Raw genomic sequence first — 42458 nt, 5'->3', positions numbered from 1 at the left:
CCCACGCCAGGGCGCTGCTCGTCGGCCGGGCGGAGCCTTGTGCCGCCTCGTGGGTGAGGACGGCACGCCCCTGATCGACGAGACACCCCCTAGCCGCCGAACACCAACGGCAGTGCGGCAGCAGCGATGATCAAGGTGACGCCGCTCAACAGGTCCGGGCGGAGCCGGATGAAGCGCGCCGCGGCCCGCCCGAGCCGCAACCCGATCAGCGACATCACCGCCGTCATGGCGCCGAAAGCGGCCGCCGAGAACCACGGCGAGAGCCCGAGGATCCCCAGGCTCGCCCCGGCGATCAGGTTGTCCAGGCTCAGCGTCAACGGGATGCCGAACAGCGCCCACGGGTGGTCCAACTCGTCCGGCTCGGGGTTGCGAAGAGCCGAGATGACGAGGTAAAGACCGTACCCGCCGAGCGCGGCCGCGCCCACCACATCGGCGACGCTCCCGATGGACTCCCCGATCCCGCGACCGATCAACAGCCCGATCAGGGGCATGACCGCGTCCCACAGCCCGAAGGTCAGCGCGACCTGGACCGCGCGCCTCAGACCGAATGGGACGGTGCCGAGCGCGATCGACACCCGGAAATTGTCGAGACTGAGCACGAAACCCAGCACGAGCATTTCCCAGATCATGGCGACGTCGCTGCCCGATGACGACCTGCGCCGGCAGCAACGACTTCCTCTCGGCTGCTACCCGCCATGATCAATATCATATCTCAGGTGGTCCGTGGACCCAACCCGGAAAGCCGATTTCCGACGGACGAACAATTCCTGACGAGCCGACGATCCTGACGGAGGAAGCGCAGAATTTCACCTCCGCCGTTTTCCCCTTTTCAACATTCCACCGTGGCGCCGCACACGTCGGCGGCTCACACCGCGGGGTCTCCCGTCGCCTCGAGCGTTCCGTCGGCCAGCCGCAGCCAGCGGTTCACCCCGATCTCGGCGAGGAACCGCTCGTCGTGGCTGACCACCATGAACGCGCCCCGGTAGGAGTTGAGCGCGCTCTCCAGCTGGCCCGCGCTGACCAGGTCGAGGTTGTTGGTCGGCTCGTCGAGCAGCAGCAGCTGCGGAGCCGGTTCGGCGCACAGGACGCAGGCCAGGGTGGCACGCAGCCGTTCGCCGCCGGAGAGCACGCCGACGGGCAGGTGCGCCCGGGGACCGCGGAACAGGAAGCGCGCGAGCACGTTCATCCGCTCCGCCTCGGGCCGCTCGGGCGCGAACGCGGCGAAGTTCTCCGCCACGGTACGGTCCAGGTCCAGCAGGTCCAGGCGCTGTGAGAGATGGGCGATGCGCCCGTCGCCGCGCTTGACGTCCCCGCTGTCCGGGGTGAGTTCGCCGGTGATCAGCTTGAGCAGGGTGGTCTTGCCGGCGCCGTTGGGCCCGGTCAGCGCGATGCGCTCGGGCCCGCGCACGGAGAGGGCGACGCCGCCCTCGGCGAAGACGTCCCTTCCGTCGTGCCGGACCTGCATCCCCTCGCCGAGGAAGAGGTTGCGTCCGGCGGGCACCTGGGTGTCGGGCAGGTCCAGGGTGATGCGTTGCTCCTCGCGCAGCGCGCGCCCGGCCTCGTCGAGGCGGGCCTTGGCCTCGCCGACCCGGGAGGCGTGCATCTGCCCGGCCCGGCCCGCGGACTCCTGCGCGCCGCGCTTCATGTTGCCGGCGAAGATGCGCGGCAGTCCGGCGCTCTTGAGGTTGCGGGCGGCGTTGCTCGCGCGGCGCTCGGCGCGTTCGCGGGCCTGCTGGAGCTCCCGCTTCTCCCGCTTCAGCTCCTGCTCGGCGTTGCGCACGTTCTTCTCGGCGACTTCCCGCTCGGCGCGCACGGCCTCCTCGTAGGCGGTGAAGTCACCGCCGTAGAAGCGCAGTTGCGTGCTGCCGAGCTCGGCGATGCCGTCCATGCGGTCGAGCAGGGCGCGGTCGTGGGCGACCAGCAGCAGGAGGCCGTCGAAGTCCGCCAGCACGTCGTACAGCTGGTGCCGGGCGTCCCGGTCGAGGTTGTTGGTCGGCTCGTCGAGCAGCAGGACGTCGGGGCGCCTGAGCAGTTGTGCGGCGAGGCCGAGCGAGACGACCTGGCCGCCGCTGAGCGTGTTCAGGCTGCGGTCGAGGGCGAGGCCGGCCAGGCCGAGACGGTCGAGCTGGGCGCGGGTGCGCTCCTCGATGTCCCAGTCGTCGCCGATGGTGGTGAAGTGCTCCTCGCTCACGTCTCCGGACTCGACGGCGTCCAGTGCGCGGATGACCGCGGCGACGCCGAGCACCTCGGCGACGGTGAGGTCACCGGTCAGGGGGAGGCTCTGCGGCAGGTAGCCGATCGTGCCGCTGACGGACACCGAGCCGGTGGTGGGCCGCAGTTCGCCGGCGATCAGCTTGAGCAGGGTGCTCTTGCCGGAGCCGTTGGGGGCGACCAGGCCCGTGCTGCCGGTGGTCAGGGTGAAGGACAGGTCGTGGAAGACGGGGGTGTCGTCGGGCCAGGCGTACGACAGGTTGGAGCAGACGATGGCGGCATCGGACATGGAAGCGACCTCGAGAGGGCTGGGGGCGAAGACAGCTCCGCCCCGGGCAGACATGGGGAAAAGAGGTACGACGAACGGGCCACTTCGGCGGCGCTTCCTCAGCGCGTCCGGTGGCCGTCAGATCCGGATCTCACCCGGAGATGTCGTCGTCACCCACCACGTCTGCGACTCCTCGATACACGGTCTACGTCCCCGACAGCGTAACAGTGCGCGGGCGCGGAAAACGGCGGCCGGGTATCCCGTCGCCGGCCGGCGACGGGACACCCGGTTGCTGCACCCGAGGGTCAGCTGCCGTGGACGGCGCTGACGAGGTCCGGCAGGAGCTTCGCCGCGTTCGGCGTGCCCAGTCCGGTGACGGGGTCCCATCCCGCGGTGGCCGAGTAGCCCGGGACCGAGGCGTCGGCGGTGTTGTTCCCGACGGTGACGTCGTTGAAGTCCGCCGCGTAGGTGGCCGGGTCCGACGCGAGCTTGTACAGGGCCGGGTTGATCGGTCCGAGCCCACCGTGGTTGATCTGGGCGGCGATGGAGACCAGGCCCGCCCACTCGGGGCACGCCAGCGACGTGCCGCCGATGTCGTACCAGCCCGTGCTGCACGGTGTGCTGCCGCACTTCAGCCCGCTCAGGCCGTCGGGCGGGAGGGACACGTACACCAGCGCTCCCGTCGACGGGCTCGCCTGCAGGGAGATGTCCGGAACGCCGCGCATCGCGCCGAGGGACGTGCTGCCGGCCGGCAGCGCTCCCGACTGGTAGTCCGGCTTGGCGAAGACGCTGCTGTAGCCGCCGCCGGAGCCGACCCAGGCGATCTCCGACTGCCCGGGGGCCTTCTGGCAGGCTCCCGGCGGGGAGACGCTGTCGACGGCCCTGCCGCTGGTGGCACCCGGGTCGGTGCACAGGTTCGTGCCGCCGACTCCGGTGACCAGCGGGTCGGACGCGGGCCATTCGACGGCGGGATCGGCGAGCGTCGATCCGCCCTGGCCCACAGGCGCCTTGAGCGAGCCGGAGCTTCCGTCGTCACCCGACGAGCCGAGAACGGTGACCCCGTTCTGTGCCGCCGCCTTGTAGGCGTAGCGCAGGTTCTCCAGCGACCGGGCGTTGTGGAAGGCGCCCTCTGCGGAGCCGAACGACTGGGAGATGACGGTCGCGAGGTGGTGCTCGACGACGTAACTCTCGGCGGCCATCATCTGCGGGAAGCCCTGCACCCCGAGGGTCTCGGCGGTGGGCGTGGTGACCAGCAGGATGTTGGCGCCGGGTGCCATGGCGTGGGCGGTCTCGACGTCGAGAGCCACCTCCAGTGCCCACGCGCTCTTGTCCTCCTGCCCAGGGGAGTTGCTCGTGGACGGGGGTGCCTTGGTGGCGGGCGAGCCCTGCAGATGCAGCTCGCCGAAGGTCGGCATGCCGGGCGCGCAGGTGACGCCCTCTTCACCGCACATGGCCTGAATGCCGAATGCCTGGTCGAAGACGTGCAGGTCGTGGGCCATGGTGTCGCTGCCGTAGGCGTCGACGACGGCGATCGTCTGACCGCGGCCGTCCTCTCCGGCCGCGTGCAGCGGGCCTACGTTGTAGGCCGCCTGGACGCCCTGGGGAGTGAAGCAGCGGCGTCCCACTGACGCGCACTGGGCCTGGGTCGGCGGGGTCTGGCTGGACGTCAACTGCGTGTAGTCGGCGACCGTCGGCCGCGCTTGCGGATAGGTCGCCTGGTGGGCGGCGCTGCTTGTGGGTATGGCGCCCGCTGCCGCGAGGCCGAGGGTGCCCACCCCCGCGAGCAGCCACCGTCTGATGCTGCGTGCCATCGGAGTCCTCCCTTGAGATCGAAAGGGGACGTGCGTGTCCGCCCCCACAGGTGGGGGGTGATGGCACAGGGGGTCGCGGACGGGGGCGAGGCTATCCCTGGAGGCTGGTGGGCCAATAGGCTCGTGCTGCCAAGAACGATCAAAACTTTCCACCGGTGCGGCGCGCTCAGGGTCTCGTGGGTGCGCCGACAGGTCTCCCGCCCCGCGTGAGTCCCCGGACCGCAAGACGGTCGGCCTATAGTCGACCGCATGAGCCGCTGGGAGGACCTGACCGGAGGGACGTCCGGGCACGACTACGCCGCACGCTTCGCTGCCCTGGCCCGTAGTGGGCGGGACGTGCACGGAGAGGCGCGGTTCTGCGCCGCGCTGGTGCCTGCCGGAGCGCGGGTGCTCGACGCCGGATGCGGTACCGGACGGGTCATGATCCGGCTCGCGGAGCTCGGCTATGACTGCGTCGGGGTGGACCTCGACGCGTCGATGCTGGCCGTGGCGCGGAAGCAGGCGCCGCAACTTCCCTGGTTCCAGGCCGATCTGGCCGCGTTCGATCCGGAGCCGCTCGGCATCGCGCCGGGCTTCGATCTCGTGGTCGCCGCGGGCAACGTCCTGCCTCTGCTCGCCGCCGGAACCGAGGCCGTGGTGGTCGGCCGCCTGGCCACCGTCCTGCGCCCGGGCGGTCTGCTGGTCGCCGGCTTCGGCCTCGACGAAGCCCATCTGCCCGTGCCGCCCGGCATCACCCTGCCGGAGTACGACGACTGCTGCGCCGCGGCCGGACTCACCTTCGTCGACCGCTTCGCCACCTGGGACGCCGACCCTTACGACGGCGGCGGCTATGCCGTCAGCGTGCACCGGTTGTGAGGTTCGGCGCAGCCCTCTGATCGCCTGCGCCCGCCGGGTGGCCGGGCGCGTTCCAGGCCGGAGTCCGCGGGACACGGACCCGCCCCGCCGGGCCGTCGGTGACGGCCCGGCGGGGCGGGGACAGGCGGTCGCCGTCAGCTCATGGTGAAGGCGTCCAGGCTGAACAGGTCGTCGCTGCCGCCCTTGAAGACGAAGTACAGCTTGTGCGTCCCGCCCGGGTCGGTCACCGGTGCGCTGACCGTCGTGAAGGCGCCGGAGGTGTCGCCGACGGTCGCCGTACCGGCCAGCGGGCCGTCGGGGGCGTCGGTGTGGACCTCGATCGTGCCGCCGGCACCGCTCGACGCGGCCCGGAAGTCGATCTTGCTCACGCCCTGGAGGTCGTACGGGTCGAACTCGATCCAGTCACCGTTGCCGATCGACGTGACCGCCTCGCCGCCCTGGGCGCCGGCGACGGAGGTCGTCTGCACGCCGGACTGCGTGCGGTAGAACTCCGCCTGCCTGCCCTTGGGCATCAGGATGATCTGCGTCGTGCCGGTCAGGTCGGGGACCCCGGCGGTCGGCGAGGTGTCCGTGTAGCTCGCGGAGAAGATGCCGTAGAAGTCGTCGGAGTCCGTGTGGCCCGCCGTGGTCATGGAGAACGTACCGCTGCACCCCGTGGCCTGCGAGAGGTTGTGCGAGTGCATGTCATGACCGAGCGAGTAGCTGACCTGGACCTTGGAGCAGTCCACCGGGGTGCCGTCCGGGTCGGTCGCGTCGATCTTCCAGGCGACCTGGTCCCCGTCCTTGAACGTCAGCCCGTTCGGGGGCTCGGAGAACTTCAGCACCGGAGCGGAGTTGCCCACCGTGACCAGGACGGCGGCGACGCCCGTCCTGCCGCTCGGGTCGCTGACCGTGAGCTTGGCGTGGTACTGGCCGTTCGCGGTGTAGGTGAACGAGGGGGTGGCACTCGTGGAGTCGGTCGTGCCGTCGTTGTCGAAGTCCCACGCGTAGGTGAGGGCGTCGTTCTCGGGGTCGGTCGAGCCCGTGCCGTCGAACTTCACCGTGAGCGGGTTCTTGCCCGAGGTGGTGTCCGTCGTGATCGCGGCGGTCGGCGCCTTGTTGCCCGGCGAGTACTCGATCTTGTAGAGCCCGGCGTCCAGGGAGCCGCCGAACCACGCGCTGCCGTAGTCGAGCACGTACAGCGAGCCGTCCGGCCCGAACTCGGTGTCGATGGGCTCCACCAGGCGCGCCCAGTCGTTGCCGTCGGTCAGCGTGTCGATCGACTGGATCTTCCCGCTGCCGTCGGACGCGATCGGCTTGATCCAGTGGGCGCCGAACTCGTAGGCGAAGAACTTCCCGTCATAGCTCTGGGGGAACTTGACCGAGGACTTCAGGCCCGGGTCGTAGTCGTAGACGGGGCCGCCCATGGGCGCGCCCTCGCCGCCGAGCTGGGGGAACAGCGGGTTGCCCGCGTAGTGGTTCCAGATCCACGCCGGCTGGGCCGGGGGCAGGTCCTTCAGACCGGTGTTCAAAGGAGCGTCGTTCACCGGGTGGGCGCAGTCGAAGGGCTTCCCGGACTGTCCGGTGGCGAAGTCGTACTGGACGTACGGCGTGTTGTCGCCGATGCAGTACGGCCAGCCGAAGAAGCCGGGCTTGGTGATCCGGTTGAACTCGACGGTGTTCTCCGGTCCGCGCTGCGGGTTCGCGGTGCTGGCGTCCGGGCCGTAGTCGGCCAGGTAGACGACGCCGGTCTTCTGGTCGACGTTGAACCGGAAGGGGTTGCGGAAGCCCATCGCGTAGATCTCGGGGCGGGTCTTGGGGGTGCCCTTCGGGAACAGGTTGCCGCTGGGGATCGTGTAGGTGCCGTTGTCGTGCACCTTGATCCGGAGCAGCTTGCCGCGCAGGTCGTTGGTGTTGGCCGTGGAGCGCTCGTTGTCGAAGACGGGGTTGCGGCCCGGGCGCCGGTCGATGGGGGCGTAGCCGTCGGACTCGAACGGGTTGGAGTCGTCGCCGGTGCTCAGCAGCAGGTTGCCGTCGCCGTCGAAGTGCATGTCGCCCGCGACGTGGCAGCACTGCCCTCGGTCCGTGTCGACCCGCATGATCTTCTTCTCGCTCGACAGGTCCAGCCTGCCGTCGGTGAAGGTGAACCGGGACAGCTGGTTGTAGCCCTTGTAGGGCGCGAAGTCGGCGGCCGTCCCGTCCTCCGGGGCGTCGGTCATGGGGGTGTCGAGTCTGGGGGCGTAGTACGCGTAGACCCAGTGGTTCTTGGCGAAGTGCGGGTCGAGCACGATGGTCTGCAGCCCGTCCTCGTCATGGGTGTAGACCGACAGCTTCGCCGCGACGTCGGTGAGTCCGTCGAGGGTCGTGTAGTAGACGGTCCCGTCGCGGGAGCTGTGCAGTGCGCTGCCGTCGGGCAGCACGGCGAGCCCCATGGGCTCACCCACCTGTTCGGGTCCCTTGGCGAGAGTGACCTGCTGGAAGTCGGATGTCGCGGCACTGGGTCCGGCCGCGGCCGTACGGGCCGATGCCTCGGTCCGCGCCTGCGCGGACGTCGATCCGGCCACCGCGACCCCCACGCTGAGCACCGCGCTCAACGTGGCGGTGAGTAGTCGGCTCACTGGTGTACGCACGTACTGCCTGCCTCTCGTGTGGCGCTGCGATGAACATCGCGCGAGCCGTCGCGTCGCGCGGGGGTGTCGGGCCGGGGCCGGATGCCGGGGCCGGTGTGTGCCGTTCGACCGGTGGAGCGGGCACATGTCCCGGATCTGTACGGGCGCCCACAGCGTCCACGGCCCCCTGAGGAAGCGTCATGAGCGTGAACCCATGGTCATGCACTGTCAAGAATCTACTGTCGAGTAGCCGCGTTTCATTGCCTCAAGTGGCCACATCTTTTGCTTATCCAGTGAAAAGTGGCGACGGTTCGTGGTGAACTATCGGCCGTCTCAGGGGTTCATCGTCCGCCAGTTCCGTCAACTGCCCGTCCCTCAGGCCTTCCAGGTCGACGAACGCCCCCCGTACAACGCACCCCTGCTCCACACGTAAGGAGTGATGATGGGTCAGTTCACCCATGACTTCGGCCGCAGAGGCTTTCTGCGGGCGGCAGCCGCCGGCACCGTGGCCATCGGCGCGGCGACCGTCGCGGGCGCGCTCCCCGCGGCCGCCCAGACACTCGCCCCGGACGCCGGGCCCCACGGCGCGAGCCTGAGCATCCCGAAGGACGCCATCGGCATCCAGCTCTACAGCGTCCGCGACAAGGTCAACGACCTCGGCTTCCGCGTCGTCTTCGAGGAACTGTCGCGGATGGGCTACAAGGAGGTCGAGTTCGCCGGGTACACCCAGAACACCTCCATCCTGGGCCGGCAGATCACGCTCCAGGAGATCCGCACGCTGCTCGACGACAACGGCCTGCGGGCCATCGGCAGCCACATCGGGATCGGGTCCTTGCGCAGCAACCTGCAACAGGAGCTCGACAACGCCCAGATCCTCGGCATGCCGAACATCGGGACCGCGAACGCCCCCTCGGACACCCCGACCGTCGCCGCGTACCAGGCGGCCTCGGAGGACTTCAACCGCTGGGGCGAGGCGGCGACGGCGCGCGGACTCAAGCTCTACCAGCACAACCACTCGGGCGAGTTCGCCTTCGGCAAGGACCAGCCGGAGGTGCGTCTCTACGACGTCTTCCTGGAGAACACCGACCCCGCCCACGTCTACCTGGAGATGGACGTGTACTGGGCCTTCGTCGGCCAGTTCCGCTACCCGGGCTTCGACCCCGCCGCCTATGTGCGCGCGCACCCCTACCGCTACACGATGTTCCACATGAAGGACGGCAAGTCCGACCCGGACGTCGGCGACGGCTACGACATGACCGAGTTCGGCGCGGGTGACATGCGCTACCAGCGCTTCATCCACGCGATCGGCCCGTTCGGCAACCACCACGGCATCTGGGAGCAGGACAACGCCCCCGGCACCCAGCCCGACCCGCCCGGCTCGCTCGGTGCCGCGCAGCGCAGCTACACCGCGCTCGCGAACCTGCTCTCCTGACCTCGCCTCACCACCCCGTCACACCACCCGCCCCGCTCCTGCCGGGCCGGGCGGTGTGACGGGGTGGCCGCTTTCTCATGCCCGGCGGAGAAAGGTTCCCTCACCGCCCGGGACGTCGCTCCCGCCTGACTTCGGCGCGCCCTGTCGCAACCCCTCGGGGGACGCGGCAGGGCGCGCCGGAGTGCGCCGCGCGAGGTGAGGCGCCCGGCTTCGGCGCGCGGTCAGATCAGTCTGCGCCGGGCCGCCCAGGCGACGGCCTCGATGACACTGCCGACGCCTATCTTGTCGCACACACCCCGGCAACGACGCCGCACCGTGCGGGGGCAGACATGGAGCCGCCGGGCGACGGCCTCGACCGGCAGACCGGTCGCCAGGAGCGACAGCAGGCGCACCTCGTCTCTGAGCAGGAACGCGGTGTCGGGTTGGGTTCGCCGGCCTGTCGGGTAGCTGAGCGTGGACACTTCCGTCTCCTTCGCCGAGCGCGGCCGGCAGGGAACGCGGGGAAGGCCGCCCCACCGGGGTGGCCAGAACCGTGATCGACCGCGGGATCTTTCATCGCCTCTAAACGTTTCAGATGACTCGGGCAACTTCAGTAGCTTGGGTAACCGGTCGCGTGCGCAGGGTCAAGGGTGCCGCCGCTGCATGGGTCCGCATTTGATCCGCTCTACACGAAAACTTCTGCCCGTTGAACGGTTCAACCCGTGGCAGAGCCGGGCCCGGGGCTGGCGCCCCGAGCCCGGCGTCGACCGCTTTCTGCTACAGGTTCCGCACCCGGATGTTGCGGAACTCGATCAGGTCGTTGTCACTGTGGTTCTGCAGTCCCACGTAGCCGCTGAGGAACTGACGCAGGTCCGTGGGCGGATCGCCCGCACGCGACGACGACTTGCCGGGCGTGTTGTCGAACTCGTTGATCATCACGCCGTTGCGGATGATCGTGTAGTGCTGCCCCACGACCCGGATCTCGTAGTCGTTCCACTGGCCCTTCGGGGTGACCTTCGCCTGGTCCAGGCCGAGTGAATCGAAGTTGTAGACGGAGCCGGTCTTCTGGGGTTCACCGGTGGCGCCGTCGTAGATCTGGATCTCGTTGCCGCAGTAGATCGCCACCCACTCCGGAGCGGTGCGGGCCGATCCCGTGGTGCTGCAGCCCTCGGGCCGCTGGTCCAGCGGAGTCCGCGGATCCGGGAACCTCACGAACACACCGCTGTTGGCCTGGTGGCCGTCCGGGGCGACGTCCCGGAACTGCAGCCTGATCGAGTAGTCCTTGAACTCCTGCTTGCTGTACCACAGCATGCCCATGCCGCCGGAGCTGCGCATGGTGCCGTCCGGCAGCAGCGAGAACGTGCCCGCGCCGGCCTGGCTCCATCCGGCGAGACTGCTCGCCGACCCGTCGAAGATGGACTTGTAGCCGGGCGTCTTGCCGATGGGCGACTGGGCACCTTCCTTGCTGAGCGTCGCCGCCTCGCGGTTGTCGATGACGCCGTCCTTGCGGAACTGGTCCACCAGGTCGTTGAGGTTGCTGACGAACGCGCCGTGGTTGGGCCAGGAGCCCTCGTCGTCGATCAGGTCGTTGATCGTGCAGCCGCCGCCGACCTCGTGGTTGGCCACACCGGTGTCGGTGTCGAGCAGCCGGACCGTGGAACGGGCGTCGGGCGCCGTGCAGCCCGCCGTCACGTCGATCTTCCCGGTGGACTGCTCGCCGTCGGCGTAGGTCACCTTGAGCGTGGCGTGGTAGGTGCCGTAGTCGGCGTAGGTGTGTGTCGGGTTGGCCTCGTGCGACGGCCGGCTGCCGTCACCGAAGTCCCACTCCCAGGAGACGCCGCCCGCCTTCGCGGCCGAGAACTGGATCGTCCGCGGCTTGCTCTGCGCGACCGCGCGACCCGAGGCGTCGCTCGGGTTCGGCGTGGCCGGCCCACCGTGGTAGGCGACGCGGACCAGCTTCTGGTTCGGGTCCAGGCTGAAGAAGCCGCCGGCGTAGTCGAGCATGTAGAGCGCGCCGTCCGGACCGAACTTGGCGTCCATCCAGCTCTGGATCTTGTTGTCCCCGACGCCGCCGGGGAGGATCCGGCGCAGGTCCTCGCCGAATTCCGGCTGGGACTGGTCCTTGACGTTGTCCGGGGTGACGGTGACCGCGACGCGGTTGTTGGCGTTGGACTCGTCACCGATGAACCACTTGTTGTCCCAGTACGCGGGCCAGGCGACACCGCTGTCGGTGTCCACCTCGGAGCGGTGGTAGGTCGGGCCGTCCATGATGGCCTGGCCGCCGCCCTTGAGGTAGGGCTCGGTGTACTTCTCGTCGCTCTGCACGTACGTGGGCAGCCCGCTGCCGTCGCTGCGCTTCGGGTAGTCCACGCCGCCGCCCTGCGGCGAGTACCAGATCATGTTGCTGCGGATCGGCGGGAGGTCCACCAGCCCGGTGTTGCGGGGCGAGGTGTTCTTCGGGTGGTCACAGTCGTACCAGCCGGTCAGCACGCTCGCGTCGGTGTTGCTGCGGTCGCGGTAGGGCTGCTTGTTGCCCATGCAGTACGGCCAGCCCTGGTTGCCCGCCGAGGTGATGATGGTCGCGGTCTCGTACTTGGCCGGGCCGAGCTCCGGGTCCGGCGTCGGCGCGTCGGGGCCGACCCAGGCCGCGGTCAGCCAGTTGTTGGTCTTGTCCCAGGCGATCCGCGCGATGTTGCGGACACCCATGACGTAGATCTCGGGACGGGTCTTGCCGCCTCCTTCCTCCTTGCCGGTGAACAGGTTGCCCTTGGGGATCGTGTACGTGCCGTCGGCCTCGGGGTGGATCCGCAGGATCTTGCCGTTGAGGTCGTTGGTGTTGCCGGCCGTACGGCGGGCGTCCTGGAAGGACAGGCCCTTGTAGTCCTTGGTCCAGTTGTTCCCGGAGTAGCCCGCCCCGGCCCCCTGCGAGGAGTTGTCGTCACCGACGCCCACGTAGAGGTTGCCATCGTTGTCGAAGGTCATGCCGCCGCCGGTGTGGCAGCAGCTGTGGATCTGGGCGGTCCAGTGCAGCAGGTCCTTGCGGGTGCTCTTGTCGATGGACTGGTTCTTGAAGTCGTAGGTCAGCCTCGAGATGGTGCGCTGGCCCGTCTGCTTGTCCCGGTCGACCGACTCGTGCGGCATCCAGTAGATGTAGATCCAGCCGTTCTGCTCGAACTTGGGGTCGAGCGTGATACCGACCAGACCTTCCTCGTTCTTGACCAGTTCGTCGCCGCTGCCGCGGTTGCCCATGACGTCGAGCGTGGTCAGCAGCTTGGCCTTCTTGGTCTTGGGGTCCCACTGGTGGATCGTGCCGCAGCCCAGGCCCACCTTGGGGTCGTTCCAGTCGGGGATCGGTCCGCTCGGGCAGGCCGCCTTGCCGATGTAGAAGGTCTTGCCGTCGGGGGCGATCGTCAGACCGTGGGGCTCACCGATCTGGTCGAGCTGTCCCGACTGGTTCTTGGCCGTGAGCCGTTCGACCGAGTAGTTCGACGCGATGGTCGCCTGGCAGTCGCCGCGGACCATGCCGGTCGTCCACTCGATGGCGCCGAGCAGATGGCTCTGGAACTTGGTGTCCGAGGTGTAGCTGTCCTCGGTGCGGCCCATGCCGGTGTAGAACGACCGGCCGCCGTCGTAGTCCCGGCACCAGGAGATCGGGTGGAAGGCGCCGTTGCCCGCCGGCCCGGCGTCGTAGGAGTTCTCCTCGACCTGGGCGATCGTCTGGACGTTGCCGCTCGGGTTCGGGTCCCAGTTCATCCACTGGTCGGACCGGGTCCACTTCAGCGGCAGGCCCTTGTTCGCCGGGTGCTGACGGTCGGTGACGTCCACGACCGCCCGCTGCACCTTGGTCTCCGGCGCGGGCGCCGGGTCGGCGCCGAACAGCCGCAGCTCGGCCAACTGCGTCAGCGGCTCACCGGAGTTGGCGGTGACGTTCAGCCGGTAGTACTGGTAGGCCGTGGTGTTGGAGAACTTGTACTGCTTGGTCTGGAAGCGGTCCGGGAAGCTCTGGCCGGACTGGGTGTCCAGCGTCTTCCAGTCGTTCCCGTCCTGCGAGCCCTGGAGCGTCCAGTCCTTGGGATCCCGGCCCGGGTAGTCGTTGGCCGACGTCAGCGCGTACTGGGCCACCGCGACCGCGCGGTCCATCTTCGCCGTCACCCACGCGGTGTTCTGATGGGCCAGCCACTTGGTGCTGTTGCTGCCGTCGAACAGCTTGGCCTTGGTCTCGTTCGGCGGGTTGTCGTCGCTCGCCGTGACGTCCGCGACCTTCTCCGAGGCGGGCAGGCTGGCGGCCGGACGGGTGCCGATCAGGCCCGTGAACCAGCTGGAGCCGGACTCCGCGCGTGCCGCGTCGTGGACGCCGACGAAACCGCCGCCGCCCTTGACGTAGGCCTGGAACGCGGACTCCTCGTCGGAGGTGAGGGACACGCCCTTCGCCGACAGGAAGACCACGCCCCGGTAGTGGGCCAGTCGGTCGGCGGTGAAGACGGACGGGTCGTCCGACTCGTCCACGGAGAAGCCGTTCTTCTGCCCCAGTTCCTTGATCGTCGATACGGCGGCCGTGACGGGGTCGTCCTGCTGATCGGCCGGTCCGTGGAAGACCAGGACGTTCACCGAGGCGTCGGCCGCGGTGCTCTGGTCCTCGGCCGCGCCGGTCTGTGGCCGTGCCTGTGCCTGCACGGCCGGCAGCGCGGCCAGTCCCAGTGCCAGCGCGGAGCTGGACAGCAGAACGACCCCGCGTCGCCAGGCCGGCGTACGACGGGGGGACGGCGCGGGATGCGACGGTGGCGCGCCACTCAGTCGCGACAGGGTGAACCGGTTTCTTCGGCCCATTCTTGCTCCTTGACTCGATCCGACAACGGAAGAGTGGTCAGGTGTGGAGCCGGGGCCGCCGCCCGGCCGGTGTCGCCCTGGACCCGAGGGCCCAGGGCCGAGCGAGCGGCGGCAGGGTGGTACACGCCCGTCGGACCGTCCGGTCAGGTCGGACGGGCGTGGCTCAGGGAGGGGGTGACGGGATGAGCGCCGTTCCTTCTCGATGCGCCGTTCCTTCTACATGCCGGGCATGTCGGGCATACCGGGCATGGAGGGCATGCCGCCGGGGACCGTGCCGTCGGCCTCGGTCACCATGAAGACCCCGGACATCCCCATGTCGGAGTGGCTCTGGACATGACAGTGGTACATCCAGTGGCCCGCGCCGACCCGTTCGCCGGCGATCACCTGGAACCCGAAGGAGTCCGCCGGGCCGGTGGTCTTGGTGTCGATCACCCGGCTGACGTCCTGCGGGCCCTCCAGGATCCCGGTGCGGTTGTCCACCCAGCGGTGGCCGTGGACGTGGAAGGTGTGGAAGAAGTCCCCGTGGGTGATCACGATGAACTCCACCCGCTCACCGCGGACGGCCTTGAACATGGGGGTGTTGGGAGCGGTCCTGTTGTTGATCGTCATGTCGTTGAACACGACCGTGAACTGCTTGTCGGGCAGCGCATCGCCCTTGCGTCGCACCACCACGGGGCCGTACAGCCCCTTCTTGATCCCGCCGGTGCCGTGCTCGGTGCCGACGTTGTGGTCGTGGTAGTGCCAGTAGCCGGCGCTTCCGGCCTCCCATGTCCCGTCGTGGCGCCTGCCCGGGGCGTGGGTGCGCCAGACGTACGTTCTGCGCTCGCCCGGCTGGACGACGCTGTCGTTCATCTTGGTGCCGTCGCTGGCGACGTCGTAGTCCAGGCCGTGCACGTGCAGACTGGCGGCGACGTCGAGGTTGTTGACCACCTCGATGTTCATGGTGTCGCCCTCGGTCAGCTCGATGAGCGGGCCCGGGATGGTCGCCTCGCCGGGGCGAAGGCCGTAGCCCATCTCCCCGTTCGGCAGCTTCTCCATGTACAGCGTCAGATCGCGGACGTCGCCGCCCTTGTCCGCGGCGGCGGGCTTGTCCGAGGCCGGGGTGGCGGCCTTGCCCGAGGTCGCGGCGGCGCTGCCGCTCAGCACCGCCGGGGCGACGGTGGCCGCCACGGCCGAGGCGGCGAACGATCGCCGGGTCAAGAGGCGTCTCGCGCCTGCGCCTGCGCCTGAGTCGGTCATCGCTCTCCATTCCGCGACAGGCCTGGATGCCTGAAGGCGATTCGTGGACGTGAGGTGCGCCGGCGTCCCGGGTGACACGGCATCCGGACGCGGCGGTTCGCGTTGGTACGCCGGGCGTTGGGCCCCCACGGGGCCGGCGGAGCAGTCGTTTTGTTCGGCAGAGGAGTCGTCGGGTTCGACACAGAAGCCGTCGGGTCGGTTCGCCGGATCGGGGCCGTCCGGCGGGCAGATGCGCGCGGTACGGACGAAGCCGGCTCGGCTCGGCAAGGCGGACTGCGCCTCGGAACGGCCTCACCGTAACGGCGCTTCAGCAGTTTTTCCAGACTCAGGTCAAAGTTGGTTGCATTGCGGTCATAGGTCTTGGCGGGCCGTCAAAAGACCGGTAGCTTCCGAGCGTTGCTGCAATCGGAGAGGTGGGTGAGCCTCGCGCGCGGGTTCGCGGTGTCATCGCTCCGACACGGGGCGGAGCGGACACCGGTCGCTCGCTCGTGCGGCCGCGGCCGGTCAGCCGTCGTCACGCCCCCGTGATCACCCACAGCTCGCTCATCGTGCCGTCGAGTTCAGAGCGCGGGTCGCATGACGGCCCGAGCGCCAACGCCGCTGCGGGACCGGGTTCCGCGCGGCACCCGGCCGGACGGGCCCGAAGCGGTCGTCCCGGCGGCCGGTCGTCCACCCGTCGGGACCGCGGATCCGTGCGCGGTACCGCAGACAAGCGAATTCGCGAAAGGTGCAGCGGTGTTCAGAAGACTGCTCCATACCCAGACGGATCCGCCTCCTTCCAGACCCGAGCGACGCCGCCGGTTCGGCACGCATTCGGTGCTCCTGGCGTTGGGAGGCCTGCTGCTCACGGCGTTCGCGTTGGCCGCCCCGGCCGCCTACGCGGCCTGGAGCCGCGCCGACGACGCCACGGCGGCGACCCAGGTGCTGACCTGGACGGCCGGCGACGGATACATGGGGTACACGTCCGCCCCCACCACCGCGGTGGCCGGACCGGCGACGATCGTGTTCGAGAACAGCGCGGCGACCGGCAACACGACGGGAATGCCGCACACGCTGACGTTCGACACCTCCAACTCCGACTACAACACCGACGTCAGCCTCAACATCCAGGCGAGCCCGTCGGACTCCAGCGGCGGCCGGCACACCGCCGAGGTCACCCTGACTCCCGGCGTCTACCGGTACTACTGCGCGATGCCGGGCCACATCATGTCGGGCGAACTGACCGTCACCGCCGCCCCCGGGGACGACACCACCGCCCCCGACACCTCGGCGTCGGTGTCGGGGACGAAGGACGCCTCGGGGAACTACGTCGACAGTGCGACGGTGACGGTGTCGGCCTCGGACTCCGGTTCCGGGGTGGACAAGGTCGAGTACGCGCTGGACGGTGGGGCTTATGCCACGTACAGCGAGCCGGTGAAGGTGAGTGCTGTCGGTCAGCACACCGTGGCGTATCGGGCGTCGGACAAGGCGGGTAATACGTCGGCGGTGAAGTCGGTGTCGTTCGCGGTGGTGGCTGCTCCGCCGCAGGACACGACGGCGCCGGAGACGTCGGCTTCGGTGTCGGGGGCGAAGGACGCCTCGGGGAACTACGTCGACAGTGCGACGGTGACGGTGTCGGCCTCGGACTCCGGTTCCGGGGTGGACAAGGTGGAGTACGCGCTGGACGGTGGGGCTTACGCGGCCTACACCGCGCCGGTGAAGGTGAGTGCTGTGGGTCAGCACACCGTGGCGTATCGGGCGTCGGACAAGGCGGGTAATACGTCGGCGGTGAAGTCGGTGTCGTTCGTGGTGGTGGCTGCTCCGCCGCAGGACACGACGGCGCCGGAGACGTCGGCGTCGGTGTCGGGGACGAAGGACGCCTCGGGGAACTACGTCTCCAGTGCGACGGTGACGGTGACGGCTTCGGATGCGGAGTCGGGGGTCGCCAAGGTGGAGTACGCGCTGGACGGTGGGGCTTACGCGGCCTACACCGCGCCGGTGAAGGTGAGTGCTGTGGGTCAGCACACCGTGGCGTATCGGGCGTCGGACAAGGCGGGTAATACGTCTGCGGTGAAGTCGGTGTCGTTCGTGGTGGTGGCTGCTCCGCCGCAGGACACGACGGCGCCGGAGGTGTCTGCCTCTGTCTCGGGGACGAAGGACGCCTCGGGGAACTACGTCTCCAGTGCGACGGTGACGGTGACGGCTTCGGATGCGGAGTCGGGGGTCGCCAAGATCGAGTACGCGCTGGACGGCGGGGCTTACGCCGCGTACAGCGCGCCGGTTCAGGTGAGCGCCGTGGGTCAGCACACGGTGAAGTACCGGGCCACCGACAAGGCGGGCAACACCTCCGCCGAGCAGTCGGTGTCGTTCGCGGTGGTGGCCGCTCCTCCGCAGGACACCGCTCCGCCGGAGGTGTCCGCCTCCGTCTCGGGGACGAAGGACGCCGACGGGAACTACGTGGGCGGCGCGACGGTGACGGTGACCGCCACGGACTCGGGATCGGGCGTGGCAGCGACCGAGTACTCTCTGGACGGCGGCCCCTATCTGCCGTACTCCGGGCCGGTGGCCGTGAACCGCGCGGGCAGCCATACCTTCCTGTACCGGGCCACCGACAAGGCGGGCAACACCTCCGCGGCCAAGTCACTGACCCTGACCGTCGTCGACAGCACGCCGCCCACCGACTGCCCTGAGACGGACGACCGTTCGACGGTGTTCGTCGGCACCATCAACACGGGCATCCCGAACCGCGTCACGACGAACGGCTGCACGATCAACGAGCTGATCGAGGATCACGCGGCCTGGACGAGCCACGGCGCGTTCGTCTCGTCCGTCGAGGAACTCGTCGCGGACCTGCGGCGCGAGGGTGTCGTCGACCAGCGGGAGGCCGGCGCCATCAAGAAGGCCGCCGGCCGCAGCGACGTCGGCAAGCCGCACACCGCCCTTACCGAGCGGTGAGCTGACGGCGGAGGACAGAGGATAGAGGACAGAGGACAGACGGGGCCTCCGCCACCCGTCAGGGCCCGATGGAGTGGAACCGGCCGGCTCCACTCCATCGGGCCTGCCCGCTGTCGGGACCCGTCCTGTCGGGCCCCGTCATGTCGGGCCCCGTCATGTCGGGAACCGTCAGGACCCGTCCGGCCGATCCATGCCCCGGGCGCGGCCCCTGTCGCACACCTGCGCGGCGGCGACTTCAACCCGGCTTTGTCCATTGCGAGATGAAAGTTCATCGGACTGCTGCACAAGTTCTTTTGTGTTCGGCACCACGGTGCTACGGTCCTTTTGAAAGTCGCGCCCCGAAGCGCCGGGTGCGCGTACGGCTTCGGCGACGACGGGAGGGGCGGCGTGAGGCGTATGACGGCTCGACCGGCCAATGTCCACCAGGCCACGCTGCTCCGCCTGTTGCGCGACCTCGGCCCGCAGTCCCGGGTCGCCCTGGGTGACCGGGTCGAGCTGTCGCGTTCCAAGCTCGCGGTCGAGATCGACCGGCTGCTGGAGACGGGCCTCGTCGTCCAGGACGGTCTCGCCGCCTCCCGTGGCGGCCGCCGCTCGCACAACGTCCGGATCGCTCCGTCGCTGCGATTCCTCGGCGTGGACATCGGTGCCACGTCCGTGGACGCCGCGGTCACCAACGCGGAGCTGGAGGTGCTCGGCCACCTTTCCGAGCCGCTGGACGTGCGGGAGGGACCGGTCGCCGTGTTCGAGCGGGTGCTCGCCCTGGCCGCCAAGCTGCGCGAGGCCGGCGTGGCGGAGCACTTCGACGGCGCCGGGATCGGCGTCCCGGGACCCGTCCGGTTCCCCGAGGGCGTCCCCGTCGCACCACCGATCATGCCGGGCTGGGACGGCTTCCCCGTCCGCGAGGCGCTGAGCCAGGAACTCGGCTGCCCCGTCCTCGTCGACAACGACGTGAACCTCATGGCCCTCGGCGAGCAGCAGGCCGGTGTCGCCCGGTCCGTGCGCGACTTCCTGTGGGTCAAGGTGGGAACCGGCATCGGCTGCGGCATCGTCGTCGGCGGCGAGGTCCACCGCGGTGTCACCGGCAGCGCCGGCGACATCGGCCACATCCAGGTGGACCCCGACGGGCCGCCGTGCGCCTGCGGCAACATCGGCTGCCTGGAGGCGCACTTCGGCGGCAACGCCCTGGTGCGCGACGCGACCGCGCTGGCCGAGGGTGGCCGCTCGGCGGAACTGGCCGGACGGCTCGAGGCGACCGGACGGCTGACCGCGGAGGACGTCTCGGCGGCCGCCGGTGCCGGTGACGCCGCGGCCCTCGAACTGATCCGCCGGGGCGGCAGCCGCACCGGTCAGGTCATCGCCGGCCTGGTCAGCTTCTTCAACCCCGGCCTCGTGGTCATCGGAGGAGGGCTCACCGGGCTGGGCCACACCCTCCTGGCCAGCATCCGCACCCAGGTCTACCGGCAGTCCCTGCCGTTGGCGACCGGCAACCTGCCGATCGTCCTCGGCGAACTCGGCCAGGTCGCCGGCGTCGTCGGCGCCACCCGGCTGATCAGCGACCACATCTTCTCACCGGCCTGACGAGCCCCGCGCGGCCGGAATCCGTTCCCCGCGGACGGGCATGACGCTCGCGTCCGTTCCCCGTGAACGGACGTGATTCCCGCGTCCGTCGCCCGCGCCACACGCATCCTTCAGGAGCGCCTATGGACAGTCAGCACGACTCGCCCACGATCGGGGTGGGCATGGTCGGATACGCCTTCATGGGCCGCGCCCACTCGCATGCCTGGCGCACCGTCGCCTGTGCCTTCGATCTGCCCAGACGCCCGGTCATGGCCGCCCTCGCCGGACGCGAGCGAGCGGCACTGGAAGAGGCTGCCCGGCGTCAGCTCTGGGCCGCCACCGACACCGACTGGCGGGCCCTGATCGCCCGCCCCGACGTCCAGCTGGTGGACATCTGCACCCCGGGATCCAGTCACGCCGAGATCGCGATCGCGGCGCTGGAGGCCGGAAAGCACGTGCTGTGCGAGAAGCCGCTCGCCAACACCGTCGAGGAGGCGGAGGCGATGGCCGCCGCCGCGGCCGACGCGTCGCGCCGCGGCGTGCGCTCCATGGTGGGCTTCAGCTACCGGCGCACACCGGCGCTGGCCCTCGCCCGCCGCCTCATCGCGGGCGGCCGACTCGGCAGCCTGCGGCACGTACGCGCACAGTATCTCCAGGACTGGATCGTGGATCCGGAGTTCCCCCTGGTATGGCGGCTGCAACGCGAGCACGCCGGCTCCGGCGCGCTGGGCGACCTCGGGGCCCACATCGTCGACCTGGCCCAGTACCTCGTGGGCGAGCCACTGACGGGAGTCTCGGCGCTCACCGAGACCTTCGTCCGCGAACGTCCGCTGCCCGCGGCGTCCTCCGGGCTCGCGGCCGTCGCCGACGGGACGGCCCCACGCGGGCCCGTCACGGTGGACGACGCCGCGCTGTTCACCGGCCGCTTCCCCGGCGGCGCCATCGCGTCCTTCGAGGCCACGCGCGTCGCCGCCGGACGGAAGAACGCCCTGCGCATCGAGGTCAACGGCGATCGCGGCAGCATCGCCTTCGACCTGGAGCGCCTCAACGAACTGGACTTCCACGACCACACCGAGGCGTCGGAGACGGCGGGCTTCAGGCGGATCCTGGTCACCGAACCCGATCACCCCTATCTCGACGGATGGTGGCCGCCGGGTCACGGACTCGGCTACGACCACACGTTCGTCCACCAGATGCGCGACCTGCTGTCGGCCATCGACGAGGGCCGGGACCCCGAACCGTCCTTCGCCGACGGGCTTCGGGTGCAGCGGGTGCTGGCCGCGGTGGAGCACAGCGCGGCGAACGGCAGCGCATGGACGCCCGTCCCGCACGAGTCAGCGGTGCGAGGGGGTCCGCCGTCGGCCTCCGGCGCCGACGCGCCGGCGTCCGGCACCGACGACCCCGTGGCCGTCGCGCCCTGAGCGGCGTCGCCGCCGATGTCCACACTCCGTTCACGAAAAGGAGGTTTGCAAGGAAACTCCCGATGGAAATCCGATCGGTCGAACAACTGTCATTCGCCGGCCGATCGGACGGGATGTGACGGGCGATGCCAACGCCCGTGAGGGGCAGGCGCCGGAGAAATCCGGAGCGTATTCGACCACGCGCTCCGGAAATATCCACGTGCCTCGATGCCGGGTTCGCGCGCCAATGGCGTGAGGAGTTCCGTGTGCCGTCCGGCTGTGACGCGCGCTCGCATCGAACCCCGGATCCTCCAGGTCGGCGGGGCAACGGGCAGGGCGCCCGGGGTCTCGCCACACCGGCGAACGGTACGGAAGGCCCGGTCATTCCACCGCGCCGCGAAGCCGAATGCCCAAAAGTGTTACACCTGTTGCCGCTTCTGGCCACGAACGATTCTGACGGTTCCCGAACCCTTTTCAAACAACGCCGTGAGAACTACCTTCCTCTCAGCTCGCCACGCGAGCCAGGAACGGCCCGTACCGAGAAACCGCCGAGAATCCACGACCGGCCGGTCCCGCCGGCACCAGGACCGGCCCGGCCCGGCGCATCGACAAGTCGACGAACCGTCACCCGCCGCGGGCGGGCCGGCGGAGACCGCATCACAGGGAGACCCATGAGTGCCCCGCTGCTCGAGATGCAAGGCGTCGTCAAGGAGTTCCCCGGCGTCCGGGCCCTCGACGGCGTCGACCTCGACGTGGCCGCCGGAGAAGTGCACTGCCTGCTGGGCCAGAACGGCGCCGGCAAGTCGACGCTCATCAAGGTCCTCGCCGGCGCCCACCAGCCCGACGCGGGACACATCACCTGGGAGGGCGAGCCGGTGACCCTCCCCACCCCGACGGCCGCCATGCGCCACGGGATCGCCACCATCTACCAGGAACTCGACCTGGCCGACGGCCTGACGGTCGCGGAGAACATCTACCTGGGGCACGAGCAGGCCCGGCTGGGCTTCACCCAGCGCTCACGGATGCACGAGGCCGCCCGGCACCTGATGCGCAGGCTCGGGCACCCGGAGATTCCCGTCACGCGCGAGGTGGGCGAGCTGTCCTCGGCCGGCAAGCAGCTCGTGTCCATGGCCCGCGCCCTCTCGCACGACACGAGGCTCATCATCATGGACGAGCCCTCCGCCGTCCTCGCCCACGACGAGGTCGACAACCTCTTCCGCATCATCGGCGACCTCACCGCCGCCGGCGTGGCCGTCGTCTACATCTCGCACCGCATGGAGGAGATCCGCCGGATCGGGGACCGCGTCACCGTCCTCAAGGACGGCCGCACGGTCGCCACGGGGCTGCCCGCGCGCACCACCCCCACCTCCGAGCTGGTCTCGCTGATGACCGGCCGCACCGTCGAGTACGTCTTCCCGCCCAGGCCGCAGAGCCCGGACCGCACGGAGCGCCCGGCCCTCCTGGAGGTCGAGGGCATCAGCCGCCCGGGGGAGTTCCACGAGGTGTCCTTCAGCGTGCGGGCCGGCGAGATCGTCGGGCTGGCCGGCCTGGTCGGCTCCGGCCGCTCGGAGATCCTCGAGACGGTCTACGGGGCCCGGCGCCCGGCCTCCGGACGCATCAGCGTGGCCGGGACCGCGCTGCGGCCCGGCAGCGTCACCGCCGCCGTCCGGGCCGGCATCGGGCTCGCCCCGGAGGAACGCAAGAGCCAGGCGCTGTTCCTGCACTCCTCCATCGCCCACAACGTGTCCATGTCCTCGCTGCGGCGCTTCGCCCGCGCCGGGTTCCTCGACGCCCGCTCCGAGCTGGCCGCCACGACGGAAGCGGTCCGCAGCCTCGACCTGCGGCCCCCCGACCCGACCCGGCCGGTGCGCACCCTGTCCGGCGGCAACCAGCAGAAGGCCGTCGTCGCCCGATGGCTGCTCAAGGACTGCCGGGTGCTGCTGCTGGACGAACCCACCCGTGGCGTGGACGTCGGGGCGCGGGCCGAGCTCTACACGCTCATCCGGCGGCTCGCCGACTCGGGAGTCGGTGTGCTCCTCGTCTCCAGCGAGGTGCCCGAGGTCCTCGGCCTCGCCGACCGCGTCCTCGTCCTGCGCGAAGGGCGGGTGGTCCGCGAGGCCCCCGCCGTGGACCTCGACGAATCGAAAGTGCTCGACCTCGTCATGGAAGGGAGCTCCGCGTGAGCCAGCAGACCAGTCCCCCCGGCGGGAGCGGTCCGCTGCCCGCCACCGGCCAGGGATCACCGTCCGGATCCGCCCGGAAGACCGGCTCGTCCCCGGGCAAGGGCAGCGGACCGTCCTTCCTCGGACACATGGGCAGGGTGCGCAACCTCGGCCTGTTCGTCGTCCTCGTGCTGCTGTGCGTCATCGGCGCACTGACCTCGGGCAACTTCGCGACCAGGCAGAACGCCCTGGTGATCCTCAGCAGCGCGGCCGTCATCGGGGTCATCACGATCGGCCAGACCTTCGTCATCATCGGCGGCGGCATCGACCTGTCCGTCGGGGCGATCGTGGCGCTCGCCTCCGTGTGGTGCACCACCGTGGCCACCCAGTCCTACGGGCTGGGCGGCATGGTGTTCTGCGCGCTCGCCGTGGGCGCGGTCGTCGGCCTGGTCAACGGCCTGATCATCTCCTACGGCAGCATCGTGGCGTTCATCACCACGATCGCCATGATGGCGAGCGCCCGCGGACTGGCCGAGCGGATCTCCGACCGGCAGTCCCAGGTGGTCACGGTCGAGTCGTTCAACTCCATCGCCTCCACCAAGTGGCTCGGCATACCGCTGCTGGTCTACATCCTGGCGGTGGCCGTGGTCCTCGGCTGGGTGCTGCTCAACCGCACCACCTTCGGCCGCCGGACGTTCGCCATCGGCGGCAACCAGGAGGCCGCGCGCCTCGCCGGCCTCGACGTGCGCCGCCACACCCTGGTGCTGTACGTCCTGTCCGGCCTGTGCTGCGGCATCGCCGCGGTCATGCTGACCGCGCGGACCACCTCCGGCGCCAGCAACCTCGGCAACCTCTACGAACTGGACTCGATCGCCGCGGTGATCATCGGCGGGACGCTGCTGACCGGCGGCCGGGGCTCGCTCATCGGCTCGATCCTGGGCGTCCTGGTGTTCACCACGATCACCAACATCTTCGTGCTGAACAACCTCACCACCGACATCCAGCAGATCGCCAAGGGCCTGATCATCGTCGCCGCCGTGCTGATCCAGCGCCGCGGACGCCGAACCGCGACCCCGTAGCAGCGGCGCGGACGGCGGCCCAGTCCCCGCTGCCGCCGACCGCGCCGCCCCCGCCCAGCCGCGCGGCACGTCCGCATCGACCACGGCAGGCACAACCCAGGCAGGACACCCGTGACGGGAAGGACAAGCGAGATGGACAAGCGCGGACTCGGCGGAATGGACCGCAGAAGGCTGCTCCTCAGCGGCGCGATGCTCGGCGGCGGAGCCCTGGTCGCCGGCTGCACCAGCAACAAGAGCGACGCCTCGACCGACGACGTCAAGGGCGCGAGCAAGGCCGGCACCGACAACGACAAGCCGGGCAAGCAGGTGACGATCGGGTTCTCGGCCCCGGCCGCCGACCACGGCTGGATGGCGGCCATCACCAAGAACGCCATGGCGCAGGCCAAGCAGTACTCCGATGTGCACTTCGAGGCCGTCGAGGGCACCAACGACGTCAACGCGCAGATCAGCCAGGTCCAGACGCTGATCGGCAAGAAGGTCGACGTCCTGGTCATCCTGCCGTTCGACGGCAAGGCGCTGACCTCCGTCGCCCAGCAGGCGATGGACGCCGGCATCCCCGTCATCAACGTCGACCGCGTCTTCGACACACCCCTCGCGTACCGGACGTGGATCGGCGGCGACAACTTCGGCATGGGCCTCAACGCCGGCCTCTACATCGGCAGGACCCTCAAGGACAAGGGCGTCTCCTCGCCCATGATCGGCGAGATCGCCGGAATCGACAATCTCGAACTCACCAAGCAGCGCAGCGCCGGGTTCAAGAAGGGCCTGGCCAAGTACGGCTACCGCGTGGGGATCCGGCAGGCCGCCGAATTCACCGCGGACTCCGGGCAGCAGGTGATGAGCAACGTACTGCAGGCACGCTCGCACCTCGACGCGGTGTGGAACCACGACGACGACCAGGGACTCGGCGTCGAGGCGGCCATCAAGCAGGCGGGCCGCAGCGAGTTCTTCATGGTCGGCGGCGCCGGCTCCAAGCACGCCATGCAGGAGATCAAGTCGGACGACTCCGTGCTCAAGGCCACGGTCGTCTACCCGTCGAACATGTCCGCCTCCGCGATCAAGCTGGCCCGGCTCGTCGCCCAGCGCAAGGGCATGAACGACCTCGTCGGGCAGGACCTGCCGTCCTCGGTGACCCTGTTCTCCGCCACCGTGACCAAGGAGAACGTCGACCAGTACCTGCCCGGCGCCTTCAGCTGACCCAGCGCCTCCCGTCCCCGCACAACAGGTCCCGAAAGGTTGATGATGTCCCGCAGAGGTATCGTCGCGCTGTTGTCCGCGGCCGCTGTGGCCCTGCCGCTGGCGGCCGCCGGCGCCACCACCGCACACGCGGCGGAACCGGCGTTCAGAGTACTGGTGTTCTCGAAGACGACCGGCTACCGGCACGACTCCATCCCCGACGGCGTCGCCGCGATCCAGAAGCTCGGCCAGGAGCACGGCTTCGCGGTCGACACCACCGAGGACGCCACCCGGTTCAACGACGACGACCTGGCGAAGTACCAGACGGTCGTCTTCGTCTCCACCACGGGCGACCCGCTGGACCAGCAGTCCGAGAAGGACGCCTTCCAGCGCTACATCGAGCACGGCGGCGGTTACGTCGGCATCCACGCCGCCGCCGACTCCGGCTACAGCTGGGCCTGGTACGGCGGCCTGGTCGGCGCGTACTTCTGGGACCACCCGTCCATCCAGCAGGCGACCGTGAACGTCGTGGGCCAGGGCACCGCCGCCACCAAGGGCCTGCCCAACCGCTGGACCCGCACCGACGAGTGGTACAACTACCGCTCCGACCCCCGCGCCGACGTGCGTGTCCTGGCGACGCTGGACGAGCGGACGTACAACCCGGTCGGCTACTCCGGCGGGTCGATGGGCGAGGACCACCCCATCGCGTGGTGCCACCCGTACGACGGGGGGCGGTCCTTCTACACCGGCATGGGCCACACCAAGGAGAGCTACGCCGATCCGCTGTTCCTGTCGCACATCCTCGGCGGCATCCGTATGACGGCCGGCGCGGCGAAGTTCAACTGCGATCCGGACAGCACCGACTGACCGGCACGGCCACCGGCGGGTGACCGGGGACAGCGACATCGACAGCGAGCAACGAGGGCGCCGGGCGCGGTCGCGCCCGGGCCGACGGAGGTGACGAGATGCCAGATCAGCGTAGTCGCACGGGTGTCTGGTTGGCGGGGGCGCGCGGATCGGTGGCCACCACGGTCGTCGCCGGGACGGCCGCGCTCCGGGCGGGGCTGACCGGGCCGACCGGATGCGTCACCGAGCAGCCGGGATTCCCCGACGCCGGCCTGCCCGCCGTGTCCGACCTGGTCTTCGGGGGCCACGACACCGCCTGTACACCCCTGCCCAAACGGGCCGAGCAGCTGGTCGAGGCCGGGGTGCTGCCCCACGGGCTGCCCACGGCCGTGCACGACGACCTGGCCGCGGCCGACGCCGAGATACGCCCGGCCCCCCTCCCGGGCCCGGCCATGAGCCAGTCGGACGCCGCCCGGGCGATCCGCGCCGACATCACCGCCTTCCGCGAGCGGCACGGCCTCGCACGCGTGGTCGTCGTCAACGTCTCCTCGACCGAGCCGGTCCTGACGGCGCACCCGGCACACGGCTCGGCACGGGCCCTGCGCGCCGCGCTCGACGCCGGTGAGGACGTGCTGCCGGCCAGCTCCCTGTACGCCCTGGCCGCGATCACCGCCGGGTGCCCGCACGTCGACTTCACGCCGTCCGCCGGCATGCGGATCCCGGCGCTGCGGGAGATGGCCGAGCAGGCCGGCCTGCCGTACGCCGGGAACGACGGCAAGACGGGGGAGACCCTGCTCAAGGCGACCCTCGGGCCGATGTTCGCCGCCCGCGGCCTGCGGGTACGGGCCTGGTCCGGCACCAACCTGCTCGGCGGCGGCGACGGCGAGACCCTCGCCGACCCGGCCGCGATGGCCAGCAAGACCGCCTCCAAGCAGCGGGTGCTCACCGAGACACTGGGACACCCCGTCGAGGGCGAGGTCCACATCGACTACGTGCCCTCCCTCGGCGACTGGAAGACCGCCTGGGACCACGTGACCTTCGAGGGGTTCCTCGGGGTACGGATGAACCTCCAGTTCACCTGGGCCGGTTGCGACTCGGCACTGGCCGCGCCCCTGGTGCTCGACCTCGCCCGGCTGACGGCCCGCGCCCATGAGCGGGGCATCTCCGGCCCCCTCGGCGAACTGGCCTTCTTCTTCAAGGACCCTGTTTTCGAGGACTCCGCTGGAAGCGGTGACCACGGTGTGATGAGCCAGTACGAGACGCTGCGGGCCTTCGCCGCCCGGCTCGGGGCCGGGCAGTGACCCGCCCGCCCACGCTCCGGCCCGACCCGGTCCCCGCCCGGAGGGGAGCCGGGGACACGGGGTCGGGCGTCGACCGGACCGGGGGTCGGCACCCCGGACGCACAGACACCGGGCCCGCAGGATCCGTTGAACCCGCCGGATCTGCCGGGGCCTCCGGGTCTGCTGCCGGGTCTGCGGAGGCCAATGGGTCTACCGGGGCTGCCAGGCCCGCCGGGCCTGCCGAGGCCGTTGGTTCTAGCGGGGCTGCCAGGCCCGCCGGGTCTACCGGGGCCTCCGGGTCTGCCGGGGCCGCCAGGTCCGCCGGATCTGGGTCCACAGGGGCCGGGCCCATTGGGTCCGCCGGGTCCGCCAGTCCGGCAGGGTCCGCCGGATCTGCTGGTCCCGCTAGGTCCGTTGAGTCTGCCGGGTCCGGCAGTCCCGCCGGTCCCGCTGGGTCCGCCGGATCTGCCGGTCCCGCTAGGTCCGTTGGGTCCGTTGGATCTGCCGGTCCCGCTGGGTCCGTTGGGTCTGGCGGATCTGCCGGTCCCGCTAGGTCCGTTGGGTCCGCTGGATCTGCCGGGTCAGCCAGTCCCGCCGGTCCCGCTGGGTCCACCGGACCTGCCGGGCCCACTGGGTCCGCCGGGTCTGCCGGAGCCTCCGGGTCCGCCGGCCCCGCCAGTCCCGCCGGTCCCGCTGGGTCCGCCGGATCTGCCGGTCACGCTGGGTCCGTCGGGGCTGCCGGGTCCGGTCCTGCCGGGGCGCCGTCGCCGCGGCCGCGCCTGCGGGACCTGGCCGAACTGGTGCGCGCGCCGGCCGCGCTCACCGTGCCGGGGGACGTCCTGGCGGGAGCTGCCGCCGCCGGCCGCCGCCCCGACCTGTCCACGGCCGTTCTGGCCGCCTCCTCGGTCTGCCTGTACTGGGCCGGGATGGCGCTCAACGACTGGGCGGACCGCGACCTGGACGCGGTCGAACGCCCCGAGCGGCCGATCCCCTCCGGCCGCGTGGCCGCACCCGTCGCCCTGGGCACCGCCGTGGCCCTCACCGCGGCCTCCCTCGGCCTGGCCACCGCCGCCGACGGCCGACGCGCGCTCGGCGTCGCCGTGCCCCTCGCGGCGACCGTCTGGGCGTACGACCTGTGGGCCAAGCCCCGCCCGGTGGGCCCCGCGGTGATGGCCGCCGCCCGTGGGCTCGACGTCCTGCTCGGCGCCCGCGCGGGCCGGACGCGGTCCGCCCTCCCGGCGGCAGCGACCGTCGCCGGGCACACCCTCGCCGTCACCGCGCTCAGCCGCGCCGAGGTCACCGGCGCGCAGCCGTGGCTGCCCCGGACGACACTCGCCGCCACCACAGCCGTCGCGGCGGCGACGGCGTTCGGCGCCGGCCCCGGCCGCCGCCAGGGCACGGGCCGCCGGCACCGAATGGGCGTCGTCGGCGGCCTTCTCGCGTACGGCGCCACGGCCGGCCGCGCCCAGGCACAGGCCGTCGCCGACCCCTCGCCCGGCACGGTCCGTACGGCCGTGGGCGCGGGAATCCTCGGCCTGATCCCGCTCCAGGCCGCGCTCACCGCGGGCGCGGGCGCCCTTCGCTCCGCCCTTCCGCTCGCGGCGGCCTTCCCGCTGGCCCGAGCCCTGTCCAGGCGGGTGTCCCCGACATGACCGCACCACACGACCGCGCCACCACGACCGCGGAGCCCGCCACGACCGCCGAGCCCGTCACGGCCGCCGAGCCCGTCACGGCCGCCGAGCCCGTCACGACCACGGAGCCCGTCACGACCGCACAGCCCGTCACGACCGCACAGTCCGTCGCGTCCACCGAGCGCGTCACATCCGCCGAGCCCGCCCTGCGCTACGGGTTCGGCACCAACGGTTTCTCCAACCACCGGCTCAGCGACGCGCTCACCGTCATCGCCGACCTCGGCTACGACGGCGTGGCGCTCACCCTCGACCACCACCACCTCGACCCCTTCGCACCCGGCCTCGCCGCGCGGACCGCGGCCCTCGCCCGGCAGCTGGACCGTCTCGGGCTCACCGTCGTGATCGAGACCGGGGCCCGCTACCTGCTCGACCCCTGGCGCAAGCACGAGCCCACCCTGCTGGCGACCGAAGGACGGGAACGCAGGGTGGACTTCCTGCGCCGGGCGGTGGCCGTCGGCGCCGACCTCGGCGCGCAGGCCGTCTCCTTCTGGGCGGGCGTCAGACCCGCCCGGCTCGACGCGCGCACGGCCTGGGACCGGCTGGTCGCCGGATGCGCGGACGTCGTCGAGGCAGCGGAGAAGGCGGGCGTCCCGCTGGGCTTCGAACCCGAACCGGGGATGCTCGTGGAGAGCATCGACGAGTACACCAGGCTGGCCTCCGCACTCGGCGACCCGGCGCCGTTCGGCCTGACCCTCGACATCGGCCACTGCCGCTGCCTGGAGCCGTACCCGGTGCCCGAGTGCGTGCGCCGGGCAGGCGACCGGCTGGTGAACGTGCAGATCGACGACATGCGCCGGGGCACCCACGAGCACCTGGAGTTCGGCAGCGGTGAGATCGACTTCCCGCCCGTGCTCAGTGCCCTCGACGAGGTCGGCTACCGAGGGCTGGTCGCCGTGGAACTTCCCCGGCACAGCCACGACGCCCCGGGCGTGGCCCGCCGCTCCCTGGACTTCCTGCGCTCGTGCGACCCCGCGATCCGTCGCGCGGTCCGTCGTGAGGAGGAGATGGCATGACCCCCGATCACCTCAGAGCCGCACTGACCGAACGGATGACCGAGCAAGGCGCGAAGTGGCTCGCCGGCGCGTGCGCCTCGGTCACCACCGACCCCGGAGTCGTCCGCGGTCTGTTCCCGCTGGCCGGACGCCGGTGCGGACGCGGCCCGCTGGACCCCGCCGACCCGCACGGCTGGACGGTGGACGACGCGGCCCGCTCCCTGTTGCTCGCCGCCCTGCCCCTGACCGGCGCCCCGCTGCTGGAGGAGATCGGCGAGCTCTACCGCACCGGTGACGCGGCCGAACGGCGCGCCGTGCTGCGCGCCCTGCCCCTGCTGCCCGTCGGCGACGGCGGTCTGCCGCTCGTGCGCGACGCCCTGCGCACCAACGACACCCGGCTGGTCGCGGCGGCCCTCGGCGACTACGCGACCGACCACCTGGACGCGGAGACCTACCGCCAGGGCGTGCTCAAGTGCGTCTTCACCGGCATCCCGCTGGCCGCGCTGCCGGGCCTGCCCGGCCGGGCGGACGCGGAGATGGCCCGCATGATGGCCGCGTTCGCCCACGAGCGCAGGGCCGCGGGACGCACCGTGCCCGACGACATCGCACCGGTCCTCGCGCTCTTCCCGGACGTGACCGTGCCCGGCCCCCGGGACCTCCAGGACGTCTCCACGGCGACCACCGCGACCACCGCGACCTCCTCGATCACCGCGACCTCCTCGACCACCGACCGCCCCAGCCCCCGGGAGGCGTGATGCGCATCTTCGACCCGCACATCCACATGACCTCGCGCACCACCGACGACTACGAGGCGATGCACGCGGCCGGCGTACGCGCCCTGGTGGAGCCCGCGTTCTGGCTCGGCCAGCCGCGCACCTCCGTGGGCAGCTTCCTGGACTACTTCGACTCCCTCATCGGCTGGGAGCCCTTCCGCGCCGCCCAGTTCGGCATCCGCCACCACTGCACCATCGCCCTCAACCCCAAGGAGGCCAACGACCCGCGCTGCGCGGAGGTGCTCCAGCACCTGCCGCGCTACCTGGCCAAGGACGGCGTGGTCGCCGTCGGCGAGATCGGCTACGACTCGATGACGCCCGAGGAGGACGAGGCGTTCGCCGCGCAGCTGCAACTCGCCGTCACCCACGACCTGCCGGCGCTGGTCCACACCCCGCACCGAGACAAGGCGGCGGGCGTGGAACGCACCCTGGCCGTGGTGAAGGAGTCGGGAATCGCCCCCGAGCACGTCGTCGTCGACCACCTCAACGAGGTGACGGTACGGCAGGTCGCCGGCTCCGGCTGCTGGATGGGGTTCTCCATCTACCCCGACACCAAGATGGACGAGCGCCGCATGGTCGCCGTGCTGCGCGAGTTCGGCACCGAGCGGATCCTCGTCAACTCGGCCGCGGACTGGGGCCGGAGCGACCCGCTGAAGACCCGGAGGACCGCGGACGCCATGCTCGCCGCCGGCTTCACCGCCGACGACGTGGACACCGTCCTGTGGCGCAACCCCGTCGCGTTCTACGGCCAGAGCGGCAAGCTGGAGCTGGAGGACTCGGACGCGCCCGGCGCCGACGCCACCTACGAGGGCAACTCCGTGCAGCGCGGCGTCCGGGCGGAGGTGTAGCGGTGCGTCTGCTCCACCCCGACGGCACGGTGGTCCACCTCGCGTACTGCACCAACGTCCACCCCGCCGAGGACCTCGACGGGGTGCTGGCCCAACTGGCCCGGCACGCCGAGCCGGTGCGCGAGCGGCTGGGCGCACCCGTCCTCGGCCTGGGCCTGTGGCTGGCCCGCGACGCCGCGGCGGCCCTCGCCGCGGACGACGCGGCGGTCGGCGGGCTCCGCCGGGAGCTGACCGCCCGCGGCCTGGAGGTCGTCACCCTCAACGGCTTCCCCTACCGCGGCTTCCACGACCCCGTCGTCAAGCACGCCGTCTACCGGCCGGACTGGACCGAGCCCGACCGGCTGCACTACACCCTCGACCTCGCCCGCGTGCTCGCGGCCCTGCTTCCCGAGGACGCCGCGCACGGCAGCGTCTCCACCGTGCCCCTGGGCTGGCGGACCCCGTGGACGGCCGGCCAGGCCGACGAGGCCGCCCGCACACTCGACACACTGGCCGACGGCCTCGCCGACCTCGCCGCCGACACCGGCCGGACGATCAGGGTCGGCCTGGAACCCGAGCCGGGCTGCGTCGTCGAGACCACCGCCGAGGCCGCCCGGCACCTCGCCCGAGTGGACACCGACCGCATCGGCGTCTGCCTGGACGCCTGCCATCTGGCGGTCGGCTTCGAGGAGCCGGCCGCCGCACTCGCCCGCCTGGAGGAGGCCGGACTGAACGTGGTCAAGACCCAGGCGTCCTGCGCCCTCCAGGCCGCCGACCCGTCCGATCCGGCGACACGGGAGGCACTGGCCCGGTTCGCCGAGCCCCGTTTCCTGCACCAGGTCCGGGAGCGAGGCAACCCGCCCCGGGCCGTGGACGACCTGGACGACGCCCTCGCCGGCGGCCTGCCCGGCCGCGACCCGTGGCGCGTCCACTTCCACGTGCCGCTGCACGCCGACCCGGAGCCGCCGCTGACCACCACCCGCCCCGAACTGGAGGCGACCCTCGCCGCCCTGCTCGGCGGGGACACCGCCCGCACCGCACACGTGGAGGCCGAGACCTACACCTGGGGAGTGCTCCCCGAGGCCGACCGGCCGCAGGGTCCCGACGCCCTCGCCGACGGCATCGCGGCCGAACTCGCCTTCACCCGCGACCACCTGATGTCTCTCGGCCTGAAGGAGGTCGCCCCGTGAGCCCCACCCCCCTCCTCGTCCTGGACGTCGTCGGCCTCACCCCCCGCCTGCTCGCCCACATGCCCAGGCTGCGCGCCCTGGGCGAGGCGGGCTTCACCTCACGCCTCGACACCGCCTTCCCCGCCGTCACCTGCACCGTGCAGTCCACCCTGCTCACCGGGCAGCCCGCCACCGGCCACGGCATCGTCGGCAACGGCTGGTACTTCCGCGAACTCGGCGAGGTGCTCCTGTGGCGGCAGCACAACGCCCTCGTCGGCGGGGAGAAGCTGTGGGAGGCGGCGCGGCGCGCCCACCCCGGCTACCGTGTGGCCAACGTCTGCTGGTGGTACGCCATGGGCGCCGACGTCGACCTCACCGTCACCCCACGGCCGATCTACTACTCCGACGGCCGCAAGGAACCCGACTGCTACACCTACCCGCCGCAGCTGCACGACGAACTCACCGCGAAACTCGGCACGTTCCCGCTGTTCACCTACTGGGGGCCGACCGCCTCCCTCACCTCCTCCCGGTGGATCGCCGACGCCGCCCGGCACATCCTCACCACCCAGGCCCCCGACCTCACCCTCGTCTACGTCCCCCACCTCGACTACGACCTCCAGCGCTACGGACCCGACGACCCCCGCGCCGCCGCAGCGGCGGCCGACGTCGACCGCGTCCTCGCCCCGCTGCTCGACGCCGCCGCCGCACGCTCGGTCACCGTCGTCGCCCTGTCCGAGTACGGCATCACCAACGTCTCCCGGGCGGTGGACGTCAACCGCGTCCTGCGCCGGGCCGGGCTGCTGCACGTCCACACCCAGGACGGCATGGAGTACCTCGACCCGTGGACATCGGCCGCCTTCGCCGTCGCCGACCACCAGGTCGCCCACGTATACGTCGCCGACCCGGCCGACACCGAACGCGTCCGCGAACTGCTGGCCGGCACCGACGGCGTGGCCGAGGTGCTCACCGAGGCCGGCAAGAAGGCGTACGGCATCGACCACCCGCGCGCCGGCGACCTCGTCGCCGTCGCCGAGCCGGACTCCTGGTTCACCTACTACTACTGGCTCGACGACGACCGCGCCCCGGACTTCGCCCGCCTGGTCGAGATCCACCGCAAACCGGGCTACGACCCGGCCGAGCTGTTCATGGACCCCAAGGACCCCACGGTCAAACTGCGCGCCGCCGCGGCCCTCGCCCGCAAGAAGCTCGGCATGCGCTACCGCATGAGCGTCGTCCCCCTCGACCCGTCCCCGGTGCGCGGCAGCCACGGCCGCCTGCCCGACCACCCCGACGACGGCCCCGTACTGCTGTGCTCCCGGCCCGACGAGGCACGCGACCACTACGACGCCACCGAGGTGAAGGACCTGCTGCTGCGCCTGGCGGACCTGGCGAACTGAGACCGGGTGACGAACTGAACCAGCGGCCGACGCGGCCGAACTGACGAACCACCGGAGGAACCGAGATGCCACGCCCGATCACCCTGTTCACCGGCCAGTGGGCCGACATGCCGTTCGAGGAGGTCTGCCGGCTGGCGGCGAAGTGGGGCTACGACGGGTTGGAGATCGCCTGCTGGGGCGACCACTTCGAGGTCGACAAGGCCCTGGCCGACGACGACTACATCCCGCGCCGCCGCGCTCTGCTGGAGAAGTACAACCTGCGGTGCTGGACGCTCTCCTGCCATCTGACGGGCCAGGCGGTCTGCGACCACCCCATCGACGAGCGCCACAAGGGCATCCTCCCCGCCCGCATCTGGGGCGACGGTGAACCGGAGGGCGTCCGGCAGCGCGCCGCCCAGGAGATCAAGGACACCGCGCGCGCCGCCGCGGCCTTCGGGGTGGAAACGGTGGTCGGCTTCACGGGTTCCTCGATCTGGCACACGGTGGCGATGTTCCCGCCCGTGCCGCCGGAGATGATCGAGCGCGGCTACGCGGACTTCGCCGAGCGGTGGAACCCCATCCTCGACGTCTTCGACGAGGTCGGCGTGCGCTTCGCCCACGAGGTCCACCCTTCCGAGATCGCCTACGACTACTGGTCGACGGTGCGCACCCTGGAGGCGATCGGCCACCGGGAGGCGTTCGGGCTCAACTTCGACCCGTCCCACTTCGTCTGGCAGGACCTGGACCCGGTCGGTTTCCTGTGGGACTTCAAGGACCGCATCTACCACGTGGACTGCAAGGAGTCGGTCAAGCGGTTCAACGGGCGCAACGGCCGCCTCGGCTCCCACCTGCCGTGGGGCGACCCGCGCCGCGGCTGGGACTTCGTCTCCACCGGCCACGGGGACGTCCCCTGGGAGGCGTGCTTCCGGATGCTCAACTCGATCGGCTACGACGGCCCGATCTCGGTGGAGTGGGAGGACGCGGGCATGGACCGCCTGGTCGGCGCCCCGGACGCCCTGAAGTTCATCCGAGGGCTGGTGGCCATCGAGCCGTCGGACCGGTCCTTCGACTCGGCGTTCTCCTCCGGGGACTGACGGGGAAGGACCGGCCGATGCGTCCGGCCGCTCGAGGGACGTCGGCTCGCCACGAGGGGGCGGCCGACGGTGGCCGGTGAGGGGAGGGACCCCCGCACTCGCGGGGGTCCCTGCCGGGCATCGTCAGGGGCCGCGCCGGTCCCGGTGGCGGCGCGCGTTCTCAGGACACCGTGGTGGCGTAGGAACGCAGCAGATCGAAGTTCTGGGCGTACGCGTCGTGCGGCGCCGCGCCCTCCAGCCGCAGCAGCGCCTCGTCGTTGTCCCGGAGCGAGGACTCGTCGAGGTTGTGGGACCCGGTGAAGGTCCACTTCGTGTCGGGGTGACCGGCGTAGTTGCCCTCGACCAGGAAGTACTTCGAGTGGACCAGATAGCCGTCGCTCGTATTGAGCTGCTTCAGGGAGATGTTGGCGTGGCCCTTGAGCTTGGTCTCGTCGTTGCTGTTGGCGTATACGATCTGGATCGAGCAGCCCTGGCCCGCCAGCGAGACGAGGGCGTCGGCCACCGCGTCGCGGTGCAGGGCGAAGGCGGCGACCCGGACGATGGTCCTGTGCGTGGACGTGCCCACGGTGGTGTTGCCCGTGCAGGAGACGTTGTCGAGGATGTCGACGACGACGTCTCCGGTCTTCTGCGGGAAGAAGTAGTACTTCTCGGTCCCGACCTTGGCGGTGGTGTAGTAGTCGTCGGTGCGCCTCTCCGCGGCGAGGTCGTTGAAGTAGTCGACGTAGGCCGTGTACAGGTCGGTGTTCCCGACGACGGTGTACGCGTTGTTCCAGTACTTCGAGACGTTCACGGCGGTCTGGTTGGCGGAGGCCTGGATGACCACGTCCTCGGCCACCCCCGCGTCGCCGATGCGGGAGAAGGTGAAGAACTTGTTGTGGTTGATCGGGTTGGTGCCGCCCGTCGCGATGCAGGCCCCGGCGGACCCGCACACGTGAACCCACGACGCGGCGGAGACGTCGGTGCCCAGTTCCGCCTTCAGGCTCTGGACGGCGGCGGAGTCGCTGTAGGTGTGGTCCAGCACCACCCGGATGTTCACCCCCCGCTGATGGGCCCGGATCAGGGCGTCCGCGTAGCCCTGGTCCGTGAGCGCGTACAGGGAGGCTCTGATAAGCCGCCCGGTCTGCGTGTTGTCGATCGCCCCGATGATGTGGTCCTTGACCGCGTTCTGCTCCGCTGCGGTGCCCTTGGGGTCGTTGAACACGGCTCCCGTCGTGATGGGCGCGTCCGCCGCCGACGAGACCCCCGAGTCCGGCAGGACGAGGGATGCGGCCAACAGGGCGGTGACGAGCAGGCGCTTGCGCACGTGGGGACTCCTGGAGATCGTTCGGGATGAGAGCAACCGATGAGACCACATGGCGTGTTGCTTTGGCCATGGGGTGCCGAGCGGCGTGGAGGGGGTGTCCGAGGTGGGCATCACGGGGGCCTGACGAGGAGCGCTGCGTGCCTGGTTGTCAGTGGCCGCCGGTACGTTCGGCGCCGTGAACGCAGAGCGACACCGAAGTGATCCGGTAAGGCAGTTCGAGGGCGAGTTCGAGACACACCTCACGCTCGCACCGCAGGTCGGCCAGGACAGCGATGAGCCGATCCGCGACTGGGCGGAGCGCCACGGCCTGAAGTACACGCGGATCGTGCTGGACCGGGGACGGACACCGGACCAGCCGATGCTCACCCGCCGGGGCGAGGGAACCCTGAGCGAGCAGGTGGCGGCCGCCCACCAGTGGACGGAACGACTGCGCGGGGACGGATTCCACGTCACACGCGTGAAGATCGAGGCGGCGCCGTGGGCCACCGGTGTCCCGCGGACCGACGCCGAGGCGGCGGCTCTCCCCGGGGACCGCTACTTCGAGCACCACGTGAAGCTGCTCCTGCCGGGAGAGCGTCAGGTCGCCGCCGTACGCGCGCTGGCCGTGCCGCACACCGCCCACGTCTCCAAAAACGCCCGGCGGACGTCGGCCGACGGCACGCACGAGCGCTTCGTCACCCAGCGCTGCCGGGGCGTCGGCCGCCCCGAGGCGCGCCGCCGCCTCGACGCACTGCTCCGCGCCCTGGCGGAGGCCGCCTGCACGGTGGCCGAGGTGGAGGAGGAGTTCGTCGTCCACGACGACAACCCGGCGGTGGACGCCGGCTGGATCGCGGACGACGGCGAGGCCGCACCGAGGGCGGCATGACGCCCCCGGACCGCCCCCGGCCACCGGCTCAGGCCGACGGGCGGCCACCGGCACAGGGCGACCTGCGGGCGGGGGCTTCGGTCGACCGGCAGTCACCGGCTCCGGCCGACCGGCAGTCACCGGCACGGGGCGACCTGCGGGCGGGGGCTTCGGTCGACCGTCGGGTGGCGGATTCGCTCGACTATCGGGTGGCGGATTCGGACGACCGTCGGGTGGGGGCTTACGTCGACCCGCGGGCGGCGGCTCTTTCCGACCGCGGTGCGGCGGCCCGGCGCGCGGCCCTCGACCATGTCCTGGCCCTGATCGCGTGCGCCCCCTGGAGCGAGAGCCTCGTGCTGCGCGGAAGCATGGTCGTGCCGGCGTGGGTGGGGAGCGCGGCGCGTGAACCGGCCGACCTGGACTGGATCGCGCCCCGGAACGCCGTCGGGGTCGATCCGCTGGACCCTTGCCCGTACGTCGACCGCCTGGCGACGGTGCAGCAGTGGCCCGAGGCGGCCGACGGCGCGGCACGGTACGAGATCTGGACGTACGAGGAGTTCGACACCGGCGGGCAGCGGCCCCGGCTCCCGCCGGAAGGACTGCGCTGGCTGCATGAGGACGAGGTCGTGGACAGCGGCCCGCCCTACGGGGACCTGCTCGACCGAGTGGCCCGGTGGCCCGATGCCGCTCCCGGCGTACTCCTCGACGCGAACGACGCACGCGTGGACGGCACGTGGACGTACGCGGAGTACGACACCCCGGGCGTCCGGCTGGTCATCCCCTGGAGCGCGGAGGGACTGTCACCGGGTGAGGTCCGACTGGACTTCGCCCGCGACGAGCGGCTTCCCGAACCACCGGTGTGGACCCTGGTCCCGCGAGGCGACGGCGGCCCACTCACGGCGGTGCGGACGGCGAGCCGGGAGCTGTCCCTGGCCTGGAAGCTGCTGTGGCTGCACACCGACAGCCGGGACGGCGGCCGGGCCCGGGGCAAGGACCTGTACGACGCGGTGGTCCTCGCCGAGGCGGAGGGGGCGAGGCTCACGCGCCGCCTGCTGCGGTCGGTCTTCGGCCGCGGGACCGGCCCTGTGGCGGACGGCCCTGTGGCGGACGGCCCCTTGTCGCCGGCCGCCGTGTCGGGGTGGGACGTGGACTGGGCCGGCTTCCGGGCCGACCACCCCTGGGTGCCGGGAACGGCACAGGACTGGCTGCGCCGACTCGTCCGGGCCCTCGACTCCGTGATCCGCACAGGGGCCGCGGTCGAGCGGTAACTCGCTTTCTCCGCAGGGCAATCACTTGGGAGGATCGTGGTCGGGCAGGGCCGCGAGCTGGAACGCCGTAGGCCGCACACGGCGATCCCGGGAGGGGCGCCCGGGGGAGAGGCGGGTACGGGGTGTCCGGTTCCTGGGAGGGCTTCGGCCGGCGGAGCGACACGGTGCCCCGGGCGCCACTGGACGACGAGGCACGTTCCCGCCTGGACCTGCCGTCGACGCTGCGCCCGATCCCGGACGAGGGCGTGGTGCAGCGTCCGGTCTTCGACCCGGCGCTCAAGCAGTACTCCAACGCCTACCGCGCCGCCGACCCGTACTTCACGGACGATGACGCCGAACGCGCCTGGCGTGCGGCCCGCCGGACCGCGATCGGCCTCGTCCTGTCCGCGATCTCGGACTCGCCGTGGGCGGACTCGCTCGTGCTGCGCGGCAGTGTCCTGCTGCGGGCCTGGTTCGGGGACGCCGCACGGGAGCCGGGGGACCTGGACTTCGTGGTGGTCCCGCAGTCCTGGCGGATCGACGAGAGCCGGACGCAGGCCATGTTCTCCGGCCTGGCCCGGGCGGCCGAGGCGGCCGCGGTGCGAGGCGCCGGTGGCGACCGCCTCGACCCCGAAGGCGGCGCTGTCGGCCCCGAAGGCGGCGCCGTCCGCATCATCGCGGCGGACGCGGCGAGCGACGACATCTGGACGTACGACCGGGTCCCCGGCCGGCGCATGATCCTGCCCTGGACATGCGACGGCCTGCCCGGGGGAGTGGTCCAGATGGACTTCGTCTTCAACGAGCACCTGGCCGTCGCCCCCGAACCGACCCTTCTCCCCTGGGCCTCCGGCGGCCGGGACATCATCCTGAACACGGCCACGCCCGAACTGTCACTGGCCTGGAAACTCATGTGGCTGCTGACCGACGCGCATCCGCAGGGCAAGGACCTCTACGACGCCGTCCTGCTCGCCGAGCACACGCCGCTGCGCTTCGATCTGCTGCGGGAGGTACTCCTCGACGCGGAACCGTCCGAGGGCTGCCGCCCGGTGGGACCCGGTGAGATCTCGGCCCTCGCACAGAGCGTGGAATGGAACCACTTCATCGTCGAGTACCCCGACATCCCCGGCACCGCGGCCGACCGCGTCGACCGCCTGGTCACGGCCCTCGCACCGACCTTCGCGGGCGTCGAACCCGCCGGCGAGGCGGACGGTGAGAAGGCGGGCGGCGAGTACGCACGGCACGCACGGTGGCTGGAGCCCCGGATCCGGGATCACCGGCAGCTGCTCCACCGCACGAGCATGCGCACCGTGCAGAAGAGGATGAGCGCGGCGGGCATCCCGGTGATCGCCGCCATCGTCATCACCCGAGAGCTCCTGGGACCGGACCGCCACAGCCTGGAGGATGCCCGCGCAGTGGTCTTCGCCGACCCGGCCTGGGCACGACTGGCCGACGTGTACGGGCACCGCAGCGGGTGGCTCGACCGGGAACTGGAGCGGCTGCACGGAGCGGGCTGAGGCGCCGAACTCCTGAGCCCGGCGGGCGAAGTCGCCGCGCCTTCTCGCGATGGCGCCGCACCGTCTCGCGCAGGCGCCGCTCTTCCTCGCGAGGACCCCGCTCCTCCGGGCGGTGTTGCCGCTTCGGGACAGCGCCGTTGACGTGAACGAAGGGGCAACCGATATTTGTGCGACGTGTGTTGGTCGATCAGTTGGCCGGTTGTCGTCCCCAGGACAGTCATGGCTCCTTACAGGCGGTGCAGATGAAGAAGAGACTGTGCGGTGCGGCAGCGGTCCTGGGCGTCCTCGCCACGATGGGTGCCATGCCGGCGGCCCAGGCGGCCCCGGACGCACGGCAGGATGCACAGGCCGGGCGACACGCCCTGTCGCCGGCTGCGGCTGCCCTGCCGCTGGGCCCCTCGGACCTGCCCGAGACCCGCACCACGAGGACTCTTCAGCCCGGTGTCACCCTCACGCGCATCGTGCGCGGCGATGCCGACGCGGCACTGCACTGGACGGTCGAGATGTCCATTCCCGGCGGTGACAGCTCACCGGACCCCGACGCACCGCCGACCGCTCTCAAGGACAAGGCGAGCGCCGACGAACTGGCCGCCCACCTGAAGCAGGCGGGATTCACAGCCCGGGTCGAAGAGGTCACGACGCCGAAGGTGGCCGACTACGCCGGTGGCACGCTCGGGTGGCGGGTCCGGGTCGGAACGTTCGACTCGCAGTCCGCCGCGACGGCCGAACGCGCACGGCTGAAGACCGCCGGGTACACGGGATCCGCCGTCTACACCGGCTGGGACGGAAACGCCGAGGACCGGGGTCCCTGGCTCGTCGACGTACTCACCATCGACCCGCACCGGTTCCGCGGGGGCCTGGAGGCGTCGTACGGTCCCGATCTGGAGAACCGCGAGACGACGAGCCGACTGGCGGACACGGCCGGGGCGACCGCGGCGGTGAACGCCGGGTTCTTCGTCCTGGACCCCGCCGCGGGGGCGCCGGGAGACCCGGCCGGCGTCGGCGTGTACGACGGACGCCTGCTGAGCGAGCCGGTGAACGGGCGCCCCGGCCTGGTGATCCACGGCAACGGCAGGCAGACGGAGATAGCCCGCTTCACCTGGCGGGGACGGGTCGTGGGCCGGGACACCTCGCTGAGCCTGACCGGCATCAACCGCGTACCCGGACTGATCAGGAACTGCGGCGGTGAGCACGACATCCCGACCTCGCTGCCGCTGCACGACGTGACCTGCACCAACCCCGACGAACTCGTCTCCTTCACCCCCGACTTCGGCGACAGCACGCCGCAGGGCGAGGGCGTCGAAGCCGTGCTGGACGCCCACGGCCGGGTCGTCCAGCTGCGTTCACCGCGCGGCGGAGCGCTGCCGCCCGGCGGCAGCTCCGTACAGGCGACCGGACGCCGCGTCGCCGAGCTCAAGGGTCTCGCCCGGGTCGGCGACCGCCTGACCGTCAAGGCGTCGTTGCTGGACCAGCAGGGGCACCCGGTGAAGCCCTCACCCACGACCGACATCCTGAACGGCGGCCCCGAACTGGTCCACGACGGGCGGCTGCACATCACCCCGGCCACCGACGGCATGGTGCACCCGGGCGACCCGAGCTGGTACTACGGCTGGGTGCAGAAGCGCAACCCACGCACACTGGCGGGGGTGGACGCCGCCGGACGAACCGTGCTGATCACCGCCGACGGACGCAGCACCGGCGCACTCGGGCTCAGCATCACCGAGAGCGCCGAGGTCGCCAAGGCACTCGGTCTGCGCGACGCGATGAACCTCGACGGCGGCGGCTCGACCACCCTGGTCGCCGACCACACCGTCCTCAACCACCCGTCCGACGCCACCGGCGAACGCCCCGTCGGAGACGCGCTGCTGATCCTGCCCGCCGGGAACTGACCGTCCCGTCCTCGGCAACGTCTTCCTGCCGCCCGCCGCCTACGGCGGACAGCTCCAGTGGACCCGTGACCTCGTGCAGAGGGACGCCTCCGGCC

The 42458-nt window shown here is 71.1% G+C and carries 29 protein-coding genes; 21 read left to right on the top strand and 8 right to left on the bottom strand.

From position 1 onward, the window contains the following. Positions 1-89: 89 nt before the first annotated feature. From ABZ484_RS25130 to ABZ484_RS25120, 3 genes are all read right to left on the bottom strand, one after another. Complete coding sequence (locus ABZ484_RS25130) at positions 90-629, bottom strand: manganese efflux pump (protein WP_358868178.1); 540 nt, start codon at positions 627-629, stop codon at positions 90-92. 236 nt (positions 630-865) lie between these two features. Beyond that, positions 866-2500, bottom strand: coding sequence for an ABC-F family ATP-binding cassette domain-containing protein (locus ABZ484_RS25125; RefSeq protein WP_358868177.1), 1635 nt, complete (start codon positions 2498-2500; stop codon positions 866-868). A 284-nt stretch (positions 2501-2784) separates the two neighbouring features. Further along, positions 2785-4290 (bottom strand): S53 family peptidase, encoded by a 1506-nt coding sequence (locus ABZ484_RS25120; RefSeq protein WP_358868176.1) that lies wholly within the window; start codon positions 4288-4290, stop codon positions 2785-2787. 249 nt (positions 4291-4539) lie between these two features. Here ABZ484_RS25120 and ABZ484_RS25115 point away from each other — a divergent pair, with 249 nt between their 5' ends. Continuing rightward, positions 4540-5145 carry a class I SAM-dependent methyltransferase gene (locus ABZ484_RS25115; protein ID WP_358868175.1) on the top strand — a complete coding sequence of 202 codons (606 nt, stop codon included), beginning with the start codon at positions 4540-4542 and terminating at the stop codon, positions 5143-5145. A gap of 134 nt (positions 5146-5279) precedes the next feature. Here the strand turns inward: ABZ484_RS25115 and ABZ484_RS25110 are convergent, their stop codons facing one another. Further along, positions 5280-7709, bottom strand: coding sequence for a PQQ-dependent sugar dehydrogenase (locus tag ABZ484_RS25110; RefSeq protein WP_358868174.1), 2430 nt, complete (start codon positions 7707-7709; stop codon positions 5280-5282). A 466-nt stretch (positions 7710-8175) separates the two neighbouring features. Between ABZ484_RS25110 and ABZ484_RS25105 the strand changes: the two genes are divergently transcribed. Then, a complete protein-coding gene (locus ABZ484_RS25105) occupies positions 8176-9165 on the top strand; it encodes a sugar phosphate isomerase/epimerase (protein ID WP_358868173.1) in 990 nt (329 codons plus the stop codon). Between the two features lie 221 nt (positions 9166-9386). Here ABZ484_RS25105 and ABZ484_RS25100 read toward each other — a convergent pair whose 3' ends face one another. The 3 genes from ABZ484_RS25100 to ABZ484_RS25090 form a co-directional block, all read right to left on the bottom strand. After that, entirely contained in the window at positions 9387-9626 is a 240-nt protein-coding gene (locus tag ABZ484_RS25100) for a LuxR C-terminal-related transcriptional regulator (RefSeq protein ID WP_358868172.1), read from the bottom strand. Positions 9627-9921: 295 nt separating this feature from the next. Further along, positions 9922-13971 carry a ThuA domain-containing protein gene (locus ABZ484_RS25095; protein ID WP_358868171.1) on the bottom strand — a complete coding sequence of 1350 codons (4050 nt, stop codon included), beginning with the start codon at positions 13969-13971 and terminating at the stop codon, positions 9922-9924. A gap of 216 nt (positions 13972-14187) precedes the next feature. Next, positions 14188-15210 (bottom strand): multicopper oxidase domain-containing protein, encoded by a 1023-nt coding sequence (locus tag ABZ484_RS25090; RefSeq protein WP_358868170.1) that lies wholly within the window; start codon positions 15208-15210, stop codon positions 14188-14190. Between the two features lie 858 nt (positions 15211-16068). Here ABZ484_RS25090 and ABZ484_RS25085 point away from each other — a divergent pair. From ABZ484_RS25085 to ABZ484_RS25015, 15 genes are all read left to right on the top strand, one after another. After that, positions 16069-18144: an Ig-like domain repeat protein gene (locus tag ABZ484_RS25085; protein WP_358868180.1), complete on the top strand. Its 2076-nt coding sequence runs from the start codon at positions 16069-16071 to the stop codon at positions 18142-18144. A 396-nt stretch (positions 18145-18540) separates the two neighbouring features. Further along, complete coding sequence (locus tag ABZ484_RS25080) at positions 18541-19722, top strand: ROK family transcriptional regulator (RefSeq protein ID WP_358868169.1); 1182 nt, start codon at positions 18541-18543, stop codon at positions 19720-19722. A 122-nt stretch (positions 19723-19844) separates the two neighbouring features. Then, on the top strand, positions 19845-21122 hold the full coding sequence (locus ABZ484_RS25075; RefSeq protein WP_358868168.1) for a Gfo/Idh/MocA family oxidoreductase: 1278 nt from the start codon (positions 19845-19847) through the stop codon (positions 21120-21122). Positions 21123-21772: 650 nt separating this feature from the next. Beyond that, positions 21773-23284, top strand: a complete 1512-nt coding sequence (locus ABZ484_RS25070) for a sugar ABC transporter ATP-binding protein (protein WP_358868167.1) — start codon at positions 21773-21775, stop codon at positions 23282-23284. Continuing rightward, positions 23281-24342 (top strand): ABC transporter permease, encoded by a 1062-nt coding sequence (locus ABZ484_RS25065; RefSeq protein ID WP_358868166.1) that lies wholly within the window; start codon positions 23281-23283, stop codon positions 24340-24342. The genes ABZ484_RS25070 and ABZ484_RS25065 overlap by 4 nt, the downstream gene beginning before the upstream one ends. Positions 24343-24498: 156 nt before the next feature. Beyond that, a complete protein-coding gene (locus tag ABZ484_RS25060; RefSeq protein WP_358868179.1) occupies positions 24499-25539 on the top strand; it encodes a substrate-binding domain-containing protein in 1041 nt (346 codons plus the stop codon). Positions 25540-25611: 72 nt separating this feature from the next. Further along, positions 25612-26385: a ThuA domain-containing protein gene (locus tag ABZ484_RS25055; protein WP_358868165.1), complete on the top strand. Its 774-nt coding sequence runs from the start codon at positions 25612-25614 to the stop codon at positions 26383-26385. 98 nt (positions 26386-26483) lie between these two features. Further along, positions 26484-27665, top strand: coding sequence for an inositol-3-phosphate synthase (locus tag ABZ484_RS25050; RefSeq protein WP_358868164.1), 1182 nt, complete (start codon positions 26484-26486; stop codon positions 27663-27665). Between the two features lie 779 nt (positions 27666-28444). Further along, a complete protein-coding gene (locus ABZ484_RS25045) occupies positions 28445-29296 on the top strand; it encodes an SCO3242 family prenyltransferase (RefSeq protein WP_358868163.1) in 852 nt (283 codons plus the stop codon). Continuing rightward, positions 29293-30348: a sugar phosphate isomerase/epimerase family protein gene (locus tag ABZ484_RS25040; protein WP_358868162.1), complete on the top strand. Its 1056-nt coding sequence runs from the start codon at positions 29293-29295 to the stop codon at positions 30346-30348. Before ABZ484_RS25045 ends, ABZ484_RS25040 begins: the two co-directional genes overlap by 4 nt. Beyond that, on the top strand, positions 30345-31082 hold the full coding sequence (locus ABZ484_RS25035; RefSeq protein WP_358868161.1) for an EboA domain-containing protein: 738 nt from the start codon (positions 30345-30347) through the stop codon (positions 31080-31082). Before ABZ484_RS25040 ends, ABZ484_RS25035 begins: the two co-directional genes overlap by 4 nt. Further along, the gene (locus ABZ484_RS25030) at positions 31082-31948 is read left to right on the top strand and encodes a TatD family hydrolase (RefSeq protein WP_358868160.1); all 867 of its coding nucleotides are present in this window, start codon (positions 31082-31084) and stop codon (positions 31946-31948) included. The genes ABZ484_RS25035 and ABZ484_RS25030 overlap by 1 nt, the downstream gene beginning before the upstream one ends. Positions 31949-31950: 2 nt before the next feature. Next, positions 31951-33117, top strand: a complete 1167-nt coding sequence (eboE, locus tag ABZ484_RS25025) for a metabolite traffic protein EboE (RefSeq protein WP_358868159.1) — start codon at positions 31951-31953, stop codon at positions 33115-33117. Beyond that, positions 33114-34493, top strand: a complete 1380-nt coding sequence (locus ABZ484_RS25020; RefSeq protein WP_189906809.1) for a nucleotide pyrophosphatase/phosphodiesterase family protein — start codon at positions 33114-33116, stop codon at positions 34491-34493. Before eboE ends, ABZ484_RS25020 begins: the two co-directional genes overlap by 4 nt. Positions 34494-34558: 65 nt before the next feature. Further along, complete coding sequence (locus tag ABZ484_RS25015) at positions 34559-35566, top strand: sugar phosphate isomerase/epimerase family protein (RefSeq protein WP_030174957.1); 1008 nt, start codon at positions 34559-34561, stop codon at positions 35564-35566. Between the two features lie 160 nt (positions 35567-35726). Here the strand turns inward: ABZ484_RS25015 and ABZ484_RS25010 are convergent, their stop codons facing one another. Beyond that, complete coding sequence (locus ABZ484_RS25010; RefSeq protein WP_358868158.1) at positions 35727-36869, bottom strand: phospholipase D-like domain-containing protein; 1143 nt, start codon at positions 36867-36869, stop codon at positions 35727-35729. Between the two features lie 175 nt (positions 36870-37044). On the opposite strand from ABZ484_RS25010, the gene ABZ484_RS25005 reads away from it, so the two are divergent. The 4 genes from ABZ484_RS25005 to ABZ484_RS24990 all read left to right on the top strand — a co-directional run bounded on the left by ABZ484_RS25005 (position 37045) and on the right by ABZ484_RS24990 (position 42363). Beyond that, positions 37045-37734, top strand: a complete 690-nt coding sequence (locus tag ABZ484_RS25005) for a hypothetical protein (protein WP_358868157.1) — start codon at positions 37045-37047, stop codon at positions 37732-37734. Positions 37735-37946: 212 nt separating this feature from the next. After that, positions 37947-38981, top strand: coding sequence for a nucleotidyl transferase AbiEii/AbiGii toxin family protein (locus ABZ484_RS25000; RefSeq protein ID WP_358868156.1), 1035 nt, complete (start codon positions 37947-37949; stop codon positions 38979-38981). A 122-nt stretch (positions 38982-39103) separates the two neighbouring features. Continuing rightward, the gene (locus ABZ484_RS24995) at positions 39104-40474 is read left to right on the top strand and encodes a nucleotidyl transferase AbiEii/AbiGii toxin family protein (protein WP_358868155.1); all 1371 of its coding nucleotides are present in this window, start codon (positions 39104-39106) and stop codon (positions 40472-40474) included. A gap of 242 nt (positions 40475-40716) precedes the next feature. Continuing rightward, positions 40717-42363 carry a phosphodiester glycosidase family protein gene (locus tag ABZ484_RS24990; protein WP_358868154.1) on the top strand — a complete coding sequence of 549 codons (1647 nt, stop codon included), beginning with the start codon at positions 40717-40719 and terminating at the stop codon, positions 42361-42363. Positions 42364-42458: the final 95 nt, after the last annotated feature.

Source organism: Streptomyces sp. NPDC006393 (assembly GCF_040628575.1).
Taxonomy (GTDB): domain Bacteria; phylum Actinomycetota; class Actinomycetes; order Streptomycetales; family Streptomycetaceae; genus Streptomyces.
The sequence above is the reverse complement of the archived record's forward strand: the minus strand, read 5'-3'. Positions and strand labels throughout refer to the sequence as shown.

Bases quoted from the DNA above. Each gene is read 5' to 3' on its own strand.
- ABZ484_RS25130 (WP_358868178.1), bottom strand. From the start codon at position 629: ATGATCTGGGAAATGCTCGTGCTGGGTTTCGTGCTCAGTCTCGACAAT.
- ABZ484_RS25125 (WP_358868177.1), bottom strand. From the start codon at position 2,500: ATGTCCGATGCCGCCATCGTCTGCTCCAACCTGTCGTACGCCTGGCCC.
- ABZ484_RS25120 (WP_358868176.1), bottom strand. From the start codon at position 4,290: ATGGCACGCAGCATCAGACGGTGGCTGCTCGCGGGGGTGGGCACCCTC.
- ABZ484_RS25115 (WP_358868175.1), top strand. From the start codon at position 4,540: ATGAGCCGCTGGGAGGACCTGACCGGAGGGACGTCCGGGCACGACTAC.
- ABZ484_RS25105 (WP_358868173.1), top strand. From the start codon at position 8,176: ATGGGTCAGTTCACCCATGACTTCGGCCGCAGAGGCTTTCTGCGGGCG.
- ABZ484_RS25095 (WP_358868171.1), bottom strand. From the start codon at position 13,971: ATGGGCCGAAGAAACCGGTTCACCCTGTCGCGACTGAGTGGCGCGCCA.
- ABZ484_RS25090 (WP_358868170.1), bottom strand. From the start codon at position 15,210: ATGACCGACTCAGGCGCAGGCGCAGGCGCGAGACGCCTCTTGACCCGG.
- ABZ484_RS25080 (WP_358868169.1), top strand. From the start codon at position 18,541: ATGACGGCTCGACCGGCCAATGTCCACCAGGCCACGCTGCTCCGCCTG.
- ABZ484_RS25075 (WP_358868168.1), top strand. From the start codon at position 19,845: ATGGACAGTCAGCACGACTCGCCCACGATCGGGGTGGGCATGGTCGGA.
- ABZ484_RS25070 (WP_358868167.1), top strand. From the start codon at position 21,773: ATGAGTGCCCCGCTGCTCGAGATGCAAGGCGTCGTCAAGGAGTTCCCC.
- ABZ484_RS25060 (WP_358868179.1), top strand. From the start codon at position 24,499: ATGGACCGCAGAAGGCTGCTCCTCAGCGGCGCGATGCTCGGCGGCGGA.
- ABZ484_RS25050 (WP_358868164.1), top strand. From the start codon at position 26,484: ATGCCAGATCAGCGTAGTCGCACGGGTGTCTGGTTGGCGGGGGCGCGC.
- ABZ484_RS25040 (WP_358868162.1), top strand. From the start codon at position 29,293: ATGACCGCACCACACGACCGCGCCACCACGACCGCGGAGCCCGCCACG.
- ABZ484_RS25035 (WP_358868161.1), top strand. From the start codon at position 30,345: ATGACCCCCGATCACCTCAGAGCCGCACTGACCGAACGGATGACCGAG.
- ABZ484_RS25030 (WP_358868160.1), top strand. From the start codon at position 31,082: ATGCGCATCTTCGACCCGCACATCCACATGACCTCGCGCACCACCGAC.
- ABZ484_RS25015 (WP_030174957.1), top strand. From the start codon at position 34,559: ATGCCACGCCCGATCACCCTGTTCACCGGCCAGTGGGCCGACATGCCG.
- ABZ484_RS24990 (WP_358868154.1), top strand. From the start codon at position 40,717: ATGAAGAAGAGACTGTGCGGTGCGGCAGCGGTCCTGGGCGTCCTCGCC.